The sequence below is a fragment of the Leptolyngbya cf. ectocarpi LEGE 11479 genome (assembly GCF_015207065.1).
Classification (GTDB): domain Bacteria; phylum Cyanobacteriota; class Cyanobacteriia; order Phormidesmidales; family Phormidesmidaceae; genus Leptothoe; species Leptothoe ectocarpi.
Genome location: NZ_JADEXP010000013.1, coordinates 1 through 40,782, shown reverse-complemented (window position 1 = coordinate 40,782; position 40,782 = coordinate 1). Strand labels below are relative to the sequence as shown.

Here is a 40,782-nt window from a genome sequence, read left to right as displayed (position 1 = left end):
CCCCATGCTCGAACTCCACTGCCACACCACCTTCTCCGACGGCACCCTCACCCCACAGCAGCTAGTCGAGCGCGCTGTAGCCAAAGGCGTAAAGGCGCTAGCCATTACCGACCACGACACCATTGCAGGCTGGGATGAAGCCCGTAATGCAGCTCAACCTCACGGATTAGAGATTGTCCCTGGCATTGAACTGAGTACGACATATAACGGTCGCTCCATGCATATTCTGGGATTCTATCCAGATCCACAAAAATTACGAGATCCTTTAGAGGAACGCATTGAAGGACGTCATCGCCGGGCGCAAAAAATGGTGGATAAGCTCAGTGAGCTAGGCTATCCCATTGACCTGCCGTCGATGCCCGGTAATATAGCGCCCGGTCGTCCCCATGTGGCCAGGGCCATGCTAGCCGCTGGCTATGTCACCTCTCAACAAGAAGCGTTTCAGCGGTTTATTGGTGACCACGGCCCAGCCTATGTACCCTATGAAAAATTTACAGCGGCAGAAGGGATTGCTCTGCTAAAAAGCTGTGGGGCGGTCCCGGTGTGGGCTCACCCTTACTTATTTCGCGGTGGCATTGTGGAGGAGGTCCTGCCTGAGCTGGTCCAGGCGGGGCTGATGGGTGTGGAAGTGTATCATCCTCAGCACAGCATTAGCGAAGAACGTGTTTTGGCAGAACTCTGTGAACAGTATGGCCTATTGATGACGGGCGGAAGCGACTACCACGGTCCTCAACCGAAACCAAAGGCAGGAGATACCGAACTCAATGGCTTACAGCTGTCACTGGAGCTATTGGATGTGGTTAAAGACGCGGCGGCTAGTTTAGTGTAAGGTGAATCACCCTGCACGCCTTGACTCAAGCCCCACTCAAACCCCACACTCAAACCACTGCGGGCTCCCCTGCCATACGAGGGTTCCAGCGCGAACGTTGTTCTTCGATGTGCATGTTTTCGCTATTCTTTTTCAAATGGCGAGGGCTGCTTTCAAAGGCGAGGGATGAGGGTAATGCGTCTGCACCATACTCAGTCTGGATAAATGCAATCACCTCCTGATAGGACGGAGAAAATCCATCATCAGGGCCAACAGAGTTGACAGCCAGGGTCTTTCTAAGAGCTGTGGAGAATAGTCCCGTACCGTCATCAAAGAAGCGTTCGGTGGTCTCTCCGTACTTGGCATAGGGATAAAATGAAATATCCGTAGGGGCTTTGCTGGCGACCCATGAAACATAGGCCCAGTACTCGCTAAAGGTGCCAAAATCGTTGGCGGAGCGCATCATCAATAGTAGCCAATGATCTGTCGATGTGTAATAGGTGGCGATCTGTTGTGCAAAAGATTTGAGGTGTTCTTGTTTGAACCACATGTGGTGGGGAATAAATGTTCCAGTCTCATCTGTCAGTGGGGTTATTCCTAACACTGATTGAATCCAGGTGGCCCACTTACCCACAATCTTGGGATTGCCGTAGGCATTGTGCTGTAGTAGGGCAAAAACATGTTCTAGGGTTTCTCCCTGAGTGCGACACACTGGCCAGGTTTCTGCAGGTAGCAAGTCACTATCCCAAACTAGGTACCATTCGCTTAAATTAGCGATGCCTTCAAATGCGCCTAGTTTGAGGAGTTGTTGATAGAACCAGCCGGGATTGTAAAGGGATTTACCCAGGTTGAGTTCTGCGCAGATAGATGTTTTGGTAAGCCCTTGGAAAAATAGTTCTTCGTTGTGGATGTGTAGTGGTACGGTTTGCCACGTTTGGGCTATTGCCTGTAAGGATGCGGCTTCATCCGGCAGTGTAATGATGTGAATAGACCGGGGCTGGTAATGAACGCTCAATCCTTCTAGGACTGCTCGAGTATTCCAGCGAGTACGAAAAAGGGGGATAACAATATCGAAAGATTCATGGGCCATAGCGATCGCAAAGCGTTGGGATTAATCTGGTTGCGGTCGGGGCATACTATGGTGTGCCCCGACCTATTGTTGTGTTTCTGTTGTTTCTGGTTTACACAGGGGAGAGAACCTCTACTGTTTCTATAGCATGGGTTTTGACCGTCTCCATCAGGCTGTGACCAACTGTGGATGGATCTTCTAGGCCAACATCGCTGCAGAGTGGATCTACACCGAGACCCTGACGGGGATAATCGGCACAGATTTGGCGGTAGGCGTCAATGGCTGCGTATAGTTCATCCTGGGGCAAGGTGTTGAGGTAGCCACAATTGCCAATCGTACCCTTAGGTAAGGGGGCTACCAGGTTACCACCGCGTTTCTGAACAATCTTTTCCTGGGAGGCCCAGAGGGTCTCTTGATTTAGTAGCACATCATTCCAAAGGCTGAGACCAAAGGAGCTGATCAGCCGAAGAATGCGATGGAATTCTTCAGAGGTGATCCAGCTATCACGGTAGCTAAGATAGGCACCAAAACCCATCCCAATCGCTACGGCATGACCGTGTAGTAGACCAGCCTCGATTTCAAATCCAGGAGACCAGGTATGCCCATAGGCATGGGGCCGACACTGATGGGTTTCATAGAGATTGTCGTATTCAGCTTCGACATAGCTTCTCAGGGCAGCACCCAGAATTTTCTGGGAAAGAACGCTGATGTCAGCACCGGGTTCACAGTCTAAGGTGCCAAAACGAGTTTCAATCAGCTGTGGCCCCGCCTGTTCTAGGTACTCAAATAGCTCGATGTTTTTGACCGTGGCCATTTTAATAATCTCGGCAATGCCGTGACGCAGCCAGCCTTCTCGCAGTGTTTTGAAGAAGGATCGATCCGTGAGGGAGAGTACAGGGGCATGGTAGGCACCAAAGAGATTTTTGTAGCCAAAGCCATCGCAACAGGTACGGGGAGATGGCCCAGCGTCAATGCCGGCCACAATAGATGTGGAGAGCATGACATATGGGGTATTGCGGTGATAGAGCGCGCAGGCTAGGCCACCCGTATCTGTCAGCACGCCTCCACCAACGATTAGGACAGGTTCGTTACGACAGACGCCAACTGCCTTAAAGTCACCGAGCATGCGTTCTACGGTGTGAATGCCTTTATCCACTTCCATAGCACGGTATACCAGTTTCTCCAGGTGGATGCCGTGGTGTTTGAAATAGGTCTCGATTTGCTCGCCGTAAAAGGTTTCGACATTCTGATCAACTAAGCAAACACAGCGCCCGTGGGCAATGTACATATCTCGTAGGACAGTCTGCTGAGGATCCAAGGAGTTTTCGACTACCCGAATCGAGGTGAACGTTCGTGATGTCATCACAGCTTCGATGATCTGATCGTCATCGGTGCTCACCACATGGGCCTGACTTTCCCTGTAGCTAGAGGTGGGATAGATGGCGTGGGGATTTTCGTCCACCAGGCGATCGGCTAACTCTTGATAAAAACTGCTGTCAGCGCTACGCAAAAGCCGCTCTAAAAGCTTACTAGCACCTAGGTTAGACTGATGAACCCGCGCGGCAAATGTAGTCCATTCCGTCCCTGCAGCTTGATCAAATGCAGTAATCACCTCAGCCAGTAGTCCAAAAAATCTGCTCGTGGAGAAGTTGAGACAGCTACGTAGACTGCGACAAGCTGAAAGACCTGCGATCGCATCTGCTGCTGCAAACTCTTGGCCTAGTTCTTCAGAAAAGGCGGGACCATTAACCAACGCAAGAATCACATTCCTGAAAGACTTTCCACAACAAACAGCCTCAATGGAATTATCTAAATTTTGATACGCCAAAGGCTCACTGTCATAGGCTGAAATAAACGCTTGAACAGCTGGGGTGGTATTTGACATTGTTGTTCCAAGAAAACTAGTAACCGGGGGATAACAAACTTTACAGTAACAGACAAAATCACAAGAACTGCAACAAAAATGCTGAAAGAAAAAAGTTTGTCAGATCCTTGCAAGAGGGTAGCTTAGACTACATTTAGAGCAAGGATTTCCAAGGTATTAAAGAACTGAAATAACAGTTTTTATTTTCCTGTAGAATAAACGCAGTTTACGAGTCAATCTAACTAACTGCCTTCAGTCTTCTACTGAACCACATTGTTATGTCATCAGTCTGTTAGCTAGAAGACTTTTTAGAGAAAAAGTGTTGAATCAGGTGTGTTGTATTATGTTTTTTCCGGGGATGGAAATTTCTGAGGTTTGGCAACACCGTATCCCAAGGACTAGCTTGCTAAAAACAATCCGCTTTCGGTACAGATACCGCTTAGCGGACGGTCCCAGCTATTTTTAGGAATCTGGGGTAAGCGGGCAAACTCAAATACAATGCCAATGGTCGGTTTCCCGTGCCAGCTAGCCTGACTTAACATGCGGTCGTAAAAGCCGCCGCCGTAGCCCAGACGATAGCCTCGCACATCACAGGCAACAGCTGGGACTAAAATTAAATCCACTTTGTGGGGGTCTATCAGTGGGGAGGTGGGATCCGGTTCGGTAATACCATAGGTACCAGGACGCAGGGGCCAGCTGCAGCTGGGAAACCAGCGATGCCAGATGAGGTCCTTATCCTCACAGCGGGGTAATCCCCAGGAACGCTGTTGAGCCAACAAACTGCCCAGGTGGGGTTCATTGCGAAAGCTGCAGTAGGCCAAGATTGTTCGCGCTGATTGGAATGTGGGCCATTGGGTAAGGTGGGTGCAGATGCGATCGCACTTTTGCTGCCATACCTGGGGGGGCATTGCCTGCCGGGCCTTGAGTAATGACCGACGCATCTGAGCCTTTTGATCCTGGATTTTGGCAATGGCAGCGGGCCTGTAGGTTTCCGACATTAGCTCCGACACTGGTTCCGACATGGGCGGTGGCAACTGGCTGAGGTGCCGCCATGGTACACCCGGAACTCACCTCCTGCCTATTCTCCATAAAATTCATCTTTCGCGATAGCGTTAGACAAGCATTGAGTTCTCAGGAGCACTGACTATCGATACCGTATCCCCCATCCAACGGCTATCCCAGGATGTCATTAGTCTGATTGCGGCTGGAGAAGTGATTGATTCCCTGGCGGCGGTGGTGCGAGAGCTGGCGGAAAATGCATTAGATGCAAAAGCGACACGGATTTCTATTCACCTATGGCCAGAGCTGTGGCGGGTACGAGTCACGGATAACGGCTCTGGCATGGGCCGTGTCGATCTAGAACAGGCGGCGACGGCCCACAGTACGAGCAAAATACGCACCTGCGATGATCTGAGTCAAATTCAAAGTTTGGGGTTCCGGGGGGAGGCCCTTCATAGTCTGGCGCAGCTGTCAGATCTGGAGATCCGTAGTCGGGTAGCAACGGATGTGGGCTGGCGGGTGACCTATGGGGCGGAAGGGACAGTGACGGCCATTGAGGAAGTTGCGATCGCACCCGGCACCGTAGTCATGGCCGACAATCTGTTTGACCGCTTGCCCAATCGCCGCCAGGTGCTACCCTCGGTTGCCCAGCAGCTGCGTCAGGTGCAGCAGACTGTGCAGCAGCTAGCCCTGTGTCATCCCCAGGTAACCTGGCAGGTGGGGCACACTGACCGCGACTGGTTTACTCTGTGGCCTGGCTCTACAGCCAAAACGGTTATGCCCCAGATTTTGCGCGATGTTGCTGTCCATGATTTAGAACAGGTCAGTCTGGATGCGGCGGATTTGGGGTGTCCCCAGGGCCAGCTGGATTTGTTAGTGGGGCTGCCCGATCGCTGTCATCGGCGGCGGCCTGACTGGATCCGGGTAGCAATCAACGGGCGGGCCGTCACTGCGCCTGTGTTAGAACAGTCGTTAATCTATAATTTCCGACGCACGCTGCCGCGAGATCGCTACCCGGTCTGTTTTTTGCATTTGCGGGTGCCTGCGGCTCAGGTGGACTGGAACCGTAATCCGGCCAAGTCTGAGATTTATTTGCAGGATACAGAAGGCTGGTGCGATCGGATTGCGATCGCTGTTGAAAAAGCATTGCGGTTATCTAACCTGGCAGCCAGCAGCCAGCGGACAAAACAACTTTTCAAAACCGCTGAAGTCTCTGCTAGCTATGCTGGCCAGCAAGAGTTGCCCAGTCAGCTAAAGGCCGTTGCTCAAGTGCAAGACACCTATATTGTGGCAGAACACAGCGGTGGCGTATGCCTAGTGGAACAGCACATTGCCCATGAGCGGGTTATCTATGAACAGATTAAAGCTCACTGGCAAACAGTGCCCGTAGAACCCGCCATTATTTTGAGTCAGCTCAGTGCGCGTCAGGTGGAGCAATTACGTCGGCTGGGTCTGGATGTGGATTTGTTTGGTGAGAATCTTTGGGTCGTGCGGAATGTGCCGGCGGCTCTGGCTAAGCGAGATGACAGTGCCGACGCTTTGTTAGAACTCAGCCTGGGTGGGGATGTGGATGCGGCCATGGTGGCCACGGCCTGTCGCACTGCGATTCGGAATGGGACACCGCTGACCATGGAGACCATGCAGACATTATTAGATGATTGGCAACGGACTAAGAATCCCAGGACCTGTCCCCACGGACGACCGATTTGTTTGACATTGGAGGAGTCAAGCTTGTCGAGGTATTTTCGGCGGCATTGGGTGGTTGGCAAAAGTCACGGGTTGAGACGCTCAACATAATCCCAAACCTTTTCAATTAATTTAGGCTCGTTAGAGTCAAACCACTTAATTGCCGTTTCCTTTCGAAACCAGGTTCTCTGGCGCTTGGCAAACTGTTGCGTATGCCGAATCGTCAAAGCAATCGCCTCCGTCAGGGTTCTGTCCCCGGCCAGATAGTCCTTCACCTCCGCATATCCCAGGGTATTCAGCAACGGTAAATCCGCCCCGTAACGATTGATCAACCGTTCCACCTCCTCCACAAAGCCAGCGTTCACCATGGAATGGGTGCGTTGAGCGATTCGCGATCGCAGGTTTTCACCACAGTCTAAGCCGATATAGATCAAGGGATAGTCCGGTGGGTTCTTGCCCTGCTGTGATGAAATTGATTTGCCCGTGGCATAGTAGACCTCCAGGGCACGCAGGGTGCGGACGGTGTCATTGGGGTGAATCCGTTGGCTGGCGTTAGGATCGACCTGCTGTAGAAAGGCATAACACTGGGGCTGCCCCAGATTCGTGAGCTGCTGACGCAGGGGTGGTTGGGGGGCAACTCGGGGAATGATTAGGCCTTTTGCGATCGCATTTACATACAGCCCGGTCCCCCCCACCAATAAAGGCACCTGATTTTGGCGCTGATGTATTTGCAGAATGAGTTCCTGTGCCTTTTCTTGATAATCAGCCACCGTTAGCGTCTCAGTGGGCTCACATATATCAATGAGATAGTGAGGTACCAACTGCCGCTCTGCCCAGGACGGTTTCGCCGTACCAATATCAAATTCGCGATACACCTGCCGCGAATCTGCCCCCAAAATCACCCCCTGTACCCGCTGAGCCAGCTCCACCGCTAAACCAGACTTCCCCGCAGCAGTCGGTCCAACGACTATAATGAGGAATGGTACATAGGAACTAAACCCAGGTTTACTTGTACTCAACGAAAAAGACCTATTGATATTGTGTGTAAATTTTTTTGATCCATCCCTAATAAATACACATGCTCAAAGCCATTCAGAATCGCTTTTAACCCCTTTGTGCTAGAATCCGGGGGCACAATTTCATTTCTAACGCTACTGCGGCTTTACGACCGTCTTAGGAGATAGGAAAGCATGACAACCGACTACGGTGCTGATCAGATTCAGGTGCTCGAAGGCCTGGAGCCTGTGCGCAAGCGGCCAGGTATGTACATTGGCACCACCGGGCCACGTGGTTTGCATCACCTAGTTTACGAGGTTGTTGACAACTCCGTTGACGAAGCTCTGGCGGGTCACTGCAGCACGATTACCATTGACCTCAATGCCGATGGCTCCGTCACGGTTACCGACGATGGCCGTGGGATTCCTACTGATGTCCATTCTCGCACGGGAAAGTCTGCCCTAGAGACGGTCATGACCGTGCTCCACGCCGGGGGTAAGTTTGGCGGCGGTGGCTATAAGGTGTCCGGCGGACTCCACGGTGTGGGTGTCTCGGTAGTTAACGCCCTGTCCGAATGGGTCGAGGTTACCGTATGGCGCAATAAAAAAGAACATGTACAGCGCTACGAGCGGGGTGAAGCCCAGGGCGAACTGCGCATTAAAAACGGTGCCGGTAGCCGTACAGGCACGTCCGTTAGCTTTAAGCCCGACGGTCTAATCTTTACTGAGACTGTTGAATTTGACTACACCACATTGGCGGGACGCTTGCGAGAGCTGGCCTACCTCAATGCGGGTGTAGATATCATCTTCACCGACCATCGCTTAGAGCTGCTAAAGTCCGATGAACCCAAGGTTAACCGCTATTTTTACGAAGGCGGTATCCGTGAGTACGTTGAATACATTAATAAAGACAAGCAGCCGATTCACCCTGACATTATTTATGTGACTGGCGAAAAAAATGGAGTCCAGGTAGAAGCTTCCCTACAGTGGTGTGTGGATGCCTACTCTGATAACCTGATGGGCTTTGCCAACAATATTCGCACCATTGACGGCGGTACCCACCTAGAAGGTCTTAAAGCGGTACTTACCCGCACCATGAATAACTTCGCCCGCAAGCGTAATAAGCGCAAAGACAATGAATCCAACCTGGCCGGTGAAAATATTCGAGAAGGTCTGACAGCGGTTATTTCTGTCAAGGTGCCAGAGCCCGAATTTGAAGGACAGACTAAAACCAAGCTAGGTAATACCGAGGTGCGCGGGATTGTTGACTCACTGATCGGCGAGACCCTAAGCGAGTATTTAGACTTTAATCCCAGTGTGGTGGACTCTATTTTAGAGAAGGCCATCCAATCCTTTAATGCGGCAGAGGCTGCCCGCCGTGCCCGCGATCTAGTGCGACGTAAGTCGGTGCTAGAGTCCTCCACGCTGCCGGGTAAGCTGGCCGACTGTAGCTCCCGCGACCCAGCTGAGTCAGAAATCTTTATTGTTGAGGGGGACTCTGCTGGAGGTAGTGCCAAGCAGGGCCGCGACCGACGCTTCCAGGCGATTTTGCCATTGCGAGGCAAGATTCTCAACATTGAGAAAACAGACGACGCCAAGATTTATAAAAACAATGAAGTCCAGTCGCTGATTACCGCATTGGGGCTAGGGATCAAAGGTGAAGATTTTGACCCGGCGCAGCTGCGCTACCATCGCATTTGTCTAATGACAGATGCAGACGTGGATGGGGCGCATATTCGTACTCTGCTGCTGACATTCTTCTATCGCTATCAGCGGGCCCTGATTGATCAAGGGTTTGTGTATATTGCCTGTCCGCCGCTGTATAAGCTAGAGCGAGGTCGCCGACATACCTACTGCTACAGCGAGCAGGAGCTGCAGCGCGGTATTAGTGCCCTACCTGAAAACGCAAAATATAATGTACAACGGTTTAAGGGTTTGGGTGAGATGATGCCCGTCCAGCTATGGGATACCACCATGAACCCTGAAAGTCGTACGCTGAAAAAAGTGGAGATTGAGGATGCCGCCGAAGCAGAGCGGATCTTTACCGTACTGATGGGGGACCGTGTGGCTCCTCGCCGTGAGTTTATTGAGACCTATGGTCCCAAGCTGAATATGGCAGATTTGGATATCTAAGGGGGCGTTGCTGCTCCTCAGGATAAGTTACCTGAGCAATAATCCTGTGGGTGCCTGTCCCCACAGGATTATTGGGTGATGATATTTATTCAATCACTAAGCAATCGGGATGAACTTTGCTGAGCATGTCTTGAAATGCAGGAGTATACTGACCGTTCTCATCAACAATTCGGCGTAGAACATATTCGCCTACTCGGGGTAACCCACCAAACCAGACATTTTTGCGTTGCCAAATATCGCCATTCTTAGCGCTGTCATCCTGGCACATGGTGGCGCTAAGAATCCATCTGGGCACCGGGATACCAAAGGTGATAGGTGTGACTTGGGCCATTTGCAAACTATCGTCCTCAAACTGGATTTTGTATCGGAAGCCCGACAGCTGAGCCGCCCATAAGAGGATCCATCCCAAAATGTTGCGGTGGAATGTCCATTGAGTCGGTTCTGTTACCGGTAGGGTGAGACAGTTCGTAGCCTCATCCCACTCCTGGTTGTACATATTAATACAGTCATCCGGCAAAGGATTACCATCCATAAAAAAGACACCTTTTAAGACACTGGGGAGATTGGTAGGCTGAGTAGATGTCATCCAAGTTGCAATGTTCTCAAACTTTTGGGATACGACGGAGCCAGTCATGGTGGTTTATCCTATGTAATGTGCGAAATGAATGTGAAAAAGAGAAAACGAGAAAGAGAAAGGCCGAGCAGGGGCTGATGGATTGTTAAGCTTTAGCTGCAAACCCTTGAAGTTCTAGCTCATTTGGGGTTACTGCCGTAACATTTTCAAAATCCCATTTCACCTCTGTAAACTGTTGCCATTGGTACTGCTTGAAGAGATACATACAAAAAACCTTAATCAGTTCAATCGATAGAGATTTCCCTGGACAGACTCGTTCATGGGCATCACCATTCCACGACAAAAGATCAGAGAAATCTCGTTGAACTGAAAACTCATCTGGTTTGTCGTAGCGATTGCCGTCACGGTTAGCCGTAAAGATTGAGCCCAGTAATCGTGTACCCTTCTGGAATGGGCATTTTTGACTCCCGATTTCAACTTCACCAGATTCTGTTGCTAGCTGACTGACGAAGCGTACGGGAGGATACATACGAGCCGTTTCTAAAATCACTTTATGGAGAAGCGTAGCCTGTCGGAGACTGTCACCCGTAAGCGATGCGGTATCTGGCCAGACCGTATTGATTTCGTTGACCACATCGACCTTTAGGTCGTCATTCAGGCATAAAACACCGATAACAGACCCCATGAGCGCACTAGTCCCGGCAGTACCAGCAATGTGGATCATATCGAATAGGCCATTGGCAACCTGGTCTGGACTGAGGCCATACTGTTTTCCGGTTTCAACATAGGCAGCCCAGTTAGAAGCGGTCTTATAGCGCTGAATTAGGTGTTGGCGATGTTTAATAATCGGTCCAGTTTTGAAGGCTAGCAGATAGCGACTGATGAACGTGGGTAAGGTAGCCAGGGGCAACCCTTTGATATAACCGCGTGAGGCCGTGACTTCATCCTCAGACAGAGAAATCTGAAATACCAAATGGTGCAAGATCTTCACCATAAAACGGGGGAGATCGTCACCGATGTGCAGGTTTCCTTGTTTGGCTGCGGTTGATAAGAACTTATCAACATAATCTCCTAAGCCATCTGCCTCGGTAAATGGATCGGGTAGTGCCTGTTGAAAGATAGCGCGTATGCCGGTGTGATCCTTGCCATTCATCCCTAAACTCAGGGGATTATTGAGCATGTAGCCGGGGGCCAGGATTCTAATAATGCCTAAATCATTACCACGCACCTGGGGCTCAATCTGCATGAGCTTTTTAACCTGAGCATGGTCGGCATGCATGATGGCGTGATCAACGGCAAAAAATGTGTTGCCAATTTGTTCTTTGCGAATATAGAGAAAATCTCGCCATGCTTTTAATATGGTGAACCCCTCACTGTAATAGGGTTTTAAACGTAGTAATTTACCCAAAGTGCTGTCGTAGCCAACTTTGGCCAGCCGCCGAGAGAGTTTGACTTGGCTGTCGTGGGCCTTGAGCACTTTCTGTGTGAATGTAGTGATGTCCATGATGATGATGTTATGGGGAGATTTGGACGTGCTATCTAGATATTGATACTTTGGGGAATGTTTTTAGGTAAGAGGTATTCATAGGGGGGCCGATCTCGATTCCGCTCGTAAATGATATCGGTGATTTCTTCCAAGCGAGTTTTAAATTTTTTCAAGGGATCTGCTACTTTACTGTCCTGAAAATGGTCTTTATCGTACTGTCCTAATTCGGTGAAATGAGCTGAGCCCAGCAGATAGAGCAGTTTTAGCTGTTCTTGAGACTGGCTTAGAGGAGGTAACAACTTAAAATAGTCTGCTTCGGTAGTGTGACTCCCTAGATCTGTTAGCTCGGTATAACCTGCCGTCGGCATGGCTGGTGCGAAGCTCATGACATCTTTTTGGGGAAAGTTGACGGCGGCATGTTGAGCGCTGGCGGTAAAAATGATCAGGGTGATGGCTTCAACCAGGTAGGCAAGGGTGCGAATCTGGCCGTCAGCTTCGCCAAAATCAATGACACGACCGCCATTGTGGGCGACTAATTCTTTGGCCCATGTCTGTAGGAGCGTGTCCTGTTGCACAGTGGCGTCATCAGCATAGTAAATCTGAAGATAGTTTTCTACCCAGCTGTGGATAGCATCCCAAATTAAAATGCTGTCGTCACGGTAGGGATAGACAGGCAAGCGGTCGATATCATCTACACCACGTTGTTTGAGCTGTTGAGGCAGCATGGCGGAATTGAAACCATAGGTTTGCAACCCAGTCACGGCTAGGACCCGAGCAGAGTCAATGGTGGCTGAGAGAATTTTGTTGACGCCTCCACCAGCAGCAATCAGTTTGACCTGGGCTTCGTTATTGATGGCCAGCATGCCTTGAAAGTGGGGGCGCAGCAGCAGGCTAACAGGATGGCTGTTGGGAAGTTGACGGTGGGTTGCGATCGCAAACGGCCCCACAAACAAATGAGTCCGGGCCAGATGGGTAACGGCCTCATGAAAGTTAGCATCGGCCACCTGCACAGCAGTCTTAGCACAAAGCCAGGCATAGGGATTGGATTGGGGTGTCAGGATGGAAAATTCGTCAGGGTTCTGCCCACACTGGATCGCCACCGGACGTAGCCGCCGATCTCCCTCGCCTGCCTGGGGCACCGCAAATAACGCCAGGGGAGCATAGAGATACTTGCGATCGCCCGGAAATGAACCATTGATAGCCCCATCCAGAATCCCATAATCAGCAATATATAAACGACCCCCTGCATAGGCAGCTGCCAAGGAGTCAGCTGTGCCCATGCTCCCTTGATAGTGAGCCTCTGTAACTGGAAAATTCGCCTGAGGCTTTGTTAGCCGCTGCAGCATCACCGGATTTGGGCCTGCCACCCGCATTGAGGCAAAGACCTCATCTTTTTCGTAGGTATAGGCGATGGCTGGCAGGGCAATTGTTTGAAAGAGGGCCTTAAAATCATCGATATCGTCTCCCTTTCCTTTAGGTGAATCAAGCTTTAATTTCTGTTGCACATTGGCCGCAAAGTCTCGAAGAAACTCCCGATTGACGCTGCTAAGAATATCCCTAATCAGAGCTTCTAGCTCTTCTGCATCCGTAGATAACTTGCCCAACAGAATTCTGGGCATAAACTTTGCCCCTTGCCAGAGGATCTTAGCGCGCGAAAATCCGCCATAGTCTGCTAGTGTTTCCTTAAACGTCTCCACCAGAAAGGCTTTGACATCATCGGCTGCCCCCGTTTTCCCGCAGTCGCCCCGATTGACAATAATGGTGTTGACTAACAGTTCAAACCCGACCTTGGCTACCATCAGCCGCCATGGCGATGAAAAAATCTCCTCCTCTGAAAGAGTGTCTGCCATCGCCACGGGAGGAATGTGCGTATAGTTATACTGATACCGCTGACGTTTTTCCTGTAGACCCTGCTGGTCATAAGCTGCTGTCATCCTAGTATGTCCATCGATATAGCGAATAAAACGTGACAAAGATCAGAAAGTCCTATAGCAGGGCCTCCTGCTCTTTAAACACACATTCTTTAATGCCCATTCCGCTAACTTTTTAGTATTTTGCCTCCAACCCCTCAATGTTGGGAACTTTGAGCCTGAGCTTTTTATGGATTGAGAAAAGGAAGGCTCAATATCTGATCGCTAATGTCTGATCGCTAATGGGAATTACTTACTACTGTAACCGTCCCACGAAAAACGTTGGCTTCGACTCCGCTCAGCCAACGTTTACACCCAGCATCCCCTTCGACTCCGCTCAGGAGACGCTTACCCTACGATTAGACTATTTTTTGGCAATTCACAGCCTGTGCTGTCATCATGCCCCAATGCCAATCAATCTTGTACTTTTCAATGAAGACTTCTTGCAATCCTTCCTCTTGAAGTATCATCTGACATTCACTAGCCCCGTAAGTACGAAAGTGAGCCCGATTAAATAAACGCAGAAAGAAATCACAGATACGACAGGTCCAATAATCATGGCACCAGTCGGTGATCACTAGACGACCTTCCGGCGTGAGAACTCTTTTTACTTCCTGTATCACCTGGGAAGGATTACGCAGGTAGTGGAACGCATTGGTTGAAACAACAACATCAAAACTTTCATCAGGGAATGGCAGCTCATCGGCACTCCCCAGCCATAACTCCACTGAATTTGGCAACTTCTGTTTGGCGACATTAAGCATTTCAACAGAAGTATCTAGGCCATAAAAAATTGCTGTTGGTGTGAGATGCATTAATTGCTGAATCAGGGTTCCTGTACCACAGCCAAGATCAAGAACGTGCTCATGGGGATTTATGGTTAGTCGGCTAATTGTTGCTTGGATAGTTGAATCGATATAAGACGACCAACGACGGTCATAGAAGGGCGCAAGACGAGAATACTCGTTTCGTACTGGGTCAAAATCCATAACTTCTGAGATTATTCTATAGCCTACCTTTTAGCTCATGTACTGCTTGGAGCAGTGACTCGGACGCTAGCTTTGAACCTTCTACACTGGGATGTGCATATTTGTCCCTAAATAAGTAGACTCCATCATCGGTCGTATATTTACAAACAGAGCCAGGGCATAAATCATGAAATATATCCAGTACATAAAAGTTTTGATAACGCTCTTGGAGATCTAATAAAGCATTATGAAGGGGTGCTCTTCTACTGAGGGAAGCACTTTTTGATAAGTAATTGCAGGTAAGGTTAAACCACTGTGCTGAGGAGAGTGGTGTACAGTTCGCGTCTTTGATAAAAGGTGTACCAGTTTGGAATATTATTCCAATTCCTTTTTGATCTAAATCTTGCGTAAACTGCTCTAAACGTTCAATCAGAGTGAGGATTTTATTCCGAGATTTCTCAGTTTGTTTGACTGGAGAATAATTATTGACATTGTCTATTATAAGAAGAACATCACCATCTCTTAGATGGGTCAAAAGCTCTGGAATCACATCCTCCCAGTAGTAGGTATTTGTCCCACTCCAAGATGATGTATTTAGAATGCCTCGAACGGGAGATGCTCCCCAAGAGGACGTTATAGTCACAGAGCTATTGACATCGTCATCATGTAGCGATTTCAGCATAGCAATTTCTGCAGCACTAGAGGAATCTCCGATAGCTAGATATCGTGTTGTTGCCGATTGCCAGTCTCCGAAGCTGCAGTCAGAAAAGCTTATTCTTTTACCAATATCTTCATCATTCTGTAAGGTGCATTTCTCTGCCGTCCAAACAATTTTATCTTTATGAGTCCATGAATCAGAAAGGCTCCATACGCCAGCAACTTTTATGGATTCTTTGCCAGTAAAGAGATAACCCTTTAAATTATTGCCGACATAAAACAAAAAAGCAGACGTTACAAGCAAAGTAATTATCCCAAATATAATTACGTCTGATTTCTTCCGAGGCCATTGAGAGCGGCGAAAAGGGTTTTCAATCCAAGAGTAAGAGAGGATAGCAAGAATAAAAATTAGTGCGCCTTGAATGGGGATAGTCCATTTTGTAATGCCAATTGTCCAACGACTGATAACGAGAACACTCCAGTGCCAGAGATAGAGCGAATAGGATAGAAGGCCTATCCGTACGATCCATTTATAGAACAACATGCTCATGCTTCTGGTCGTTTTGTCGAACGTCCATAACAAAACAGCAGTACAAATAACAATGATAATTCTAGAGTGAGCTTGAAAATCTTTGCTGACAAACAGCATTCCTATTAAGACTGCAATACTCAATAGTGCAATGATTCCTTTGGGATACTCCCGCGACTGAGGAGCCTGATAGCTATTTCTAAAGAGAATGATAAAACATCCAGCCCCCAACTCCCAGAATCTTGCAGGCATTAAGAAAAAAGCGGCAGATGTGTTCGTTTTGGATAGATCTGAATAATAAAGGAAGGAAATTATACTGAGAATTAAAACTACGACTAGCGCGCTAGCATAGTCACCCGCTTTTTTTGTTCTTAAAAGACTACAGAGGATCAGGAGAATTGGAAAAATGATGTAAAATTGCTCCTCAACTCCCAAAGACCAAGTTTGGGTAAATAGGTTCAACTCAGCACCCTGACCGAAGTAATTCGTTTCTTGGTTTAAAAGATATAAATTTGAAATGCCAGCAAGAGCAGCTATGCCAGTGCTCCATGAGGCCGAATATGATATTTCTGAAGGGGATATAAAAAGGTAGCCAACTAGGGTTGTGACTATAATGCAGCTGATAAGAGCGGGGAGAAGACGCTTAATCCTTTTAGAGTAAAAAAATAATAGAAAGCTTTTCCAGTTTTGCTTATCTTGTCTAATCAGTGACGACGTGACGACAAAACCAGAGATCACAAAAAAGATATCTACACCTAAGAAGCCACTGGGTAGAATTTGAGCGTTGAAGTGGTTAACGATAACGGCCATGATAGCTATGGCTCTGAGACCATCAATCTCTGGCTGATAGAATGGATGAGACGGTATGGGTACTATCGTTTTTTTCGAAGCCATTTAAATCATTTTTTACGTCAAGTTAATACACTGACACTCATGATTGTCGAATCAATCATTCACGCTTTGTGCAGGGCGAGTGCTGCACAGGCAACAGTAAGCTCAGCCCCCAGCCTAAAAGCGGGTAGATTGCCCAGGTGATGGAGCCGGAAAGCGTGAAGTTTAACACTAGCAAAAAGGCATTGACCACAGCATAAGTTCTGAGTCGTTGATGGAGCGTCTGCTGCTTGGGGGGCTGGGTTGGACGAAGCGGAGCCGATGGAACTGGCGGAGACAACTCTTGGCAGTTTTGTTCAGCCCACATTAGAGCAGCGGAGGAGATGCCGAGGTCGTCTGCCATGGCTTCTAGTTGCGATCGCGAAAACCCTTCCTGCTGACGCTGTCCCATTGCCTGAACCAAAATCTGCTGTACTTCTTCAGTGGAGTAACGCTTTTCCATGACCAAACTCTCCTAAACCTTACCTACATTGGCTCGAATGTTTACATCGTCAACTTAAGGGTAGTCGGCTATATTGACACTGTCAACATTAGATCTTCCTCAACGACGTGACCAAGAAATCGACCTATCACCATAGCGATTTGCGACGGGCATTGCTGGACGCGGCCCTACAGGCTCTATCAGAGGGGCAGGATATCGCATTGCGGGATGTGGCTCGGCGAGCAGGCGTTTCTCACACGGCTCCCTATCGTCACTTTGCAGACAAAGAGGCGCTCCTAGCGGCTGTGGCGGAAGAAGGGTTCGTGGCGTTTGGTGAGTATCTGCAGGCCGCTAAGAAATCGCTGGAAGGAAAACCATTACAGGCACTCCAGGCGACTGGAGTAGCCTACATACGATATGCCATGCAACATCCCACCCATTACCGCGTCATGTTCGGGCAAGATTTGCATAATTGCCATGATCATTCTGCTTTACTGGCAACCTCAACGGCAACGTTTGAGATTTTGGTCAGTATTATTCAGGCCGGTCAGGTCCAAGGAAAAATCAAGCCGGACGATGCTCGGCGTCTGGCGCTGGGAGCTTGGGCACAAGTCCATGGGTTAGCCATGTTGTTATTGGATGGACAGCTTTCAGTAGATGACAGTGATGAGATCGAAACCATCACAAAACAGATGGTCCAATCTTCAATTGAGGGTTTACTAGCCCGATGAGGGGCTAGTGGCATGCTCTCCTTTTGGAGTAGCTCACAAGGAGAGCATGTTGTCGTTATCAAGCCTGGGCCCTAAAAACGATCGCCAATTTTAATAATAACGTTGGAGTCACCTTCGTCACTGATGCCCAGCTCGAGCCGCAGGGTGCCCAATGGCGTTAAGGCTCGCATCCCAACACCATAACCAAACCCGTCACCGGGCTTATCGCGGGCTTCTGCTGGCTCGCCGATGACCTCATCCCCTGTGCCTAAGTCGGTAGCATAGTCAAAAAATAGTAGACCGCCGACGTCTACATCATCATCAAATGCATTGAAGGAAAAGGCCGGAAAACGATATTCAGCCGTAGCCTGAACAAAGCTTTCGCCTGTACCCAGTTCACCCGAGCTATAGCCTCGTACAGAGCTAGAACCACCTAAACTAAACGCATCGTAGGGCGGAGCATCGCCGATAATTGTGCCCCCCTGCACATTTAGGATTAGCGTGCGCGGTCCTTCACTAAACCCAAAAATATTTAAGGGTAAGTACTGAGTATAGTTGGCACTCAGGCGGTTAAAGAGAATATCCGCATCGCCAATGGGAATCGATTGGTCCGAACCAAATAGCAGTCTAGAACCACTAGACGGATTGCGGGTGTTATTCCGCTGATCAAAGTCAGCAGAGAAATTGACCGTCAACAGATCGTCTCGACCATCATCACTGACCGTAAAGGGGTTACCTAGCTCATCCCGACGGACAATATCATTGGAAAAGATATCTTCGCGAACGGTTACTTGCTGATACGACAGCCCCAGGGCCGCTTCCAGATTAGGGGCTAGAGAGCGGAAATATTCAACTCCGCCACCAATACGATGAACCGTCGGTTGGTCACCGCTAGGGGTTTCAACTTCAATTTCTCCATTATCAAATTCAGGTTCTTTTGCTCGGCTATTAGCAAAATTGAGGCCATATCCTGAACTATCGTCTAGCCAGTGTCTAAAGTCTAGGTCCACACCTAGGTTATTTTCACCGCCTTCGATACCTAGCGATAACGTTTGATTATTGTTTCCTATATTGGCCAGACCAAAACGGGCACCAATCGAAATACCTCCAGCGTCGTTGGAGGTCGCTGGTACCGGTGTCGGTCGTTCCGGCCCGCGCAGTGCAGTCGGTCGAGGGATACCTGAGCCCAGGTCAAAGAAAAAAGAATTGGGTTCGGCTACAGTAACGGCCATCACGACTTCGTTAGGTTCAGCCGTAGGCTCAAGGGTCAGGTTTGCCTGCCCAGAGACAGAAAAGTTAGCAGTCCGTGACAGCCCTATTTGAGCCAGCTCCGGCTCGTAGAGATCCCCAGGTTCTAAATCAAACTTATCTGCGATCAAGGCACGATCTGCCGCCGTCGCATTAATCAGAGCGCCCTCATGATCAACAAAGCGCACCTGAATATCCGTAATAGTTTCACCGCTACCAACGGGCACTGCCAGCTGATCGACGGCTTCTACTGAGCCATCGGAGGGCATTATTTCTGGTGACACTGAGGCATTATCCTGTCCCAAAACGGGAGATGTCAGTATCACCGAGTATGTGGCTGTACCCAAGGCTATCGCTAAGAGCCATCGATGCTGTCGTAGGAGCTGGGGGAGTAGCCTTAGCGTTACGTTCATAAGTTTTAGAAGAGGTGTACTCTAGCCTTTTGATAGCTTTACGGATATTAGCCAAGCCTGGTTGCCTATAAGAGAATTTAGCAAACTATATGGAATGAGCCAATACAGATATTAATAACAAGCAAGGGGATGGGATTTGGCCAACCCAACTCGCTCCTACAGATTCTGGCAATGTATCTACATGTGACGGCCCTTCAAAACTGGCTTGACTCAGCGATCTGGGACTGATAGCCTACAAAATAGGCAGCTGACAACAGCTGTCTTTCCGCACCCAAAAATTTAGCCGCGCGAGATGGTAGTGCTAGCAACACCACCACCCCGCTAACCCGGCCAACTGAAGCGACCAGTTGGTGAGCTGTGTGCATTTTACAGCCACCCTGAGTTTAGTTGCAGGGTGGCTGAACTTTTGGGGGCTTTCCTCCCTGTCGTTTTGTGGGTCAATCGCCCGCCATCTAAAGGAAAACGCCCCTATGAATTTTCAAAATCAGGCCCTTCAGGGGCCGCCGGATCGGCCTGCCGACTTTTCTGGCAGCCTGCCTCCAGATCGTTCCATTCGTCATATCCTACTGGGACACCCCAGCTATATTCGTCAGACTATTCACCTATTGCACAATCTGCGCTACGTGGAAACCAGCCAGTGGAGTCCGCAGATCGAGATTCCTGACAATCGACTGATCCTCAGACCAGAACCAGAGGAGATGATTAGCATGCTGGTGAGACGGCTGTAGATACCGGCAACAGATATACAATTCTCTCCTTCCCAACACCAGCGGGGAGGAGAGTCTCTAATGGCTCAGAACACCTATGCCAGAATACTCACTAGGAAGAAAAATGAGAACGGATGCCGTGACTCTCCCCCCCTTAAAGCCAACAGCCAAAACAGCTTGATTGGTTTAGAATTGGATGGACTTCTGCGTAAAATACCTGGATGTTTGACTAGCATTTCTGCTTCGCCATTTCACAAAATTCAGCAGATGCCTAAATTGTGTAAAGCGCACATACATGACAAAGGCTGGCGACTCTAATCACCAGCCCGAGCTAATCCGCTTAATCACTCTTGGACGCTGATGGAACAAGAATCTGATATATAAGCTTGAGGTTTGAAAACATGACATAGTTCAAAAGGCTAGCCTAATAATAGACATGCTATGTCAGTAGCGGGCGGATACCACAAGAGGGTTATCCACTTAATTCAGATTAACCTTTGACTCCTTAGTTGTCAACTCTACTAAAAAAAACGTAACCTAAGGCCGAAAGCATTCTCGAATAACTAATTTATATTTTCTTCGTTCAACACGAAAATTCCAAAACGTTCCTACTACATCTGACGGTAGCCTACCTTCTAGCCTTAGCTCAAAGGATTGAGCCTCTCGTCCTGGATGATATGGATTTGTTTTAATTTCAACCATAATATATCCTCTTTGAGGATTTTGGTTGATAACTATACCTCGGACTGAGAAGGAGTCAATTTTCCAAATATCTTCATCAACCGTAGCCAAAAGATCAGTATTGTTAAGAGTAGATCGATGATATTGAGGTGCCTTAACCCCCTTAATTTGAACGTGAAGATAGGGACTATCTGTGTGAGATCTTTTGCGGGATCTTGTTCTTGGAAAAACCACCCATATTTGATTTTTTGATAAATCAAGCTTCCTAGCAGTTCTTAGAACTCTCCCTAAAAGAACTGTATCGATAATTGTACCGTCGGTAGCTACAATTTGCCCCTTTCTAAAAAGATTAGGTGAAGAAGGATGATATTTGCCTCTCAGCAAGCCAATGGCGCGACACTGTAAAGGATGATTTGGGGGGGTGATCCTCCTATAACTTAAAAATGGGATTATATCTTGAGAATGCTGTCGAACAAGACGAATCCCACCACGATTCTCTAATTCCTTATCCTTTGCAATTCTATGTGATTGTATTTCTTCATTAGAAATGACGCGATAGCGTATAGTCCCTTCAGATAATTCATTGGGTAAATAATGAATAGTTAGCCAGTCGCAAAAGGCGTGTGCGTCCTCACTACTGATACCCAATACTGGAGCTTTTGGATCTCCATATTCAACCGAGCTAGTGGCCTCAGCGCCTTGAGAGGGAGATCTTTCTTCTACAGATCTCCGATTAAAAAAACTAACAGGAGACTTGAAATTTGCTTCTAAAAAGAGCTGATACTCTGCGTTGGTGACGTAACCGCTATAGTCAACAGCAAGCTTATCATTAACTTGTATAAACTTTTTAATACGTTGTATTACCTGAACTGATGCAGCTAATCTAAACGTTTCCCAGTCTTCTGATGCGAGACCGGCTTCTAACTTACCCGTTAATTCTTTCCTTAACCCTGAACTTACTGGCGCTTCTTCTGTCACTACACAAGCATAAGCAAGCGCTAAAGATTTAGCAGTTGATTGTGCTAATGCTCTTTTAACTATAGCATCAGCATCTTTCTCAACAGCATAAAATCTAATAGTTTCTTCCCACCAGGAATCGTCCAAGTTATAGGTAAGGAGAGTGAGGTTCTCTGGCTTATCCCTGATTTCAAGAGCTGCCAGATATTCTTGAAAACTCTTATGAGGGAACTGCCAAACTCCTTTTTCTCGCTCCATTAATAGCCCAGTAAGAGCATCAATATCTTTAAAGAAACTAGATGATTCTATATTCTCTCCTGCTATATCTTTCAATCTATTTTCAATTAAGGCCCTTCCCTCTAGCAAAGTAAATAAGGTTGTTTTACCTCTTGGTGTGTCACCTTTCATAAGCCCCAATGCTAGGGTTTGCAGTACTTTTTGTATTTGTCTTTCTTTCAAGAGGGGTGATATGTCTCTGTTGTTGTCTTGTCTACGCTCGATACGCTCGAGTAGTATGTCGCATATTCTTTCGTAGAGGTCGACACGGTAACTTGGTAAAGTTCCTCGGGAGCAATAGACTGTTACGATAAGTCTAAGCAATAGAGGGTTTACGGCCATAGCTCTCAAAGAAGCATCCTGCTTAATCTGTTCAATTAAGTATTGGCTGCTGTCTCTATTATTAGTGGTTTCTGATCTCTGCTTACCAGTTCGTCGATCACTTGGCAGTGAATTCCAATCATGAGAAAAATCTCTTTGAGAAATAAATTGTTGAATAAATCGTTCTACCTGCTTTAAGTTAAACGGTTTAATCTCCAGAACTAGCTTGACTCGCTCGATAGGAGCACTACGATATCCATAGGGACGAGAAGTGCAAATAAAAATGCATGAACATCCTCTCATCTGTTCGTTCACCCATTTACTCACTTTTTGCCGTTGCACAAGATCAGCCACCTCGTCAAGACCATCGAGCATGATGAGACATTTACCTTTATCTATGCGATTTTTGAACCAATTACGAGGTGGTTCAAGTTTTTTGACCCATGTTTGTTCCTGAATTAGGTCTGCCAAGGTTGGAGGATCCTTTGAAAGAATCTCCTTCTGAATTTCCTCATTTCGTAATTCTAGTAGTACAGGAATCAACTGAGGGGCTTTAGGATGTTGACGACGCTGAGCATTGCGAGCATAGGCTAACGCTATATGTCTGAGCATAGTAGTCTTGCCTGCTCCAGGGGGGGCTATTATTGCTATCTGAAGCAGGTTCGATTGTTTATAATTTTGGGCTAATATTTCCCAAAAGTCTAAGTCTTCAGTAGTGTTCTGAGAGGGAATAAGTGCTGCAGAAATATTTTCTGGAGTTTCTCTGGCAACTGTCAGAGAAACAAATACCTTAGCAAGGTCTAGAGTAATAGACTCACCGGTTTTTAGCCCCTCAGTTTTATAGCTCTCACAGTCATAAGCCAGATTTTGATAATATTTGCTCTGAAAGCGATCTGTAAGCCACAGTTGAAAGGTGTCTATTTTTTCTATGAACCAATTTGCAATAGATGGTTTCTTTGCCTTCCAAATATCACTAACTATAGTTGATGATGTACTTACTGCCACACCCACCAAGAACAGGAATATGGCTTTTAGTAGACTTCCCTGAGAATTAGGCTCAATATACCTATTAAATTCATAAATAGAGAGTGCAATTGGAAATGCGGCTAACCCTAAGGTGAAGGGATTTTCAAATAGCCCTTTAAATACTTTCAGAAACTCATTCATATTGAAATTTAGCAGTAGTGTTTTTATTCAAAACTATCCAATTAGTCACTTTAAAGTCTCTATATCACATGCTTCAATCATTCGAATTTACTTTACGGTCAAAGTAATATATCTACGGCTGAGATGGAAGATTCTACTCAATGTAGCCTTAAAAGCTATATAGGTGGGGGCAAAAACACCAAAGTTTTCAATCTGGATTAGCTTGAAGGTGAGTTTAGTAGTATTTCATAAACTATTTGATTTCTGGAGGCTTTTCTGATGTCATCTAGACGTTTGAAGAGACAAAGCAAAGTAGCTGAAAAAACTCTGAGGAGTTCAATTCATTACATTCCATGAGGGTAATGAATTATAAAGAGGTGAAGCGTCTATGCCGCCTTCTCAAAAAATAACAGATGCTGCTGAGGCAACCGGTCGTCTGTCTTGAGCCAGGTCAGCCCCACCGCCGCCATTTCCTTTTTCACCTGTTTTTCACTCATCTTGTGCAGCCGCTTGATCATAATCAACGGATTCTCCGCCCGATACTCGGCCAGTACCACCCGGCCACCTGGCCTTAGCGCCTTCACTACACCTGTCATCACCTCGCGAGGGGCCTCAAACTCGTGGTAAGCATCCACCATCAGGGCCAAGTCCACCTGTTCCGATGGCAAATGAGGATTGTTCTCGTCGGCTTGGATAGTTTGGACATTAGTGAGGCCCTGCTGATCCCGCTCAGTTTCCAGCAGGGCAATCATCTCCGGCTGCAAATCCACAGCCAGTACCTGCCCCTCAGGGACTTTCTGCGCCATGCGAAAACTCATATAGCCCGTACCGGCACCAATATCTGCCACGGTATCTGTCGGCCTTAATTCCAGTGCTTCGACCGCCATATCAGGCTGTTCGTCCGTCGCTCGACTGGAGCGCTCTAGCCAGGAGGCCCCCCGATGGCCCATTACCTGCGAAATCTCGCGTCCCATGTAGACCTTGCCAATGCCATCAATGCTGGGCTGTTTGTAGCTGTAGATGCTGTTAGTAGTGCCAATGTCAGTCTGGGCGCAGCCTAGACAAACAACGATGAATAATAGAGGTATGAGGCGACGTAGCGATGTAAGCACCATAGAAATTGGCCAAAAAAATAAGGAGAGTTAGGTGAACCCAGATAGTTCCTAACTTTCCTCATGATAAAAGGCAACGAATTCAAAATATAGGGGCGCTCCATGGAACGCCCCTATATTTTGATAGGTCGAATTCCTAGCGTCTAGCGGCAGCCTTTTTCTCTTCCAGGTTAAAGAGCACCTGCAGGGTTTCCATCGCCTGCTTGCGCGATACGGCGTCTTCTTGAGCCCGCAGCTGGGTCATAGGGTCGTGCAGAATTTTGTTAACGATACCGCGAGATAGGGCTTCGACTACGCTACGGTGCTTGTCAGAAAAGTCAGCGCCGAGACGAGACAGGGCTTTTTCTAGCTCCTGTTCGCGGATGGCTTCTACCTTAGTGCGTAGGCTGCTGATGGTGGCGACAGTATCTAGAGAGTTCCACCACTTAACAAATTGGTTTAGCTCCTGCTCCAGGATACCTTCGGCTTCTTGGGCCATCTGGCGACGGCTTTCCTGGTTTTTGGCGACGACTTCTTTGAGGTCATCAACGGTGTAAGCCTTAACGCCATCTAGTTCCTCGACATTCTTATGCACGTTACGGGGCACAGAAATATCGAATAGGTTGAGGGGACGACCGGCCAGACAAGGCTGAACATTGTCACGGTGCAGAACCGGCTCATCTGAAGAGGTGCAGGTGAAGACGATATCGGCTTTGGTGACGGCGGCTTCCATTTTTTCCATGGTGCCGGTCTTGATATCCACATGACTGTACTCAGCGGCCAGGTCATCAGCCCGCTTGATGCTGCGGTTGAGCAGGGTGATGTTGATCGCGCGCTTTGAGACTAAATGCTTCACCAACAGGCGACCCATTTTACCGGCACCGATGATGGTGATGTGGCAGCTAGTAAAGTCGGGCACCTTCATTTGGGCCAGTTCAGCGGCGGCGGAACTGACGGAAACGGCACCGGTACCGATGCTAGTTTCGGTCCGTACCCGCTTACCGGTTTTGATGGCGTCTTTGAATAGACGGCTAAGGATACGGCCAACGCCCTTATGCTTTTGGCTCTCGGCTAGGGCGTGCTTCACCTGGGCTAAAATCTGGCCTTCGCCTAACACTAGGCTGTCTAGACCCGAGGATACGCGCAGCAGGTGCATGATGGCATCCTGCTGCACCAGGATAAACAGGTGGGGACGTAGCTCATCAATGGGGACATCGCCATACTCAGCGAGAAACTGGGTGACTTCGCGAATGCCATTCTCAGTGTCACCGATGACCACATGTAGCTCTAGGCGGTTACAGGTGCTGAGGATGGAAACTTCTTTAACGTGGGGATAGCTGGTGAGTCTTGCGATCGCATCCTCAACCTTAGGCGTCGGAATGCTGAGTTTTTCCCGAACCTCGACTGGTGCAGTCTTATGGCTAAGGCCAATAACGGCAATATTCATTCTTCCTCCCAAAAAGATCCTTTATTAAATGCCCGACATGCCGGACGATCGCAGTCAGCTTGCTTTAAGCCGTGATGGAAAGATCAGTCTAACGAATGATGCGCTAGAGTCTTCTCCCTATTGAAAAGTATGGAAAAACCTACCCCTAACTCAAGGTTTCTCAACAAAAATCCATCAAACGGTGCCAACCGTTACCAAATGACACATAGACATAAGAACACTCTGGCCATTTGTCAATAGCCAGAGTGCTTTTTAAGAAAATGATTTTAGGGTTATCCCCTCCTCAGCGGGGTTACTACTTCAGAGCAACGTAGCTGGGGTTGCCTTTCATGTGGATGGTGTCCACAAAGCGAGCCGTCTTAGACTGGTTAGAAATTACCAGAGACTGAGTCCGAGCACCGCCCTTAAAGAAGCGGACGCCGTTCATCAGCAAACCAGGAGTGATACCACAGCCAGCAAAGAGGACAGTCTCACCACAGGCCAGCTCTTCAGCCGTGTAGATCTTGTCGGGGTCAGCGATGCCCATAGAACTTAGACGCTCTAGGTTAGCTTCCTTGCTCTCACCAATAAGGCCAGTCTTGACGATGGCAGGATCGTAAATCAGCTGTCCCTGGAAGTGACCGCCCAAGCAGCGCATGGCAGCGGCAGAAATCACACCCTCAGGAGCCGCACCAATGCCCATCAGCGCGTGGGTGTTAGTGCCGGAGAATCCACAGGAAATAGCAGCGGAAACGTCACCGTCGCTGATCAGACGAACGCGGGCACCGGCATCACGGATTTCCTTGATCAGGTCGTTGTGGCGCTCACGCTTCATGACCACAACCACAAGCTCATCAATGGCACGGTCGAGGCTCTCACCCAAAATCTTGAGGTTCTCAGTGGCCGACTTTCTGATGTCTACTTTGCCCTTAGCTGCCGGGGGAGCGGCCAGCTTCTTCATGTAGAAGTCAGGCGCAGCAAACAGACCACCCTTCTCGGAAATGGCCAATACAGCCATGGAACCGGGCTGACCATAGGCGCAAAGGTTGGTACCTTCACAGGGGTCAACGGCGATGTCGATTTCGATCAGCTCGTCGGGATTGCAAACTTCAGAGGCATTGGGCTGGGTGCAAACGCCCACTTCTTCGCCGATGAAAAGCATCGGAGCATCGTCGCGCTCACCTTCACCAATGACGATTTTGCCGCGCATGTGAATCTGGTTCATGCGCTCACGCATGGCTTCTACGGCCACTTCGTCAGCAATATCCTTTTCTCCCTTACCCATCCATCGAGCAGATGCGATCGCAGCCTGCTCAACGACTTCAATAATTTCTAACCCGAGGGTACTTTCCACTGCGTATTTTCTCCAAACTGCCTGTGTTACCAAGACGACGCTGCTGATCGTGGCTGCGGGAGGCACTGCTAACTAGCCGGCTCTCCAGATCACCCTCAGAATCAGTAGCGGCGTTAAGACTATTTGAGCGCCTTTTATAGCTTCAGAATATCAGACCGAGGGTACGGTGTAGATCACTTCAGAACAGTTGATTCAACGCCGATCACCCTGCCTCAACAAGTCGTACAGCCACTATAGGAACTAACCTCAAGCCACCCTAAAGCCTTACCTCATCAGAATTTGAGACTAAGCATTTGTACTCATTACTTCCCTGCCAGTCTCGTTTTGTCGGCTAGGTTTGGTATCAAAAAAAAATGATGCTATGTAATTGATGTAGGCTAAATGCCTGACAATATACTGACGATGCTAGTCTATTGAAACTAGCGGCAGCCGCAGGCAGTACCTATGGAATGGCATGTTACCGACGCTCGGAGTTTACGCATAATTGATCAAGAAATTGGTCAGCATACATTTGCTCCAGCCGAATATGAAATCGTGCGTCGAGTCATTTACGCCACTGCAGACTACGACTATAAGGATTTAATTCAGTTTTCAGATCAGGCGTTGCCGTCGGGTGCTGCGGCCTTAGCCGCTCGTACCACGATCGTGGTGGATGGTCCCATGGCCCAGGCGGGCATTACCCCCAGGCTGCAGGAGACATTTGCCAATCCGGTGTACTGTGCCATGGATACGATTACCCGACCGCAAAAGGACAAGTCCAGGGCCGCTTGGGGCATTGAAACCCTCGCCCAGCGATATCCAGAGGCCATCTTTGTCATTGGTCATTCCCAGCCAGCCTTAGACAGCTTAGTGCAGCTGATCGAAACCGATATAATTCGACCTGCATTGGTCATTGCCACCCCCGCTGGTTTTTTGGAGGCCGAGGTGACTAAATCACGACTGAAAGATAGCCTGATGCCCAGTATTTGTATCGGGGGGCGCAAAGGCAGTACCGTCGTGGCGGTCGCCATTGTCAACGGTCTGATTGATTTAGCCTGGAAAGCCTACGGGGGCAAGCGCAGTGGCACAGCTTAGGCCCGGTTTCCCAAGAATGGAGCTATCGTTGCCAGCTGCTGACCTAGGGTCTGCAACGCCTGTCTGTAGAAGGTTTTAGAATTTTCGATGGGGCGGCCAATCCAGTACACAATGAGGATGGCGAGGGCCGGTATCAAAAACGGAAATCCATATCCCCGCAGGCCTCCCCTGAGCAACAGCATGAGGGGCACATGGGTGAGATACAGGGTGAACGATACTCCAGCCAGGTGACGAATCTCCTGCTCCACCAACGTCGGTAGCATGAGCTGACGCTGAACTGACCAGCTTTTAACGGCCAGAAAATTTATCCCCATGAGGCAGCCCAGGGCTAGAAAATAGGGGGCGGCCTGGGCATAGCGCAGACTGTTGGCACTATCGATGTAGGTGGCGAGGGATAAAACGCTGTAGCGCCAGCCGCTGAGATACAGGCTGACCATCAGGCTCAGACTCAGACCAAAGAGGACCTGTGCCTGTGCGGGTGTCAGGGTGATACGTTTGCTCAGCCTATAGATAGCCACGCCCGTAAGCCACACTGGCCACAGTAAAAAGGCATCCCACCCCAAAAGGACAAAGACACTAGCGGTACCGGCGCTGGCTAACCAGCGGCGTTTAGAAAATACCCACAGGGCAAACACAACATAGTACCAAAACTCATAGGTCAAACTCCAAAACGGACTGCCGCCCGGCAATTTAACCTGATAGACTACGGCATTAAAATTCAGAAACCCGAGGGTAAAGAGGGATTTTAACCAAAAGTATTCGCCGTCTCCCTGGTACCGGTAGAGCTGAGGTTCTAGCTGCATCGTTACCAGATAGCAGAGACCTAAGATGGCAATAGCGGGCACCATGACCGAATAAAAGCGAGCTAGCCGCTTAGTCAGAAACTCTTCTACTGAGGGGCATTTGGTGTCAACAACCCAGCTAATTACAAACCCCGATAGGACAAAAAAAGTGATGACGGCCTCTTGGCCCAGGTGGGGAAACACCACCCGACCAAACTCTGCTTTGACCAAATGTTGGCTGTAATGGTGGAGTACAACAACAATGGCAGCTAAGGCTCTGACAAAATCGAAATATAAAGAAAGTGACGGCGTCATGGGGCTCACCAATAAATCGCCGCCGTAGTATTCCCAGGATTTAGGGACTCCTCCTAACCCACTAGCACTTCCATCCGTTCTGCAATCACCGCATAAAAAGGATCGCTGCTGGCAAAGCCCATCATTTGGAGCAGGGGATTGGTGGCGGGTCCCTGATTGGCAATTACCTCAGGCTGACTAAATCCCTGAACTGATGAAACGTAGCGTTTGACCAGGGCAATGTGGCTGGCGTCACTGCTGTCCCGCCAGGCTGCGATCGCTTTTTGGTAAAACATCCGGTTAGAAAAGCTGACAATGGCAATACCACCGGGTTTGAGCACGCGATAGATCTCAGCAAAGACAGCTTCAGGATGCTGTAGGTACTGCACAGAGACGGTGTTGAGTACAGCATCAAAGGTGCGATCCTCAAAGGGTAGAGTTTGGTCTTCGTTTAAGTTTTGGACAAAGTAATGATCCAGCCTGGGATTTTTGGCCAACTCCTCAGCGTTCATGCCGTGGCCCTCGACGCGCTCAAACATCATATCGGTAGGCAAATGGGAGACCCAGCTACTCATCAGGTCCAAAATGCAGCTGTTGGGCTGCAGCCGTTCTTGGTATAACTCAGTCAGCTGTTCAATAAAGCGTTCGTCGACGTGGGTTACCAAACGGGGAGCTGCATAGAACAGAGAGTCGTTAGATTCGTCAAGTTTCTGACGCTGACTAGCGGCAAGCATAGAGGTGTGGTTGTGTTTTAGGGCAGACTACATTTATTTTTTACCCTAACCCACTTGTTGCCCCCCTTCATCTATGGATTCCCTACCGCTATTGCTGCTGATTTTTGTCATCGGGCTGGCCACGCTGGTAGTTGCCTCTGACTTTTTTACAGATGCCGCCGAAAAAATTGGCCTGGCCATGGGCTTACCCCCCTTTATTGTGGGTGTCACCATTGTGTCCATGGGAACGTCGCTACCGGAGCTATTGTCCTCCTTGGTGAGTATTTTCCAGGATGCGCCAGAGGTGGTGGCGAGTAACGTGATTGGCTCCAATATTGCCAATATCTGTTTGGTGGTAGGCACCGCTGCCATCATGAGTAAAAAGCTCCTGCGGGTGATGTACAACCTGATCAGCGTCGATCTGCCGTTGTTTGTCGGGTCAGCCTTTTTGTTTGCCCTGATGGGGCGCTCAGGCCAGCAGTTTACTCGAGGAGAGGCGCTAATCTTAGTGATTGGCTACGTTGTCTATCTGTTTTACATCCTCAAGAGCAGTGAGGAAACCAGTCAGCAATCCGAAGAGATGGCGGATGAGGCGGCGGGTGAAGCGGCGGATATCCCTGGTCGCTCGGGCCAGGCCGCTAACGTTATCAGACATTTTTTGATTCTGGCAGTCAGTGGTATCTTTATTTTCCTCGGGGCCAACTATACGATTAATTCGCTGATTCAAATTTCTGATCGCTTAAACGTGGGTAGAGATATTATTGCCATTAGTGCGGTTGCCATCGGTACATCGCTGCCGGAGCTGGTGGTGACAATTAACGCCGCCTTCAAAAACAAGGCCGAGCTGGCGGTTGGTAATGTTGTCGGCTCAAATATCTTTAATATTTTTGTGGTGATCGGCATTCCAGGTTTGATCAAACCGCTGCCGGTTTCGGATGCCATTCTGACCCACAGTGTGCCCACGCTGCTGGCAGCGTCACTGCTGATGTTTTTTACGGTGCAGGATAACAAGATTACCACCTGGGAAGGGTGGTTGTTCATTCTGCTGTATGTCTGGTTTATGGGAACTGTCTTTGGTCTGCTGTGAGGCGGTGAGACGGTAACGCCTGCCGCTAGGATAGAGTTGAATCTCCTGCCGTGAACTATCCTGATCTGCCATGGCGACTGTACAAGACCGAGCCCTTCAACCCACTCAACAAAAGTCTACAGGTATCGCTTGGCAGCCCTGGGTGCTCGGTGCGATCGCACTCCTCCTCAGTCTGGATATCATCACCTACTTTGCTGCAGAGGGGTTATGGTTTCGCTCGGTGGACTATCTAGCGGCGTTCTGGCTACAGCTGCGGACACAGATTATTTTGGGTGCGATCGCATTTCTAGGGAGCATTCTATTTGCAGGTATTAATCTGTGGCGGGCCAGACAGCTCAGCTTTGACGATTACTGTATTGTCCCGAGTACCGAAAATCGCCGTCGCGGGCTGGGGCTGGGGCAGCTGCTACCCCTGGTGGTGGCCCTGGCGCTGCTGCTGTCAGGCGCTGTGTTGTATCACGGCCAGTTGGCTCTGGTCCAGTGGCACAGCGGTACTGGCAACCCCTTGCCCCCGGTACCCCTATGGCTAAATGTAGATACCGGCTGGCAGATGATACAACGGGCCATAACCCACCCCTGGCAGGGAGGACTTTTACTGGCCATACTGCTGGGCGTGCTGATTTATCCTTGGGTGAGCAGTGCGATTTCTACTATTCTCCTCAGCCTCAGCTTTAGTCTTGTACTGGCATCCCAGTGGTCGCGGGTGCTACCTGCTTTGAACCCTGCCAGCTTTGGCCAACAGGATCCTCTATTCAATCAAGACATCAGCTTTTATATTTTTCGATTGCCTGTTCTAGAACTCGTGGAGTTTTGGCTATCCGGCCTATTTTTATTTACTCTAGCAGCCGTTGCTTTGGTGTATCTCTTAGCGGGTAATAGCCTTAGTCAAGGACGCTTTCTCGGTTTTTCATCCCCGCAACAGCGACACTTGTATGCGCTGGTTGGTACCCTTCTCGTTACGACCAGCCTAGGTCACTGGCTCAACCGGTATGAGCTGCTCTATTCCTCTCAGGGAGTGGCCTATGGAGCTAGCTATACCGATGTTAGGGTAGATTTACCGGTCCAGACAGCTCTGTGTATTTTAACCCTGGCATTAGCGCTAGTAGCATTGGGGTGCTCTTTCTTTGGGGTGAGTAACCCTCGTTTTAGACAAAAGCTGATAACGTTTGTGATTCTCGTTGCCCCCTACATGCTTGTTGCCCTTATGGGGGAAAGCCTATTTCCTTGGCTGGTACAGCGACTGGTAGTGCAGCCCAACGAATTTCAACGAGAGCGTCCTTACATTGAGCGCTCCATCGCGTTTACCCGTGATGCCTTTAATCTGACCGATATCCAAGAAGAGAGTTTTGACCCTAAAAGTAATCTCACAGCAGAAAAATTAAGCAACAATGATCTAACAGTTCGCAATATTCGGGTTTGGGATACGCGCCCCCTGCTGGAAAGTAATCGCCAGCTCCAACAAATTCGCCTGTACTATGAATTTGCTGATGCTGATGTCGATCGCTATACCTTGACCAAAAGCGATGGCACAACAGAACGCCGTCAGGTACTAATCTCCGCTCGAGAGCTGAACTACAAGCAGCTCGAAGACACAGCCCAAACTTGGGTAAATCAACATTTAAGCTACACCCATGGTTACGGATTTACCATGAGTCCGGTCAATACAGCAGCGGTGGGTGGACTGCCTGACTATTTCATCAAAGACATTGCCCATGTACCCAGCAATGAAGACGTGGCCCGCAGCATCCCCATTGGCCGACCCCGCATTTACTTTGGGGAGCTGACCAACAACTATGTAATGACAGGTACCAAGGTACCCGAACTAGACTACCCCAGCACCGACAACAATATTTACACCACCTATGCAGGGCAGGGCGGCATTAGCCTGGGCAGTGGCTGGGAGCGATTGCTTTTTGCCAAGCATCTTAGCGACTGGCAAATGCTATTTACCAATGACTTTACAGCAGATACTAAACTGTTGTTTCATCGAAATATTCAAGCACGAATCAAGCAGATTGCACCGTTTCTCCAGTTTGATGGCGATCCCTATCTGGTCGTCGCCGATGCAAACGCCCAGGCGGCTTCGGATAGCTCTAACCCCATTGACCCCGAAGGCAACTATCTTTACTGGATGATCGATGCGTATACGACCAGCGATCGCTATCCCTATTCGGATCCAGGCGGTCAACCGTTTAACTATATCCGTAACTCAGTCAAAGTGGTGGTAGATGCCTATAACGGCTCGGTTTCCTTTTACATTGCGGATCCCACTGACCCCATCATTCAAACCTGGGCACAGTTGTTTCCGGCAATGTTCCAACCCTTGGAAGCAATGCCACCAGCCCTCGTAGCCCACCTTCGCTACCCTGAAGATTATTCCCTGGTGCAGTCCGATCAGCTGTTGGTCTATCACATGACCGATCCTAGAATCTTTTATAACCGAGAAGATACCTGGCGAGCGCCCAATGAAATCTATGCCAACGAATCTCAAATCGTTGAGCCTTATTATCTGATCATGAAGCTTCCCGAGGAAACAGAAGAAGAGTTTGTGCTACTGCGTCCCTTTACGCCAGCCCAGCGGAACAATCTGATCGCTTGGCTAGCAGCCCGTTCCGATGGCGATCAGTATGGCCGGATACTGCTCTACCGTTTTCCTAAACAGGAGCTGGTCTATGGTCCTGAACAAATCGAAGCCCGTATCAATCAAGACCCAGAAATCTCACAACGAATTTCGCTGTGGAATACCCAAGGGTCTCGCGCCAACCAGGGGAATCTTTTAGTCATTCCGATTGAAGAGTCGCTGCTGTATGTAGAACCGCTATACCTGGAAGCAGAACAAAATCGGTTGCCAATTTTGGCTCGGGTGATTGTGGCTTATCAAAATCGGATTGCCATGGCAGAAACGTTAGACCAAGCCTTAGAAGCCATTTTTAAGCCCAGTAAAGCCAATAATTCCACTATTTTGCGTGACTTGGAAGTAGACCTCTTGAATTAGTCTAAAGTCCGTCTCAAGCACCCCATGGGTCGCCATCAAATTAAGCATAATGGCCAATGTCAGATGAGGCTTTAAATGTTAGAGCTATCAGCTCTGCCAAAATCTTCATAACGTTAGGGGAAGAGTGTTCTATTTTTAGGACAACAAAAACCCTGAAAGCCATAAAATAAAGTCATGGGACTTACCATCATGACCTATGGCCTCAGTATATTTGTTCTACTCTAAAGTGCCGCACCGTAGCGACACCTATAGCGAAACTTCCGCAGCTTAACTGTCCTCTGAAATGTCCCTATGAATCCGCTGGTCGTCTTAAATCTAGGTCAAGGTAACTGTGAAACAGGTTTGCCTGGAGTTACCGCACGACTATGGTTAGAGGGCGCTCAAATGCCTGTACAGTATCGGGGGAGTCTGCCCCCTGCATCGGAACTGACTCAGCTGTATCAGCAATGGAAGGCTTTATATAAAGCCCTACACAGCTCCTATGGATTTAACCGTTCGCTCCGCAGTTCTATTGAGTTTGAACCAGAATCACTTACTAACGTCTCCAGGCTAGACTTTCGCGATCTGTGTGAAAAACTAAAGTTCGCGCTCAATCAGTGGTTAAACTCTCCTGGATTTCGTAACATTGACCAACAGTTGAGAACCAAGCTGGGGGCCGAAGAAAGTGTTCGGTTTATTGTTGAAACAGACGATCTGCTGTTACAAAAACTTCCTTGGCATCTCTGGCATTTCCTAGAGCACTATAACAAAGCTGAGGTCGCCCTCAGTGCTCAGGAGTATGAGCAAGTAAATCGGCCCTCCTCCTCCATCTTGACTCACCGGATGAGAATTCTGGTAATTTTAGGACGCAGCGATGGGATTAATGTGCAACCGGATCGCATGATCCTAGAAGATGCTGATGCTGAAACTGTTGTTCTAAAAGAACCTCCCCGCTCGGAGTTGGATAGATGTCTGTGGGATAAGCAGGGGTGGGATATTTTCTTTTTTGCGGGTCATAGTACAAGCCAGGAGCAGGGGGGTGAGCTTTATCTAAATGCCCATGAGCAACTATCCGTTGATCAGTTGAAAAATGCCTTGCAAGCTGCGATCAAACGTGGGTTAAAGCTTGCTATTTTGAACTCGTGTGAAGGGTTAGGGTTGGCTCGGGGGCTAGCCGATCTCAACCTGCCTCAGCTTATTGTGATGAGAGAGCCGGTTGTTGATCAAGTGGCCCAAACATTTCTCAAAAACTTTTTGAGAGCCTTTGCAGACGGAGAGCCTTTTTATACAGCAGTTCGCCATGCGAGGGAACAGCTGCAAGGGATAGAGGGCAAATTTCCCTGTGCCAGTTGGCTGCCAGTGATTTTTCAAAATCCAACGGAGGTACCGATTGCCTGGGGAAAAGTACGTCCCCCTCAGGAGCCTAGTAAACGGCTGTTGCCGCCGTCGCCACCAAAACTGACTACCCAAAAAACCCACCAGCCTCTGAAGCTGCATCATGTGTTGCTGACCAGTGTGTTAGTGACATTGCCTGTGGTCTTGGTGAGAGCCTTAGGGCTGTTGCACCCTCTGGAACTGCCAGCCTACGATCATCTGATGCGATCGCGTCCAGCTGCATGGGATACAAAACCCATGATTGATCCACGTCTGCTAGTGATTGAAATTACGGAAGATGATACGGATCAGTATGGTTATCCAGTGTCAGATGAGTTATTGGCAACGGCATTAAAAAAATTAGAGCAGCATCAGCCTACTGCCATCGGCATCGATTTACATCGATATCAGTCCAATCCACCGGGACGAGAGAACCTGATCGATCAATTTCAGAACTCTTCTAATTTAGTGACCGTTTGTTCCTTTGGTTGGGATGATCGAAAGATTATGGGGTATCCGCCTGAATTTTCGGCTGAACAGGCTCGTAATCAGGTTGGGTTTAGCGATCTAGAAACGGATGATGGCTTTCACCGGGGACATCCTGTGGTGCGTCGTCAATTACTCTCTTACGATAATCATCTAGATTCTGAGTCTTCTAACTGTACGACCCCTTACAGCTTAAGTATGAACCTGGCCGTGCGCTATTTACGGGCTGAAGGGGTGCAGCCTTTAGACTTCGATGTAGATAGTAATTGGCAGCTGGGTGCTGTTGTGTTTAAACGGTTGATGGCTCGTACTGGTGCTTATCAACAGTTAGATGGCGGCACGAGTGAAGTTCTCTTAAACTATCGATTTACGCCTGAGTTTGCTCAGCATGCGAGCCTAACGGATGTGCTAGCAGGGAATCTGGATGATACTCTCATTCGCAATCGGATTGTGCTGATTGGTGTAACCGATAAGCCCGTGGGTAATGACCATCGAGAGACACCCTACGGTGAGATACCGGGTGTGTGGGTGCATGCTCACGGGGTGAGTCAGATTTTGGGGGCTGTGTTGGATCAGCGGCCCCTGATTGGGGGCTTGGCTCAATGGGGACAGCTGCAGTGGGGTGATATGCTATGGGTCTGGGGATGGGCACTGGTAGGCGGTGTATTAGTGTGGTGTATCCGTTCTGTCCTGGTTTTGGGAACAGCTGGCGTAGTTGTTGTTTTAGGGCTGCGTCAGGCTTGTTTGGTGATTTTAGTACAAGGAGTATGGGTGCCTTTTGTGCCTGCCCTGCTAGCATTAGTGGGGACCGCTGGAGTGGTGTTTGTTTATAAACATGGATATTTACCTGTCACGATGGCTGCACCGTTGAATCGTTTGGCCTGGAGACGTCATTAATAACTAGGAATTGAGATATGCGATCGCAAAAACTTTTAGCCCCCGTTAGTTTTACGTTAGCACTGGTGTTGAGCCAGGCCAGTGTAGTCCCGTTTGCCTCAGCGATTCCAAATCCAATTGACAATGGCAATAAACAGGCACCATTACCGACAGTCCCGCCCACACGCCGTCCACCATCGGGCAATCGCACCCCAGGGGGCGGTCTAGGTGAGTTTGTATGTCCCGCAACGTCCCAGAAACTGACAGCCATAACCCCGATCGATGTCCAGGGCAATACGCTGTCAACATCTCCCACATTCTGGTTTTACATGCCCTACACGACAGATGAGATCGAAAGTGGTGAGTTCTCAGTGCTGAGCGAAGATGACTCTGATCGGGTGTATAAAACCTCATTTAAGCTACCTGACCAGCCCGGTTTTGTTAGTATTACTCTACCCGATTCTGAAGCCTCCAGATTGCAAGAGGGGACTTATTATCACTGGTATTTACAGCTTAACTGTGCTGCAGATGCCGAGGCTAAAACGCCCCTAAATATTGATGGCTGGGTGCAGCGTATTCCATCTACGCCGGAGCTAGAAGATGAGGTTATAAATCAGTCTCCTGACATCTGGTACGACTCGCTTGATTATTTAGCACAGCAATTACAAAACGGGTCTGGATCGAGACAAGATTGGGAGACATTACTAACATCCGTTGAGTTGGATGAATTGACCCAAGAACCAGTGATTGGTCCAGTCACCCTGACTGAGGATGAACCCTTACCGTAGAAAACCTACAGCCACCTACAGCCAGTTACCCACTAGCACGTAGGTGGCCCAAAGGTGGGGGGCATGATATCCATTTTCCATCAGCGCCAGCTGAGCCTTTTGCAAGGCCTGGGCACGGGTGGTACCTGATTGTTTTAGCTCCTCGTAGAATCGGATCATCAGCTGCGTATTGGGGGTGTCTTGAGCCTCCCACAGGGTAGATAGGGTACTGCGTGCCCCTGCTCGCACGGCAATGCCAGCTAATCCTAGGATGGCTCGCTTATCGCCTTCAGCGGTGGAACAAGCGCTTAGCACTAATAGATCGATGGGTGTTTCGCCTTGCAAACTGGCTGTTTGGATCAGGTTTCCCAGCTCTTGTCCACGGATTAATTGCTCGTAGGCGACAATAAAGGTCTCTTCTGGATCGGAACTAAAAATACCGTGGGTTTTGATATGAATGCCCGAGAATTCCCCCGTACTCAACTGTTCCTGCAGCGTTTCTGGTTGAAACTGCTCATCGGTTAGCGGGGGTGGGGAACCATACAGAGCGCTAATGGTGTCTAGCTCATCCGTCAGCATTTGAATGGGCGGAAATGTGCGCTCATCTATTTGCTGAGGCTGGCCTACACCGCCAGTAAAGACTTTCAGGTCCTTGGGTAGGGGCCTCGGTGTAAAGAGTTCCAGTTCAGGGGCAACTGCGATCGCATATTTTTCAATCAAATACTGATTCCCATCATGCAAGACCGCCATGGGAATATTCCGCAGAGAACCATCCAAAACAAAGACCAGGTTTTTAATATCGTAGTGCTGCAACTCTGAGTCAACCTCTCGAATCAACCAGTTATAGACCGTTTGAGCCGTTTCCTTGACCTCGGGGGTCCGGCTAGGAGACTTGCTCAGATCCTGTCGTAGCTGCTTCAAGGTCGCCTCTATCGTTGGCTGGTCAACGGAAACCTCAGTAAAAATTTTCTTATCCTTCAGCTGTAAGATCACAGCCAGACGCTCTTGCAAAATGATGGGATACAGAATCGCCGTATCATCGTCTGCTTCAAATTGGCTAATGGCAGTTGTTGTCGCCAGATCGCAGCGCAGAAAGTTTTCTAGCTCGCTAAGCTGCAGGCTATCAATTTGCTCAATGGCCAGCTCTAGTTTTTGATTGTCCGGTTGAGACTCACTACTATGGCTGAGTAGGAGTTCTACCAGCTCTCGGTAAATAGGCTCAACATTATCTCGAAACGAAAACTGTACCTCTGCATCAATAAAAAGCAGATTTTTGCGAATTGTTTTAAGCGTATTAACAGCATTCCGATAGGACTTAATCGCCTCATCCTGTTGGCCTACCTGCTTGAACAACCGTCCCTGCTGCCATTCCCAGCGATAGCGACCATCTGCATAGGACATCGCTTCAGTCATTTGGAGCGCTCTACTGGTCAGCCGCTGAGCTTTCCCCCATTGGTGAGTAATCTCATAAAGCTCGCCACGCTGACCGACACCATAGGACTCGGCAATAGTATCTTGTAGCTCTTGGGACTGTGCGATCGCCCCAGTCAAAATAGTGTCAATATCCTGCTCTGTAGGCAAGCATGGCTGTTCACCACAGGTCTGTTTTGTTGCTAATGTTTGGTTCTGATCGATGTCCTCCTGTAGCAGCTGCATTAAACTTTTAGCTAAGTTTAATTGGCTATAAATAGCCGTACGGCTAGGCGCTAAGCGGTTAGCTTGCGGCAGCAGCGTTTTCCATAGAGCTTGGGCAGCAGACCACTGTTCAGTCGCTATTAAGAGACTGAGCTGATTGAGACCCGCCTGCAGTCGAGTAATGGATGATGCGGATGATTCACTGGCCACCTGCTGATATAGCTTCAGGGCAAGATTTTTATGGCCCTGAGCCTTATCGGTTTTACCAATGGCGCTATTACTATCACCCAGGGCTCTTTCCGTATTGCCTAAATCTAGTAATACAGGTCCTTGCAGTGTTTCCAACTGATATGTGTCAATAATCTCTAGACTCTTTTGCAAATGCTCTTGAGACGGTTTGAGGGCACCAACCTGTCTTTCGGCATTGCCCAACTGCCATAGCCCTGTTGCCTGCTGCTCAGGTTCAAGCTGGCCCTGCTTGAGTACCCCATAGATATTATCCAAAATTTCTTTTGATTGCAGGTGCAGACCCAGGGTCTGGAGAGCCTTAGCTTGATTGAGCAAGCTGAGTAGTATGCCTTGCTGATGGCCAGCCTGATAGTACTTAGCTGTTGCCGTTTGCCAGGCCGTTAGGGCCGCCTGTGTCTCTCCTGTGGCCCAATGCAGGCGCCCTTGGGTATTCCAGGCCTTGGCCAGGGTTTCGGCATAGGCTGGGGAATCTTTTAACTCTGTTAAGCTCTCTAGCAGGCTTAGACTTTGGGCAATTGATTCATTGGCCAAAGTCCATTGTCCTAAGTGTTGATAGGCCAGAGAGAGATTGCTCAGTATCAAAGCCCGATCGAGGCTGGTAGAGTCCTGCAGCGCTTGCTTCCAGATATCGACTGCAGCTGTAAACTGTTCTGCCTGATAGAGCCGGATACCTTCTTGTAATGGCGAGTGTGCCTGAGCACTTAAGGGGCTTGGGGCGGGCCGCGTGTCAGGATGCCCCAGCGTTGCCAGTGCTGGACCATTAACTGCTATTAAAACGCTCAGCAATGCTGATAAAAAACAGTAGAGATAGTGGCGCCCTGTTTTTGACAGTTTCGTAAGTAAGCACTTCTTCATGTCAGGAGGCTCCAGCAAATGTTCTCTGACAGGCACTATGGTAGGTAGGATTCTCTGTGACCAAAACGACGTCGCCCTGAGCATTTTTACCCCAGCCTTGGGCCTCTACAATTGTTTCAGCAATTGTCTCAGGTAAGGTTTCTAAGGCAGGCTGTTGTGCGGTAGTTTGACCGGCTGGCAAGATATCTTCTTGGATGCCATCCCCACTGAGGGACTCATAGGGATTGCTGGGAAGCCCCCCCCGGCCCGCGTTGACAACTTGACCGTTGACATCCCCCTCTGCCTGACAGCCCCGG

Annotated in this window: 30 protein-coding genes; 10 read left to right on the top strand and 20 right to left on the bottom strand. The window is 48.9% G+C overall.

What is annotated here, in order from left to right; translation table 11 throughout:
* Positions 1-829, top strand: an 829-nt coding sequence (locus IQ260_RS03090; protein ID WP_322744885.1) for a PHP domain-containing protein, incomplete at its 5' end; no start/stop codon positions are given.
* A gap of 49 nt (positions 830-878) precedes the next feature.
* Here IQ260_RS03090 and IQ260_RS03085 read toward each other — a convergent pair.
* The 3 genes from IQ260_RS03085 to IQ260_RS03075 form a co-directional block, all read right to left on the bottom strand.
* The gene (locus IQ260_RS03085; protein ID WP_193990733.1) at positions 879-1,898 is read right to left on the bottom strand and encodes a DUF6492 family protein; all 1,020 of its coding nucleotides are present in this window, start codon (positions 1,896-1,898) and stop codon (positions 879-881) included.
* A gap of 91 nt (positions 1,899-1,989) precedes the next feature.
* A complete protein-coding gene (locus tag IQ260_RS03080; RefSeq protein WP_193990731.1) occupies positions 1,990-3,762 on the bottom strand; it encodes a sedoheptulose 7-phosphate cyclase in 1,773 nt (590 codons plus the stop codon).
* Positions 3,763-4,139: 377 nt separating this feature from the next.
* Positions 4,140-4,763 (bottom strand): 5-formyltetrahydrofolate cyclo-ligase, encoded by a 624-nt coding sequence (locus tag IQ260_RS03075; protein WP_228015451.1) that lies wholly within the window; start codon positions 4,761-4,763, stop codon positions 4,140-4,142.
* A 100-nt stretch (positions 4,764-4,863) separates the two neighbouring features.
* Between IQ260_RS03075 and mutL the strand changes: the two genes are divergently transcribed.
* A complete protein-coding gene (gene mutL, locus IQ260_RS03070; RefSeq protein ID WP_322744886.1) occupies positions 4,864-6,537 on the top strand; it encodes a DNA mismatch repair endonuclease MutL in 1,674 nt (557 codons plus the stop codon).
* Here the strand turns inward: mutL and miaA are convergent.
* The gene (miaA, locus tag IQ260_RS03065) at positions 6,513-7,445 is read right to left on the bottom strand and encodes a tRNA (adenosine(37)-N6)-dimethylallyltransferase MiaA (RefSeq protein ID WP_228015449.1); all 933 of its coding nucleotides are present in this window, start codon (positions 7,443-7,445) and stop codon (positions 6,513-6,515) included. The genes mutL and miaA overlap by 25 nt on opposite strands.
* A gap of 171 nt (positions 7,446-7,616) precedes the next feature.
* Between miaA and gyrB the strand changes: the two genes are divergently transcribed.
* The gene (gene gyrB, locus IQ260_RS03060) at positions 7,617-9,554 is read left to right on the top strand and encodes a DNA topoisomerase (ATP-hydrolyzing) subunit B (RefSeq protein WP_193990729.1); all 1,938 of its coding nucleotides are present in this window, start codon (positions 7,617-7,619) and stop codon (positions 9,552-9,554) included.
* Between the two features lie 85 nt (positions 9,555-9,639).
* Here the strand turns inward: gyrB and IQ260_RS03055 are convergent, their stop codons facing one another.
* The 6 genes from IQ260_RS03055 to IQ260_RS03030 all read right to left on the bottom strand — a co-directional run bounded on the left by IQ260_RS03055 (position 9,640) and on the right by IQ260_RS03030 (position 17,011).
* Positions 9,640-10,188, bottom strand: coding sequence for a hypothetical protein (locus tag IQ260_RS03055; protein ID WP_193990727.1), 549 nt, complete (start codon positions 10,186-10,188; stop codon positions 9,640-9,642).
* A gap of 85 nt (positions 10,189-10,273) precedes the next feature.
* Positions 10,274-11,632: a cytochrome P450 gene (locus tag IQ260_RS03050; RefSeq protein WP_193990725.1), complete on the bottom strand. Its 1,359-nt coding sequence runs from the start codon at positions 11,630-11,632 to the stop codon at positions 10,274-10,276.
* 35 nt (positions 11,633-11,667) lie between these two features.
* The gene (locus IQ260_RS03045) at positions 11,668-13,548 is read right to left on the bottom strand and encodes a lipoxygenase family protein (protein ID WP_193990724.1); all 1,881 of its coding nucleotides are present in this window, start codon (positions 13,546-13,548) and stop codon (positions 11,668-11,670) included.
* 335 nt (positions 13,549-13,883) lie between these two features.
* Positions 13,884-14,513 (bottom strand): class I SAM-dependent methyltransferase, encoded by a 630-nt coding sequence (locus IQ260_RS03040; protein ID WP_193990722.1) that lies wholly within the window; start codon positions 14,511-14,513, stop codon positions 13,884-13,886.
* A gap of 16 nt (positions 14,514-14,529) precedes the next feature.
* On the bottom strand, positions 14,530-16,572 hold the full coding sequence (locus IQ260_RS03035; protein WP_228015447.1) for an acyltransferase family protein: 2,043 nt from the start codon (positions 16,570-16,572) through the stop codon (positions 14,530-14,532).
* Positions 16,573-16,627: 55 nt separating this feature from the next.
* Entirely contained in the window at positions 16,628-17,011 is a 384-nt protein-coding gene (locus IQ260_RS03030) for a 2TM domain-containing protein (protein ID WP_193990718.1), read from the bottom strand.
* A 107-nt stretch (positions 17,012-17,118) separates the two neighbouring features.
* Here IQ260_RS03030 and IQ260_RS03025 point away from each other — a divergent pair, with 107 nt between their 5' ends.
* The gene (locus IQ260_RS03025) at positions 17,119-17,721 is read left to right on the top strand and encodes a TetR/AcrR family transcriptional regulator (RefSeq protein ID WP_193990716.1); all 603 of its coding nucleotides are present in this window, start codon (positions 17,119-17,121) and stop codon (positions 17,719-17,721) included.
* Positions 17,722-17,792: 71 nt separating this feature from the next.
* On the opposite strand, the gene IQ260_RS03020 is transcribed toward IQ260_RS03025, so the two are convergent.
* Positions 17,793-19,361, bottom strand: a complete 1,569-nt coding sequence (locus IQ260_RS03020) for a BamA/TamA family outer membrane protein (protein ID WP_193990714.1) — start codon at positions 19,359-19,361, stop codon at positions 17,793-17,795.
* A 194-nt stretch (positions 19,362-19,555) separates the two neighbouring features.
* Positions 19,556-19,726 carry a hypothetical protein gene (locus tag IQ260_RS03015; protein ID WP_193990712.1) on the bottom strand — a complete coding sequence of 57 codons (171 nt, stop codon included), beginning with the start codon at positions 19,724-19,726 and terminating at the stop codon, positions 19,556-19,558.
* A gap of 105 nt (positions 19,727-19,831) precedes the next feature.
* Here IQ260_RS03015 and IQ260_RS03010 point away from each other — a divergent pair, with 105 nt between their 5' ends.
* The gene (locus IQ260_RS03010; protein ID WP_193990710.1) at positions 19,832-20,089 is read left to right on the top strand and encodes a hypothetical protein; all 258 of its coding nucleotides are present in this window, start codon (positions 19,832-19,834) and stop codon (positions 20,087-20,089) included.
* A 516-nt stretch (positions 20,090-20,605) separates the two neighbouring features.
* On the opposite strand, the gene IQ260_RS03000 is transcribed toward IQ260_RS03010, so the two are convergent.
* The 4 genes from IQ260_RS03000 to glpX all read right to left on the bottom strand — a co-directional run bounded on the left by IQ260_RS03000 (position 20,606) and on the right by glpX (position 27,320).
* Positions 20,606-23,470 carry an NACHT domain-containing protein gene (locus tag IQ260_RS03000; RefSeq protein WP_193990707.1) on the bottom strand — a complete coding sequence of 955 codons (2,865 nt, stop codon included), beginning with the start codon at positions 23,468-23,470 and terminating at the stop codon, positions 20,606-20,608.
* Between the two features lie 365 nt (positions 23,471-23,835).
* Positions 23,836-24,564 (bottom strand): class I SAM-dependent methyltransferase, encoded by a 729-nt coding sequence (locus IQ260_RS02995; protein WP_193990706.1) that lies wholly within the window; start codon positions 24,562-24,564, stop codon positions 23,836-23,838.
* 133 nt (positions 24,565-24,697) lie between these two features.
* Positions 24,698-25,987, bottom strand: coding sequence for a glutamyl-tRNA reductase (locus IQ260_RS02990; protein ID WP_193990705.1), 1,290 nt, complete (start codon positions 25,985-25,987; stop codon positions 24,698-24,700).
* A 295-nt stretch (positions 25,988-26,282) separates the two neighbouring features.
* Positions 26,283-27,320 (bottom strand): class II fructose-bisphosphatase, encoded by a 1,038-nt coding sequence (gene glpX / locus IQ260_RS02985; protein ID WP_193990704.1) that lies wholly within the window; start codon positions 27,318-27,320, stop codon positions 26,283-26,285.
* A 444-nt stretch (positions 27,321-27,764) separates the two neighbouring features.
* On the opposite strand from glpX, the gene IQ260_RS02980 reads away from it, so the two are divergent.
* Entirely contained in the window at positions 27,765-28,394 is a 630-nt protein-coding gene (locus IQ260_RS02980) for a precorrin-8X methylmutase (protein WP_193990703.1), read from the top strand.
* On the opposite strand, the gene IQ260_RS02975 is transcribed toward IQ260_RS02980, so the two are convergent.
* Together IQ260_RS02975 and IQ260_RS02970 are read right to left on the bottom strand one after the other, a co-directional pair.
* The gene (locus IQ260_RS02975; protein ID WP_193990701.1) at positions 28,391-29,491 is read right to left on the bottom strand and encodes an acyltransferase family protein; all 1,101 of its coding nucleotides are present in this window, start codon (positions 29,489-29,491) and stop codon (positions 28,391-28,393) included. The genes IQ260_RS02980 and IQ260_RS02975 overlap by 4 nt on opposite strands.
* 53 nt (positions 29,492-29,544) lie before the next feature.
* Positions 29,545-30,204: a class I SAM-dependent methyltransferase gene (locus tag IQ260_RS02970; RefSeq protein ID WP_193990700.1), complete on the bottom strand. Its 660-nt coding sequence runs from the start codon at positions 30,202-30,204 to the stop codon at positions 29,545-29,547.
* A gap of 73 nt (positions 30,205-30,277) precedes the next feature.
* Between IQ260_RS02970 and IQ260_RS02965 the strand changes: the two genes are divergently transcribed.
* The 4 genes from IQ260_RS02965 to IQ260_RS02950 all read left to right on the top strand — a co-directional run bounded on the left by IQ260_RS02965 (position 30,278) and on the right by IQ260_RS02950 (position 37,768).
* Positions 30,278-31,270 (top strand): calcium/sodium antiporter, encoded by a 993-nt coding sequence (locus tag IQ260_RS02965; protein ID WP_193990699.1) that lies wholly within the window; start codon positions 30,278-30,280, stop codon positions 31,268-31,270.
* Between the two features lie 70 nt (positions 31,271-31,340).
* The gene (locus tag IQ260_RS02960; protein ID WP_193990698.1) at positions 31,341-34,265 is read left to right on the top strand and encodes a UPF0182 family protein; all 2,925 of its coding nucleotides are present in this window, start codon (positions 31,341-31,343) and stop codon (positions 34,263-34,265) included.
* Positions 34,266-34,556: 291 nt separating this feature from the next.
* Positions 34,557-37,001: a CHASE2 domain-containing protein gene (locus tag IQ260_RS02955; protein WP_193990697.1), complete on the top strand. Its 2,445-nt coding sequence runs from the start codon at positions 34,557-34,559 to the stop codon at positions 36,999-37,001.
* 17 nt (positions 37,002-37,018) lie between these two features.
* Entirely contained in the window at positions 37,019-37,768 is a 750-nt protein-coding gene (locus IQ260_RS02950) for a DUF928 domain-containing protein (protein WP_193990696.1), read from the top strand.
* 15 nt (positions 37,769-37,783) lie between these two features.
* Here IQ260_RS02950 and IQ260_RS02945 read toward each other — a convergent pair whose 3' ends face one another.
* Positions 37,784-40,417: a CHAT domain-containing protein gene (locus tag IQ260_RS02945; RefSeq protein WP_193990695.1), complete on the bottom strand. Its 2,634-nt coding sequence runs from the start codon at positions 40,415-40,417 to the stop codon at positions 37,784-37,786.
* Positions 40,418-40,487: 70 nt separating this feature from the next.
* Positions 40,488-40,782: hypothetical protein (locus IQ260_RS02940; RefSeq protein ID WP_322744884.1), on the bottom strand; the 295-nt coding region annotated here is incomplete at its 5' end.

What these genes read in the sequence shown, in the direction of transcription:
- IQ260_RS03085 (WP_193990733.1), bottom strand. Translation starts at nt 1,898, where the DNA reads ATGGCCCATGAATCTTTCGATATTGTTATCCCCCTTTTTCGTACTCGC.
- IQ260_RS03080 (WP_193990731.1), bottom strand. Translation starts at nt 3,762, where the DNA reads ATGTCAAATACCACCCCAGCTGTTCAAGCGTTTATTTCAGCCTATGAC.
- IQ260_RS03075 (WP_228015451.1), bottom strand. Translation starts at nt 4,763, where the DNA reads ATGTCGGAACCAGTGTCGGAGCTAATGTCGGAAACCTACAGGCCCGCT.
- gyrB (WP_193990729.1), top strand. Translation starts at nt 7,617, where the DNA reads ATGACAACCGACTACGGTGCTGATCAGATTCAGGTGCTCGAAGGCCTG.
- IQ260_RS03055 (WP_193990727.1), bottom strand. Translation starts at nt 10,188, where the DNA reads ATGACTGGCTCCGTCGTATCCCAAAAGTTTGAGAACATTGCAACTTGG.
- IQ260_RS03050 (WP_193990725.1), bottom strand. Translation starts at nt 11,632, where the DNA reads ATGGACATCACTACATTCACACAGAAAGTGCTCAAGGCCCACGACAGC.
- IQ260_RS03045 (WP_193990724.1), bottom strand. Translation starts at nt 13,548, where the DNA reads ATGACAGCAGCTTATGACCAGCAGGGTCTACAGGAAAAACGTCAGCGG.
- IQ260_RS03040 (WP_193990722.1), bottom strand. Translation starts at nt 14,513, where the DNA reads ATGGATTTTGACCCAGTACGAAACGAGTATTCTCGTCTTGCGCCCTTC.
- IQ260_RS03035 (WP_228015447.1), bottom strand. Translation starts at nt 16,572, where the DNA reads ATGGCTTCGAAAAAAACGATAGTACCCATACCGTCTCATCCATTCTAT.
- IQ260_RS03030 (WP_193990718.1), bottom strand. Translation starts at nt 17,011, where the DNA reads ATGGAAAAGCGTTACTCCACTGAAGAAGTACAGCAGATTTTGGTTCAG.
- IQ260_RS03020 (WP_193990714.1), bottom strand. Translation starts at nt 19,361, where the DNA reads ATGAACGTAACGCTAAGGCTACTCCCCCAGCTCCTACGACAGCATCGA.
- IQ260_RS03015 (WP_193990712.1), bottom strand. Translation starts at nt 19,726, where the DNA reads ATGCACACAGCTCACCAACTGGTCGCTTCAGTTGGCCGGGTTAGCGGG.
- IQ260_RS03010 (WP_193990710.1), top strand. Translation starts at nt 19,832, where the DNA reads ATGAATTTTCAAAATCAGGCCCTTCAGGGGCCGCCGGATCGGCCTGCC.
- IQ260_RS03000 (WP_193990707.1), bottom strand. Translation starts at nt 23,470, where the DNA reads ATGAATGAGTTTCTGAAAGTATTTAAAGGGCTATTTGAAAATCCCTTC.
- IQ260_RS02995 (WP_193990706.1), bottom strand. Translation starts at nt 24,564, where the DNA reads ATGGTGCTTACATCGCTACGTCGCCTCATACCTCTATTATTCATCGTT.
- IQ260_RS02990 (WP_193990705.1), bottom strand. Translation starts at nt 25,987, where the DNA reads ATGAATATTGCCGTTATTGGCCTTAGCCATAAGACTGCACCAGTCGAG.
- IQ260_RS02980 (WP_193990703.1), top strand. Translation starts at nt 27,765, where the DNA reads ATGGAATGGCATGTTACCGACGCTCGGAGTTTACGCATAATTGATCAA.
- IQ260_RS02975 (WP_193990701.1), bottom strand. Translation starts at nt 29,491, where the DNA reads ATGACGCCGTCACTTTCTTTATATTTCGATTTTGTCAGAGCCTTAGCT.
- IQ260_RS02970 (WP_193990700.1), bottom strand. Translation starts at nt 30,204, where the DNA reads ATGCTTGCCGCTAGTCAGCGTCAGAAACTTGACGAATCTAACGACTCT.
- IQ260_RS02965 (WP_193990699.1), top strand. Translation starts at nt 30,278, where the DNA reads ATGGATTCCCTACCGCTATTGCTGCTGATTTTTGTCATCGGGCTGGCC.
- IQ260_RS02960 (WP_193990698.1), top strand. Translation starts at nt 31,341, where the DNA reads ATGGCGACTGTACAAGACCGAGCCCTTCAACCCACTCAACAAAAGTCT.
- IQ260_RS02955 (WP_193990697.1), top strand. Translation starts at nt 34,557, where the DNA reads ATGAATCCGCTGGTCGTCTTAAATCTAGGTCAAGGTAACTGTGAAACA.
- IQ260_RS02950 (WP_193990696.1), top strand. Translation starts at nt 37,019, where the DNA reads ATGCGATCGCAAAAACTTTTAGCCCCCGTTAGTTTTACGTTAGCACTG.